The 56,366-nt window shown below is 69.7% G+C and carries 52 protein-coding genes and 2 pseudogenes (1 of these 54 only partly in view); 21 read left to right on the top strand and 33 right to left on the bottom strand.

The annotated features are described in order from the left end of the window. The 3 genes from IEZ21_RS23025 to IEZ21_RS23015 form a co-directional block, all read right to left on the bottom strand. On the bottom strand, positions 1–348 hold the 5' end (the start) of the coding sequence (locus tag IEZ21_RS23025) for an iron-siderophore ABC transporter substrate-binding protein (RefSeq protein ID WP_189323807.1). The gene continues 639 nt to the left of window position 1, outside the view; 348 of the gene's 987 nt are visible here — the first part of the coding sequence; its start codon is at positions 346–348; its stop codon lies beyond the left edge, outside the window. After that, the gene (locus tag IEZ21_RS23020) at positions 345–1,202 is read right to left on the bottom strand and encodes an ABC transporter ATP-binding protein (protein ID WP_189323806.1); all 858 of its coding nucleotides are present in this window, start codon (positions 1,200–1,202) and stop codon (positions 345–347) included. Before IEZ21_RS23020 ends, IEZ21_RS23025 begins: the two co-directional genes overlap by 4 nt. Before the next feature lie 312 nt (positions 1,203–1,514). Further along, positions 1,515–2,333: a VOC family protein gene (locus IEZ21_RS23015; RefSeq protein ID WP_189323805.1), complete on the bottom strand. Its 819-nt coding sequence runs from the start codon at positions 2,331–2,333 to the stop codon at positions 1,515–1,517. Positions 2,334–2,584: 251 nt separating this feature from the next. Between IEZ21_RS23015 and IEZ21_RS23010 the strand changes: the two genes are divergently transcribed. From IEZ21_RS23010 to IEZ21_RS22985, 6 genes are all read left to right on the top strand, one after another. After that, on the top strand, positions 2,585–3,937 hold the full coding sequence (locus IEZ21_RS23010) for an ABC transporter substrate-binding protein (protein WP_189323886.1): 1,353 nt from the start codon (positions 2,585–2,587) through the stop codon (positions 3,935–3,937). Positions 3,938–4,019: 82 nt separating this feature from the next. Further along, the gene (locus IEZ21_RS23005) at positions 4,020–4,988 is read left to right on the top strand and encodes a carbohydrate ABC transporter permease (RefSeq protein ID WP_189323804.1); all 969 of its coding nucleotides are present in this window, start codon (positions 4,020–4,022) and stop codon (positions 4,986–4,988) included. Continuing rightward, positions 4,985–5,881 carry a carbohydrate ABC transporter permease gene (locus IEZ21_RS23000; protein WP_189323803.1) on the top strand — a complete coding sequence of 299 codons (897 nt, stop codon included), beginning with the start codon at positions 4,985–4,987 and terminating at the stop codon, positions 5,879–5,881. The genes IEZ21_RS23005 and IEZ21_RS23000 overlap by 4 nt, the downstream gene beginning before the upstream one ends. Continuing rightward, positions 5,878–6,945 (top strand): zinc-dependent alcohol dehydrogenase, encoded by a 1,068-nt coding sequence (locus IEZ21_RS22995; RefSeq protein ID WP_246568044.1) that lies wholly within the window; start codon positions 5,878–5,880, stop codon positions 6,943–6,945. The genes IEZ21_RS23000 and IEZ21_RS22995 overlap by 4 nt, the downstream gene beginning before the upstream one ends. 103 nt (positions 6,946–7,048) lie before the next feature. After that, complete coding sequence (locus IEZ21_RS22990) at positions 7,049–7,855, top strand: DeoR/GlpR family DNA-binding transcription regulator (protein ID WP_246568042.1); 807 nt, start codon at positions 7,049–7,051, stop codon at positions 7,853–7,855. Continuing rightward, positions 7,852–8,589, top strand: coding sequence for an HAD family hydrolase (locus IEZ21_RS22985; protein WP_189323801.1), 738 nt, complete (start codon positions 7,852–7,854; stop codon positions 8,587–8,589). Before IEZ21_RS22990 ends, IEZ21_RS22985 begins: the two co-directional genes overlap by 4 nt. A gap of 9 nt (positions 8,590–8,598) precedes the next feature. On the opposite strand, the gene IEZ21_RS22980 is transcribed toward IEZ21_RS22985, so the two are convergent. Both IEZ21_RS22980 and IEZ21_RS22975 read right to left on the bottom strand, forming a co-directional pair. After that, on the bottom strand, positions 8,599–9,009 hold the full coding sequence (locus IEZ21_RS22980) for an SseB family protein (protein WP_189323800.1): 411 nt from the start codon (positions 9,007–9,009) through the stop codon (positions 8,599–8,601). A 14-nt stretch (positions 9,010–9,023) separates the two neighbouring features. After that, a complete protein-coding gene (locus tag IEZ21_RS22975) occupies positions 9,024–10,601 on the bottom strand; it encodes a glycosyltransferase family protein (RefSeq protein WP_246568040.1) in 1,578 nt (525 codons plus the stop codon). Between the two features lie 200 nt (positions 10,602–10,801). Here IEZ21_RS22975 and IEZ21_RS22970 point away from each other — a divergent pair, with 200 nt between their 5' ends. Then, positions 10,802–11,866: a protein kinase family protein gene (locus IEZ21_RS22970; RefSeq protein ID WP_189323799.1), complete on the top strand. Its 1,065-nt coding sequence runs from the start codon at positions 10,802–10,804 to the stop codon at positions 11,864–11,866. Positions 11,867–11,881: 15 nt separating this feature from the next. On the opposite strand, the gene IEZ21_RS22965 is transcribed toward IEZ21_RS22970, so the two are convergent. Genes IEZ21_RS22965 through IEZ21_RS22950 form a run of 4 tightly spaced genes read right to left on the bottom strand, consistent with a single transcriptional unit; the run spans position 11,882 to position 15,562 of the window. Next, positions 11,882–12,475, bottom strand: a complete 594-nt coding sequence (locus IEZ21_RS22965) for a hypothetical protein (RefSeq protein WP_189323798.1) — start codon at positions 12,473–12,475, stop codon at positions 11,882–11,884. Beyond that, positions 12,472–13,344 carry a carbohydrate ABC transporter permease gene (locus IEZ21_RS22960; RefSeq protein WP_189323797.1) on the bottom strand — a complete coding sequence of 291 codons (873 nt, stop codon included), beginning with the start codon at positions 13,342–13,344 and terminating at the stop codon, positions 12,472–12,474. Before IEZ21_RS22960 ends, IEZ21_RS22965 begins: the two co-directional genes overlap by 4 nt. Next, positions 13,341–14,282, bottom strand: a complete 942-nt coding sequence (locus tag IEZ21_RS22955) for a carbohydrate ABC transporter permease (RefSeq protein WP_373302274.1) — start codon at positions 14,280–14,282, stop codon at positions 13,341–13,343. Before IEZ21_RS22955 ends, IEZ21_RS22960 begins: the two co-directional genes overlap by 4 nt. Next, complete coding sequence (locus tag IEZ21_RS22950) at positions 14,279–15,562, bottom strand: ABC transporter substrate-binding protein (RefSeq protein WP_189323796.1); 1,284 nt, start codon at positions 15,560–15,562, stop codon at positions 14,279–14,281. Before IEZ21_RS22950 ends, IEZ21_RS22955 begins: the two co-directional genes overlap by 4 nt. 152 nt (positions 15,563–15,714) lie before the next feature. On the opposite strand from IEZ21_RS22950, the gene IEZ21_RS22945 reads away from it, so the two are divergent. From IEZ21_RS22945 to IEZ21_RS22935, 3 genes are all read left to right on the top strand, one after another. Beyond that, entirely contained in the window at positions 15,715–17,073 is a 1,359-nt protein-coding gene (locus IEZ21_RS22945) for a Gfo/Idh/MocA family protein (RefSeq protein ID WP_189323795.1), read from the top strand. Positions 17,074–17,634: 561 nt separating this feature from the next. Beyond that, positions 17,635–18,060 (top strand): hypothetical protein, encoded by a 426-nt coding sequence (locus IEZ21_RS22940; RefSeq protein WP_246568038.1) that lies wholly within the window; start codon positions 17,635–17,637, stop codon positions 18,058–18,060. A gap of 63 nt (positions 18,061–18,123) precedes the next feature. Continuing rightward, positions 18,124–19,143 carry an LLM class flavin-dependent oxidoreductase gene (locus IEZ21_RS22935; protein ID WP_189323794.1) on the top strand — a complete coding sequence of 340 codons (1,020 nt, stop codon included), beginning with the start codon at positions 18,124–18,126 and terminating at the stop codon, positions 19,141–19,143. Between the two features lie 26 nt (positions 19,144–19,169). Here the strand turns inward: IEZ21_RS22935 and IEZ21_RS22930 are convergent. After that, positions 19,170–19,412, bottom strand: a pseudogene (locus IEZ21_RS22930) (hypothetical protein); the annotation flags it as partial. An 83-nt stretch (positions 19,413–19,495) separates the two neighbouring features. Between IEZ21_RS22930 and IEZ21_RS22925 the strand changes: the two are divergent. After that, the gene (locus tag IEZ21_RS22925) at positions 19,496–19,936 is read left to right on the top strand and encodes an SRPBCC family protein (RefSeq protein ID WP_189323793.1); all 441 of its coding nucleotides are present in this window, start codon (positions 19,496–19,498) and stop codon (positions 19,934–19,936) included. A 402-nt stretch (positions 19,937–20,338) separates the two neighbouring features. On the opposite strand, the gene IEZ21_RS22920 is transcribed toward IEZ21_RS22925, so the two are convergent. After that, entirely contained in the window at positions 20,339–20,968 is a 630-nt protein-coding gene (locus IEZ21_RS22920; RefSeq protein ID WP_189323792.1) for a DUF3887 domain-containing protein, read from the bottom strand. Between the two features lie 157 nt (positions 20,969–21,125). Between IEZ21_RS22920 and IEZ21_RS22915 the strand changes: the two genes are divergently transcribed. Next, entirely contained in the window at positions 21,126–21,818 is a 693-nt protein-coding gene (locus IEZ21_RS22915) for a haloacid dehalogenase type II (RefSeq protein ID WP_189323791.1), read from the top strand. A 63-nt stretch (positions 21,819–21,881) separates the two neighbouring features. Here IEZ21_RS22915 and IEZ21_RS22910 read toward each other — a convergent pair whose 3' ends face one another. From IEZ21_RS22910 to IEZ21_RS22890, 5 genes are all read right to left on the bottom strand, one after another. Beyond that, on the bottom strand, positions 21,882–22,319 hold the full coding sequence (locus IEZ21_RS22910; protein WP_189323790.1) for a VOC family protein: 438 nt from the start codon (positions 22,317–22,319) through the stop codon (positions 21,882–21,884). 33 nt (positions 22,320–22,352) lie between these two features. Beyond that, positions 22,353–22,787, bottom strand: coding sequence for a helix-turn-helix transcriptional regulator (locus IEZ21_RS22905; protein WP_189323789.1), 435 nt, complete (start codon positions 22,785–22,787; stop codon positions 22,353–22,355). A 338-nt stretch (positions 22,788–23,125) separates the two neighbouring features. Then, positions 23,126–24,328 (bottom strand): glycoside hydrolase family 6 protein, encoded by a 1,203-nt coding sequence (locus IEZ21_RS22900; protein ID WP_189323788.1) that lies wholly within the window; start codon positions 24,326–24,328, stop codon positions 23,126–23,128. A gap of 233 nt (positions 24,329–24,561) precedes the next feature. Beyond that, positions 24,562–25,128 carry a GNAT family N-acetyltransferase gene (locus tag IEZ21_RS22895; RefSeq protein WP_189323787.1) on the bottom strand — a complete coding sequence of 189 codons (567 nt, stop codon included), beginning with the start codon at positions 25,126–25,128 and terminating at the stop codon, positions 24,562–24,564. 74 nt (positions 25,129–25,202) lie between these two features. Then, entirely contained in the window at positions 25,203–26,141 is a 939-nt protein-coding gene (locus IEZ21_RS22890) for a MerR family transcriptional regulator (RefSeq protein WP_189323786.1), read from the bottom strand. Between the two features lie 569 nt (positions 26,142–26,710). On the opposite strand from IEZ21_RS22890, the gene IEZ21_RS22885 reads away from it, so the two are divergent. Further along, positions 26,711–27,328: an SUKH-4 family immunity protein gene (locus IEZ21_RS22885; protein ID WP_189323785.1), complete on the top strand. Its 618-nt coding sequence runs from the start codon at positions 26,711–26,713 to the stop codon at positions 27,326–27,328. A 100-nt stretch (positions 27,329–27,428) separates the two neighbouring features. On the opposite strand, the gene IEZ21_RS47745 is transcribed toward IEZ21_RS22885, so the two are convergent. The 4 genes from IEZ21_RS47745 to IEZ21_RS22865 form a co-directional block, all read right to left on the bottom strand. Beyond that, positions 27,429–27,746, bottom strand: coding sequence for a class I SAM-dependent methyltransferase (locus IEZ21_RS47745; protein WP_246568078.1), 318 nt, complete (start codon positions 27,744–27,746; stop codon positions 27,429–27,431). Between the two features lie 441 nt (positions 27,747–28,187). Beyond that, positions 28,188–28,325 carry a hypothetical protein gene (locus tag IEZ21_RS22875; RefSeq protein WP_189323784.1) on the bottom strand — a complete coding sequence of 46 codons (138 nt, stop codon included), beginning with the start codon at positions 28,323–28,325 and terminating at the stop codon, positions 28,188–28,190. Beyond that, the gene (locus tag IEZ21_RS22870) at positions 28,322–28,543 is read right to left on the bottom strand and encodes an H/ACA ribonucleoprotein complex subunit GAR1/NAF1 (RefSeq protein WP_189323783.1); all 222 of its coding nucleotides are present in this window, start codon (positions 28,541–28,543) and stop codon (positions 28,322–28,324) included. Before IEZ21_RS22870 ends, IEZ21_RS22875 begins: the two co-directional genes overlap by 4 nt. After that, positions 28,540–28,746, bottom strand: a complete 207-nt coding sequence (locus IEZ21_RS22865) for a hypothetical protein (protein ID WP_189323782.1) — start codon at positions 28,744–28,746, stop codon at positions 28,540–28,542. The genes IEZ21_RS22870 and IEZ21_RS22865 overlap by 4 nt, the downstream gene beginning before the upstream one ends. A 195-nt stretch (positions 28,747–28,941) precedes the next feature. Between IEZ21_RS22865 and IEZ21_RS22860 the strand changes: the two are divergent. Beyond that, positions 28,942–29,462, top strand: a pseudogene (locus tag IEZ21_RS22860) (Scr1 family TA system antitoxin-like transcriptional regulator). 105 nt (positions 29,463–29,567) lie between these two features. On the opposite strand, the gene IEZ21_RS22855 reads toward IEZ21_RS22860, so the two are convergent. The 5 genes from IEZ21_RS22855 to IEZ21_RS22835 are packed head-to-tail and all read right to left on the bottom strand — an operon-like array spanning position 29,568 to position 35,212. Continuing rightward, positions 29,568–30,059: a GNAT family N-acetyltransferase gene (locus IEZ21_RS22855; protein ID WP_189323781.1), complete on the bottom strand. Its 492-nt coding sequence runs from the start codon at positions 30,057–30,059 to the stop codon at positions 29,568–29,570. A 44-nt stretch (positions 30,060–30,103) separates the two neighbouring features. Next, positions 30,104–31,306, bottom strand: coding sequence for an XdhC family protein (locus IEZ21_RS22850; RefSeq protein ID WP_189323780.1), 1,203 nt, complete (start codon positions 31,304–31,306; stop codon positions 30,104–30,106). Between the two features lie 32 nt (positions 31,307–31,338). Continuing rightward, positions 31,339–33,732, bottom strand: coding sequence for a xanthine dehydrogenase family protein molybdopterin-binding subunit (locus tag IEZ21_RS22845; protein ID WP_189323779.1), 2,394 nt, complete (start codon positions 33,730–33,732; stop codon positions 31,339–31,341). Between the two features lie 2 nt (positions 33,733–33,734). Next, positions 33,735–34,325, bottom strand: coding sequence for a (2Fe-2S)-binding protein (locus IEZ21_RS22840; RefSeq protein WP_189323778.1), 591 nt, complete (start codon positions 34,323–34,325; stop codon positions 33,735–33,737). Beyond that, on the bottom strand, positions 34,325–35,212 hold the full coding sequence (locus IEZ21_RS22835; RefSeq protein WP_189323777.1) for an FAD binding domain-containing protein: 888 nt from the start codon (positions 35,210–35,212) through the stop codon (positions 34,325–34,327). Before IEZ21_RS22835 ends, IEZ21_RS22840 begins: the two co-directional genes overlap by 1 nt. A gap of 283 nt (positions 35,213–35,495) precedes the next feature. On the opposite strand from IEZ21_RS22835, the gene IEZ21_RS22830 reads away from it, so the two are divergent. Together IEZ21_RS22830 and IEZ21_RS22825 are read left to right on the top strand one after the other, a co-directional pair. Beyond that, positions 35,496–37,199, top strand: coding sequence for a PucR family transcriptional regulator (locus IEZ21_RS22830; RefSeq protein ID WP_189323776.1), 1,704 nt, complete (start codon positions 35,496–35,498; stop codon positions 37,197–37,199). 153 nt (positions 37,200–37,352) lie between these two features. After that, entirely contained in the window at positions 37,353–38,126 is a 774-nt protein-coding gene (locus IEZ21_RS22825) for a hypothetical protein (protein ID WP_189323775.1), read from the top strand. A 118-nt stretch (positions 38,127–38,244) separates the two neighbouring features. Here the strand turns inward: IEZ21_RS22825 and IEZ21_RS22820 are convergent, their stop codons facing one another. Beyond that, a complete protein-coding gene (locus IEZ21_RS22820) occupies positions 38,245–39,168 on the bottom strand; it encodes a GntR family transcriptional regulator (RefSeq protein WP_189323774.1) in 924 nt (307 codons plus the stop codon). Between the two features lie 154 nt (positions 39,169–39,322). Between IEZ21_RS22820 and IEZ21_RS22815 the strand changes: the two genes are divergently transcribed. Together IEZ21_RS22815 and IEZ21_RS22810 are read left to right on the top strand one after the other, a co-directional pair. Next, positions 39,323–40,198, top strand: a complete 876-nt coding sequence (locus IEZ21_RS22815) for a (2Fe-2S)-binding protein (protein ID WP_189323773.1) — start codon at positions 39,323–39,325, stop codon at positions 40,196–40,198. Between the two features lie 322 nt (positions 40,199–40,520). Continuing rightward, a complete protein-coding gene (locus IEZ21_RS22810) occupies positions 40,521–41,570 on the top strand; it encodes a DUF2637 domain-containing protein (RefSeq protein WP_189323772.1) in 1,050 nt (349 codons plus the stop codon). Between the two features lie 69 nt (positions 41,571–41,639). On the opposite strand, the gene IEZ21_RS22805 is transcribed toward IEZ21_RS22810, so the two are convergent. Together IEZ21_RS22805 and IEZ21_RS22800 are read right to left on the bottom strand one after the other, a co-directional pair. Beyond that, complete coding sequence (locus IEZ21_RS22805) at positions 41,640–42,131, bottom strand: ATP-binding protein (protein WP_189323771.1); 492 nt, start codon at positions 42,129–42,131, stop codon at positions 41,640–41,642. Positions 42,132–42,316: 185 nt separating this feature from the next. Next, positions 42,317–43,927: a protein phosphatase 2C domain-containing protein gene (locus tag IEZ21_RS22800; protein ID WP_189323770.1), complete on the bottom strand. Its 1,611-nt coding sequence runs from the start codon at positions 43,925–43,927 to the stop codon at positions 42,317–42,319. Between the two features lie 202 nt (positions 43,928–44,129). On the opposite strand from IEZ21_RS22800, the gene IEZ21_RS22795 reads away from it, so the two are divergent. Further along, a complete protein-coding gene (locus IEZ21_RS22795) occupies positions 44,130–45,119 on the top strand; it encodes a helix-turn-helix transcriptional regulator (protein ID WP_189323769.1) in 990 nt (329 codons plus the stop codon). Between the two features lie 161 nt (positions 45,120–45,280). Then, positions 45,281–47,644, top strand: a complete 2,364-nt coding sequence (locus IEZ21_RS22790; RefSeq protein ID WP_189323768.1) for a glycosyl hydrolase family 95 catalytic domain-containing protein — start codon at positions 45,281–45,283, stop codon at positions 47,642–47,644. A gap of 24 nt (positions 47,645–47,668) precedes the next feature. Here the strand turns inward: IEZ21_RS22790 and IEZ21_RS22785 are convergent, their stop codons facing one another. Together IEZ21_RS22785 and rsgA are read right to left on the bottom strand one after the other, a co-directional pair. Further along, positions 47,669–49,075 (bottom strand): bifunctional transcriptional activator/DNA repair enzyme AdaA, encoded by a 1,407-nt coding sequence (locus tag IEZ21_RS22785; RefSeq protein WP_189323767.1) that lies wholly within the window; start codon positions 49,073–49,075, stop codon positions 47,669–47,671. Between the two features lie 305 nt (positions 49,076–49,380). Next, positions 49,381–50,481 carry a ribosome small subunit-dependent GTPase A gene (rsgA, locus tag IEZ21_RS22780; RefSeq protein ID WP_189323766.1) on the bottom strand — a complete coding sequence of 367 codons (1,101 nt, stop codon included), beginning with the start codon at positions 50,479–50,481 and terminating at the stop codon, positions 49,381–49,383. Positions 50,482–50,846: 365 nt separating this feature from the next. Between rsgA and IEZ21_RS22775 the strand changes: the two genes are divergently transcribed. Next, the gene (locus tag IEZ21_RS22775; protein ID WP_189323765.1) at positions 50,847–52,100 is read left to right on the top strand and encodes an MFS transporter; all 1,254 of its coding nucleotides are present in this window, start codon (positions 50,847–50,849) and stop codon (positions 52,098–52,100) included. A gap of 220 nt (positions 52,101–52,320) precedes the next feature. On the opposite strand, the gene IEZ21_RS22770 is transcribed toward IEZ21_RS22775, so the two are convergent. From IEZ21_RS22770 to IEZ21_RS22760, 3 genes are all read right to left on the bottom strand, one after another. Continuing rightward, positions 52,321–53,157 carry an endonuclease/exonuclease/phosphatase family protein gene (locus tag IEZ21_RS22770; RefSeq protein ID WP_189323764.1) on the bottom strand — a complete coding sequence of 279 codons (837 nt, stop codon included), beginning with the start codon at positions 53,155–53,157 and terminating at the stop codon, positions 52,321–52,323. A 72-nt stretch (positions 53,158–53,229) separates the two neighbouring features. Then, positions 53,230–54,759: a cellulose-binding domain-containing protein gene (locus IEZ21_RS22765; protein WP_189323763.1), complete on the bottom strand. Its 1,530-nt coding sequence runs from the start codon at positions 54,757–54,759 to the stop codon at positions 53,230–53,232. 259 nt (positions 54,760–55,018) lie between these two features. After that, the gene (locus tag IEZ21_RS22760) at positions 55,019–56,341 is read right to left on the bottom strand and encodes a radical SAM protein (protein ID WP_189323762.1); all 1,323 of its coding nucleotides are present in this window, start codon (positions 56,339–56,341) and stop codon (positions 55,019–55,021) included. Positions 56,342–56,366: the final 25 nt, after the last annotated feature.

Genomic DNA, 56,366 nt, shown 5'->3' with positions numbered 1-56,366 from the left:
CAGGCCGGCGATGGTGTCCATGCTCGGCTCGCCGCGTACGCCGATGTCCTTGGGCTCGTTCTTGAGGGGGACCGCGCTGTCCCAGATCTTGTAGCCCTTGACGTCGGCGACGCCCACGGGGTCGACGCCCAGCGATATCAGGTACTCGACCTCGTTCCACTCGGTCGCGACGACCTTCTTGGCGGGTCCGTCGAGTTCGACCTTCGCGCCGGAGGCGTCGGTGAGGCTGATGGCCTCGGCGGACGGCTTCGCCTCGGCGTCGTCGGCGGCGGGCTCCGTGGTCCCGCAGGCAGTCATGGTGAGCGCCGCGGCGGTGGCGGCTGCCGCGGTCATCAGGAGGCGTCTCATGGGGTGGTGTTGAGCCTTTCGCTTCTCGAGTGGTGCCGGCCGATCGCGCGGGTGCGCAACAGGCCCGTCATGGGGTCGGTGCCGACTTCGATACGAATGCCGTAGGTGGCGGTCAGCCGCTCCGCCGTCAGTACGTCGTCGGGGCGGCCGTCCGCGATGATCCGTCCCTCGTCGAGGAGGACGATGCGGTCGGCGAGGGCCGCGGCCTGGTCCAGGTCGTGCAGGACGGCGCCCACCGCTATCCCGTGGTCGTCCGCCAAGTCGCGTATGAGGTCGAGGAGTTCGACCTGGTAGCGCAGGTCGAGATAGGTTGTCGGCTCGTCGAGGAGGAGTACGCCGGTCTCCTGGGCGAGGCAGCCGGCGAGCCATACGCGCTGGAGCTGCCCTCCGGAGAGGTGCTCGACGCCGCGCCCGGCGAGTTCCGCGACGCCCGTCATGGCCAGTGCGCGCTCCACCGCGGCCGGGCCGTCCGGGTCGGCCCTGCCCCAGCGGCCCCGGTACGGGTAACGGCCGAACTCGACGACGTCCCGCACGGTCAGCCCGCTGGGCGTGGGGCGACCCTGTGTCAGGAGAGCCAGGCGGCGGGAGAACTCACGCGGGGTCAGCGCAAGGCCGTCGGCGCCGTCGATGACGAGCGTGGCGGTCCGGGGTCGCTGCAGCCGCGCGAGGGTACGCAGGAGTGTCGACTTCCCACTGCCGTTCGGGCCGACCAGCACGGTCACTTCGCCGGGCCGCAGGGTCAGCGATGCGTCGTGTACGACGTCGACGCCGTCGTACGCCACGGTGACACCCGTGGCGGACAGTTCATGACCGCGGGGACCGACGGCCGTGGAGGTCTCTTCGACTGCTTGCACGCCGCAAAGGTTAGCCTAACCTAACGAAAGCCATGAAGGGCGCCCAGAATCAGCACATCCAGGCCGCAGGACGGGCACTCCGCGTACGCGCCAACTAAGCGGAGCAGGCGAAGTCCGGCGCTGCCCCGCGCCCCTGGGAGGCCGCAGGCCTTCCTTTCAGGGGCGCGGGGCTGTTTCGATATGCGGCTCCGCCGCGCGGGCGCGACCAGCCATAGACGGCCCGCACCTTTTGGTACCGCACTACGCGCGGAGCGCGACAGCATCCGGTCCGGGCGGTACTGAGGACCGCCCGGACCGTTCGGCTCGCGAGACTCAGCTCCCTGCCGGGGTTGCCGGAGGCGCCGGAGTGAGCACGACGAAGTCCGCGTTCGACGGGTCGAGGCAGACGGCCAGGCGGCCTACGCTCTCCACGTCCTCCGGCCCCATCTGCACACTGCCGCCGTTCTCGGTGACCTTGGCGACCGCCGCGTCGCAGCCGGTGACGTTGAAGACCGGGTGCCAGTACGGCACGCCGTTCGCCAGCGCGAGATCCTCCTTGCTGAGCTCCATCATGCCGCCGAACATGCGCTCCTCGGGCAGCCCGGGCGGAGTGATGAGGGAGTACGTGCCCCCGTCACCCGGCACTTCCATGTCACCGAACTGCCAGCCGAAGACACCGCCGTAGAACTCCTTCGCGGAGGTGGCGTCGCTGGTGTACAGCTCGGTCCAGGACAGTGAGCCCGGCGCCTCCACCAGCTCGAAGCCCTTGTTCGTGCCCGGCTGCCAGACGGCGAACTGGCCGCCGAGCGGGTCGCTGTACTGCGCCATCCGCCCCCAGTCGTCGAGGTCCCGCGGCGCCACCCGCACCGTGCCGCCCGCGTTCTGAACAGCCTGGGTCGTGGCGTCCGCGTCGGTGACGCAGAAGTAGATCATCCAGGCCGAACGGGCACCCTCCTCGCTGAGCTTGCCGAGCCCGGCGACGGTCTTGCCGTCCTTCTGGAACATCCCGCCTTCCATGCCGCCCCCCTCGTCACCCATGGACTGGTACTCCCAGCCGAGCACCGCGCTGTAGAAGGCCGCGGCGGCCGGGACGTCGGGGGCACCGAGGTCGGTCCAGCAGGGGGAGCCGGGAGTGGGTTCAGTGGTGATCACGGCGATTCCCTTCGCAGGTCCTGTTTCTCATCAGCGTGACACCCGCCACTGACAATCGCCCGCCAGCCGCTTCGTGGTGCGCACCTCCAGCGGCCGATTCGACGATAGATCCGCCGAGAATTTATCGCAAGATGCGTTAACAAGCCCGCAGTCTTCTGCTAACAATGCTCGCCAACACCTTCCGCGCCGACCACCTCCCCGGGACGGCCGCAACGGCACGCAGCACCCACCACACGAGAGGCACCCTCGCCATGCCATCGACCAGACATGCCCTCATCGCAGGCGCCACCGCCACCGCTCTCCTGCTCGCCGGATGTGCCGGTGCCGGAGGCGGCGGCACCGGCGGGGGTGACGGCGAGAGCATCAACGTGCTGATGGTCGGCAATCCGCAGATGGAAGACATCGCGAAGCTGACGAAGAGCACGTTCACCAAGGACACCGGGATCAAGGTGAACTTCACGATCCTTCCGGAGAACGAGCTGCGCGACAAAGTCACCCAGGACATCGCCACCCAGGCCGGCCAGTACGACGTCGCCACCATCGGCGCCTACGAGGTGCCCATCTGGGAGCAGAACGGCTGGCTGCAGGAGCTGGACTCCTACGCCGACAAGGACAAGAGCTTCGACAAGGCCGATCTGCTCAAGCCGATGGTCAAGTCGCTGTCCGGTGAGGACGGCAAGCTGTACGCACTGCCGTTCTACGGCGAATCCTCCTTCCTCATGTACAACAAGGACGTCATGAAGGAGAAGGGCATCACGGTGCCCGAGCGTCCGACCTGGCAGCAGGTCGCCGACATCGCGGCCAAGGTGGACGGCGCCCGTCCGGGCATGAAGGGCATCTGCCTGCGCGGCCTGGCCGGCTGGGGCGAGCTGGGGGCCCCGCTGACGTCCATGGTCAACACCTTCGGCGGCACCTGGTTCACCGAGGACTGGAAGGCGCAGGTCAACAGCCCGAAGTTCAAGGAGGCGACGAACTTCTACGTCGACCTGGTGAAGAAGCACGGTGAGGCGGGCGCCCCGCAGGCCGGGTTCACCGAGTGTCTGAACGCGATGAGTCAGGGCAAGGTCGCGATGTGGTACGACGCGACCAGTGCGGCCGGGTCGTTGGAGGACCCCAAGACCAGCAAGGTGGCCGGCAAGGTCGGCTACGCGTACGCCCCGACCGTCGAGACCGCCAACAGCGGCTGGCTGTGGGCCTGGGCGTGGGCCATGCCCAAGACCACCAAGAAGGCGGATGCGGCCTCGAAGTTCATGCTGTGGGCCTCCAGCAAGAAGTACGAGAAGTTGGTCGGCGAGAAGCTCGGCTGGCCGCGCGTCCCGGCCGGCAAGCGGGCCAGCACCTATGCGCTCCCCGAGTACGCGAAGGCCTCCTCAGGCTTCGGTGACGTCACTCTGCAGTCCATCCAGCAGGCCAACCCGTCCGACCCGGGTGTGCAGCCCAGGCCGACGGTGGGGATCCAGTTCGTGGCCGTCCCCGAGTTCCAGGACCTGGGCACGAAGGTGACCCAGGAGATCTCCGCGGCCATCGCCGGAAAGACCAGCGTGGACAAGGCCCTCAACGACGGCCAGAAGCTCGCCGAGGAAGTCGCCAAGAACTACCGGTGACCTTCCCTGCCCGGCCGGCCGTCCCGCCGGTCGGCCGGGCACCGCTCCCCTACCCCGGCCATCACTGGCAGAGGAAAGTTTCATGACCACGCTCATCGAGACACCCGGTACACCGAAGACACAGCCACGGCCCGTCCGCCGGCGAAAGCCCACCGGCGCCGGCAAGTGGCGGCGGCGCATCCCACTGCTGCCGGCGCTGGTCTTCACCATCGTCGTCACCCAACTGCCGTTCGTGGCAACGCTCGTCATCTCCACCTTCCAGTGGAACATCCTCAAGCCGGGCGAGAGGCACTTCGTCGGCCTGTCCAACTTCACGTTCGTCTTCACCGACGAGCGGCTGCGCTCAGCGGTGCTCAACACCGTCGTGCTCACCGCGTCGGTGGTGCTCATCAGCGTGCTCCTCGGCCTGGGCCTTGCCATGCTGCTCGACCGCAGGTTCGTCGGCCGCGGGCTGGCCCGCACCCTGCTCATCGCCCCGTTCCTGGTCATGCCGGTCGCCTCCGCGCTGCTGTGGAAGCACGCCATCTACAACCCCGACTACGGACTGCTCAACGGCACCCTCAACGCCGTATACCGCCTCTTCGGCGCCGACAACGGCCCCACCATCGACTGGATCTCGTCCTACCCGATGCCGGCCGTCGTGCTCTCCCTGGTCTGGCAGTGGACCCCGTTCATGATGCTGATCCTGCTGGCCGGCCTGCAGGCGCAGCCCGGTGACGTCCTGGAGGCGGCCCGCGTCGACGGGGCGTCGACCATGGCGACCTTCCGCCACATCACGCTGCCGCACCTGCGCCAGTACCTGGAGCTGGGCATCCTGCTCGGCACCATCTACGTCGTGCAGACCTTCGACGCGGTCTACACCATCACCCAGGGCGGCCCCGGCTCCCAGACGACCAACCTGCCCTACGAGATCTACCTGACCATGTTCCGCAAGTACGAGTACGGCGAGGCGGCCGCCGCCGGAGTCGTCGTCGTACTCGGCTCGATCGTGATCGCGACGTTCGCGCTGCGCACCATCGCGTCGCTGTTCCGTGAGGAGATATCCCGATGACCGCTCACGCAGCAGTCGCCGCCCCTGGAGCGAAAGTCAGGAAGCTCGTCCGTCGTCACGACAAGCAGGGCGACCACGGCGGTGCGCAGGGTCTTTCGCCCCTGTGGACGTTCGTCGCCTGGCTGGCCACCCTGGCGTTCTTCGCGCCGGTGGCGTGGATGGTGCTCACCTCCTTCCACCAGGAGGCCGACGCGGCGACCAACCCGCCCACCCCTTTCGCCCCGCTCACCTTCGACCAGTACGAAACGCTGTTCAGCCGGGACATCACCCCCTTCCTCCTCAACTCGGCCATGGCCAGCGTCATTTCGACGCTGCTGGTGCTCGCCCTGGCGGTGCCGACGGCCTACGCGCTGTCCATCAAGCCGGTCGAGAAGTGGACCGACGTGATGTTCTTCTTCCTGTCCACGAAGTTCCTCCCGGCGATCGCGGCCCTGCTCCCGGTCTACATGATCGTCAAGGACGTCGGGATGCTGGACAACGTCTGGACGCTGATCGTCCTGTACACCGCGATGAACCTGCCGATCGCGGTGTGGATGATGCGCTCGTTCCTCGCCGAGGTCCCCAAGGAGATCCTGGAAGCGGCCGAGATGGACGGGGCCAACCTGCTCACCGTGCTGTGGCGGGTCGTCGCACCGATCGCCATGCCCGGACTCGCCGCCACCTCGCTGATCTGCTTCATCTTCAGCTGGAACGAGTTCATGTTCGCCGTCAACCTCACCGCCACCCAGGCCTCCACCGCCCCGGTGTTCCTGGTCGGCTTCATCACCAACGAAGGCCTGTTCCTCGCCCGGCTGTGCGCGGCAGCCACCCTCGTCTCCCTACCGGTCCTCATCGCCGGTTTCGCCGCCCAGGACAAGCTCGTACGCGGTCTGTCCCTGGGAGCCGTGAAGTGAGCACCCGACCCGAACGGAACCCCACCCCCATGAACCAGCAGATCCGCCGCGTACTCGTCCGGTCGATCGACGACATCCAGATCGAGCGGACGGACGCCCCCATGCCCGGCGCCGGTGAACTCCTCGTCCGTACCACCGTGGTCGGCGTGTGCGGCTCCGACACCCATGCTGCCCTCGGGCACCACCCGTTCATCGACCTGCCCTACCGCCCCGGACACGAGGCAGTCGGTGTCGTCGCCTCCGTGGGCGCGGGCGTCGAGGACTTCGCCTCCGGCGACCGGGTGCTCATCGAGCCGAACCTCTACTGCGGCCAGTGCTTCCAGTGCCGCTCCGGCCGCTACAACATCTGCCAGGAGCTGAAGGTCTTCGGCTGCCAGACCCCCGGCGCCATGGCGGACCTGTTCACCATCCCCGCCGCCCGCGTCCATCGCGTCCCCGGCGGCATGACCGACATCGAGGCGGCTCTCGTCGAACCGCTGGCCACCCCGGTGCACGCCGTGGCGAAGGCCGGTGACCTCACCGGACGTACCGTCGTCGTCCTCGGCGCCGGGCCCATCGGCCTGTTCACTCTCATCGCCGCCCGGCACGCGGGTGCCGCCCGGATCGCCGTCACGGACCTCATGGACGGCAAACGGGACCGGGCGCTGCGCCTCGGCGCCGACACAGCCCTGCCCGCCGACGCCCCCGACCTGGTCGAGCAGGTCCACGCGGCGCTCGGCGGTCCGGTCGACGTCGTCTTCGACTGCGTGGCCCGGGAGCAGTCCATGGCCCAGGCAACTGGCCTGGTCGCCAAGGGCGGTCACATCGTCGTGGTGGGCGTGGGCGACGCCGGCCCGACCCCGATCCGTCTGGACCTGGTCCAGGACCGGGAGATCCGTATCGAAGGCACCCTGATGTACACCGCCGAGGACTACCGCACCGCCATCTCCCTCATCTCCTCGGGCGCCGTCGACACCGACGAGGTTGTCACCGCCACGTACGGACTGGAGGACGCCGGCAAGGCCTTCGCCGCCTCCCTCCAACCGGAACACGTCAAGGTCCTGGTCACTCTGGAAGCGCTCTAGCGGTGTGCGGGTGCTCTGGGCGACGGCCGCGCAGGCGCCGGTCCCTCCCGCCGTGTATGCGAAACTTCGAGGTTGAAGCTTCATGGAGGAGAAGGAGAGCCGCGTGCCCGCCAGGACACGGTCGTCGCAGGCCGCGGTCGAGGAGCGGCGTCAGGCCGTCCTGCGACACGTCGCCGAACACGGCGAGACACGCATCGACGACCTCGCCGACCGGTTCGACGTGAGCCTGATGACGATGCACCGCGACCTCGACGACCTGGCCCAGCGTCACCTGCTCCGCAAGGAACGCGGCCGGGCCGTCGCCTTCCCCGCGCTCACCATGGAGACGGCCACCCGTTTCCGCGAGAGCACCGAGCACTCGGCCAAGGCCGCGTTGTGCGCGGCGGCCGTCGCCCGGATCAGGCCGGGCAGCACGGTACTCATGGACGACTCCACCACCCTCTTCCCCCTCGCCCCCGCCCTCGCGGAGCTCGACCAACTCACCGTCGTCACCAACTCGGTGGGCCTGGCGCAACGCCTGGGAACGGCCTCCGGCGTGGACGTCACCCTGCTCGGCGGGCGCTATCACGGCGACTTCAACTCCTGTACGGGTCCCGCGGTCACCCGCGCCCTGTCCGGCATACGTGCCGATCTCGCCCTGATGTCCGCCACCGCCGTCCTCTCGGGCGAGCTCTTCCACCCCCTGAACGAGTACGCCGAGGTCAAACTGGCCATGCTCGCCTCCGCCGAGCGGGCCGTACTCCTCGTGGACCACTCGAAATTCGGCAAGGCCGCCACCTACGCGTACGGCACCGCGGCCGACTACCAGACCGTCATCACCGACACCGGCACCCCCGACGCGGAGATCGCGGCCATCCGCGAGCTGGGAGTCCCCGTCGAGACGGTCGCCCCCGGAGAACCCTCCTCGTGATACAGACCCTGTTCGAAACTCCCAGCGCCTATCGGCTCACCGCCGCCGAGATGGCCGATCCCGTACCGCGGGTCGAAGCCGTGCTGTTCGACTTCAGCAACACGATCTTCCAGATGATCGACCTCGAGACATGGCTGTGCCGGATCGGCACAGCCACCGGCCGCCTCGCTCTGCTGCACGAGCAGGGCGCCGTGGCCGAGATCTCCCGGCAGCTGCGCACCGCGTTCCGGCTGCCCGAGGTCGCCGCCCTCCAGGAGGGCCGGGACCTGTCTCCCGAGCGGCATCGCGACGCCATGTGGGGATGGTGGGGTCACGTCGACTTCCTGCGAGGCGTGGAGGAGGCGGCCTACCGGGAACTCACCGCGCCGGACGCCTGGCTCCCCTACCCCGACACCGCGCCCACCCTGCGCAGCCTCCGCGCTCGCGGACTGCGCATCGGCATCGTGAGCGACTTCGCCTGGGACCTGCGGACCCACCTCGCCCACCACGCCCTGGACGACCTGATCGACGCCTGCGTCATCTCCTATGAGCAGGGCCGCGAGAAGCCCGACCCTCAGCTCTTCCTCAAGGCCTGCGCAGACCTGGGCGTCGCCCCCCGCGCAACTCTCATGGTCGGCGACAACCCGGTCCGCGACGGCGGCGCGACCGCCTGCGGCCTACGGACCTACATCCTCCCGGCCGAGAACCGCACCGGCGACCGGGGCCTGGCCGACGTCTTCCGGCTCGTCACCTAGTTGCCTCTGTTACCTCTGGCAATGGGAGAGCACGCTGCGTACGGCCTCCGAGGTGAAGGTGACCGCGTCCGGGTGGCCGAGGTCGATGGCCAGGGTGAGATCGGTTTCGGTGGGCCAGTTGACCGCCAGGACCTCGAGTTGCAGCTGGCGGTAGCAGTAGATCTCGGGGAAGGCGTCCGAGAGCCTTTCCTCGCAGGTGAAGGCCACCACGGCCTGGGTTCCCGGCGGGTACTCGAGTACGGGGAGGGTCAGGAGGCCGCTGTCCTGGGCGTCACGCGTGGCGAGGTCGTCGGGCAGGGGCACGAGAACATCGCAGGCGATCAGCGTGTCCAGGGCCGACGGGTCGTAACGGTGGCGCTTGAGATCACGCAGAGCGTCCTGCGCGGCGGCCGTGAGCACTGCCTCGGGGATGGCGATCATGGCCTTCCTCCTCATCAGTGCGTTGCGGTTCGGGACGGGGTTTCCCACGTACCCCGGGCGAGGCCGGCTATGCGCGCTGTCGCCCGGTTGCCGCCCCGCTCGCCGTGCACGGCGGGTGCCACATAGATCCGCACATCAGCGATCCGGTGGGGCAGCCAGGTGCGGGCGTACGCGGGCGGTTGGCCTCCCTGCGTGGTGAGGACGGCCACCGGCAACCGCCCGGCGGTCCGCACGATCTCCGCCCGCGTGGTGTTGGCGTTGTTGCCGGAGGTCTGGGCGGATGCGCACCCGGTGTAGAAGGCGATCGGGATGGCCTCGTACCCGGTCAGCAGGCACGGCGGCCGTACGCCGAGCCGGTGCAGCTCCGCCGCCGTGCGGGCCCAGTCGCGGCGAGCGGCGTAGGTGCCGTCCACGACGTGGTTCAGCACCGCGTACTGGATCGCGAGGTGCCCGGCGAGACCGAACGCCACCAGGGGCACGGCCACCTTCCGCCGCCGTCGGCTCCGCGAGGTCACCAGGTGGACGAGCGCGCCCGCGACCGGGAGCGCCAGCAGTGCGTAGGCGGGCAGCAGGAAGCGTGGTGCCGCGTATCCGATCAGGAACAGGTAAGGGATGGCGGCCGTCGCGGCGCAGGCCAGGGGCAGGAGGGTGGTGGCGGTCCGGTGGGTCCGGACGGCCACCGCCAGGCCGAGGGCGGCGAGCAGGGGGAGCACGAACCACCAGATCATCACCGCCGGGTGCGGCCATGGCGCGGTGCACGGGCGGCACAGCGTACGGCCGGCCAGAGAGCGCAACTGGTCGTCGACGGCGAGGTTCCAGCCAAGGCCGCCCTGGACCAAGGAGGCGTCGGCCAGCCGCTGCCTCAGGCCGCCATAAGCGACGTACGCCTCGACGACCCACTCGAGCGCCCCGGCCGCCAGCCCCACGACCAGCGACGCCAGCAGTGGCCATCGCCGCCAGCGGCGCACGCACACCAGCACGGCGAGCAGCGGCAGGGTCACCCAGACCGCGTCGGTGGGCCGCATCCACGCCATCAGCGCCGCGCTCACGCCCACGCCCCACAGCGCCGCCCGGTCGAAGCTGTTCGCCTGGGCGCGCAGGAAGTATCCGACACCCGCCAGGGCACCGATCGCGACCCAGTAGTTGGGCATGGCCTGCGGGCCGTAGAACAGGGTCACCCACAGTGTCGCGAACAGCGCGCCCGCCAGGGCCAGCACACGCATGGGGAACAGTCCCCGCCAGGCGCGCAGCGCGAGGAACAGGCCGAGTCCGGACAGCAGCGCCAGATAGACCCGCAGCAGTTCCGTGGACGTCGACCACGAGGCGACGGGCGCCGCCAGCAGCGAGATGCCGCGGGCGCGCGGCGCGCTGAAGAACGCCGCCGGAGCCTCCGGGCTGACCTGACTGACGTACACCACCTCGTCCCAGCCGAGGCCCAACCCAGGGCGTACGAGCGCTAGTTGAGCGAGCGTGAAGGCGCCCGCCACGAGCGCGAGCCCGCTCTGACCACCGAAGCGCCGCGCGGTGCGGGCCCGCGCCGGCGGGTGGCGCCGCTCGGCGTCGACGAGCGGGACGTGCAAGGTCTTGGGCATCGTCGACCCTTCACCCCAGCCTGAAGAACGCAGCCGTAAAACAGCGGAAACAGGAACAAATTAACGCGGGTCGGTCAGGCGCGCAGCGCGGAGGGGGACGAATGGGGAGGGGTCCGGGCGGCCGAATGGCCGTTACGTAGGGTGGCGGTCATGCCAGGAGACGGGTGGGCGCGGTAATGGCGGAGACAGAGTCCCCTGACATGTCACGCGGAGCGCGACTGGCCGCCCACAGCGCCGTCTCCACAACGCTCGCCCTGTGCAGTGATCACCGACTGCGTGAACTGGTGGGCACCGCCGTGCCGTTGGGCTCCGGCATCGGCGGGCAGTCGGTGCTGATGGAGGTCGCCGGACGCCCGGTGTTCGTGAAGCGGGTGCCGCTCACCGACCTGGAGGCGCTGCCGGAGAACGTCCGGTCCACGGCGAACCTGTTCGGGCTGCCCGCCTTCTGTCAGTACGGCATCGGCGCCATCGGCGGGGCGGGCTTCGGGATCTGGCGGGAGCTCGCCGTGCACACCATGACCACCAACTGGGTGCTCGGGGACGAGTACCAGGGCTTCCCGTTGATGTACCACTGGCGCGTGCTGCCGGACCCGGCGCAGCCCCTTCTCGAGGACCTGGCCGATGTGGACCGGGCCGTCGCCTACTGGGGAGGTGGTCCGGAGGTACGCCACCGGATCGAGGCCCTCGGTCGGTCATCGGCGAGCGTCGCGCTGTTCCTGGAGTACATCCCGCAGACCCTGCACACCTGGCTGGGCGAACGGATGCGCACGGAGGACGCGAACGAGGCCTGCTCCCTGGTGGAGCGGGAACTGGAAGCGGGCGTCTCCTTCATGAACGCACGCGGGCTCCTGCACTTCGACGCCCACTTCCAGAACATCCTCACCGACGGCCGGCGCCTGTACTTCACCGACTTCGGCCTCGCACTCTCCTCCCGCTTCGACCTGTCGCCGAGCCACGCCGCCTTCTACGATCGGCACCGCGCCTACGACCGCGCCTACACGATGACCTGGCTGGTGAACTGGCTGCTCAAGGACCTGTACGACTACGAGCGGGAGGAACGCGAGGCGGCGGTGCGCGCCTGCACCCAGGGTGAGCGCCTCACGGGAATCCCCGACGCGGCGGCGGCGGTCATCGCCCGCTGGGCACCGCTGGCCGCGGTGGTGTCGGGCTTCAACCGCACGTTCCACGACGAGAGCAGGCAGACGCCGTACCCGGTGGAGGAGATCCACCGGGTCAGCGAGAAGTACGGCTTGGCCATCACCTGACGGATGCGGGTCCTCTCAGGCCCGCCCGGACAGTCGTACGTCGATCGCCGTCAGCGCCAGCGCCAGCGGCCCCGGTGCCAGGAACGCCAGCGGCAGCAGCATCCACGCACACAGCGCTGCCGCCGCCAGGGCCAGGAGCACGAGACCGCTGCCGCCCACATCCCGTACGGAGTCCCGGGCCGCCTCGCGCACCGCCGCGCGCCAGTCGGTGAGCGACTCGGGGCGGGCGCAGGCGCGCAGGCCGACGACAGTGGCGTACGTACCGATGAGCGCGGCGACGGCGGCGAAGAGCGGCGCGCCCGGCAGGCCCGCCCGGACCAGCGCCAGGTCGGCCAGCAGAAGCAGCACGCCCGCCGCGGACAGCGCACCGGCCGCGAGGTCACCGGCCCGCAGCCGCTGCCGCAGCAGTGCCAAGTACCGTCCCGCCGTGGCGGGTTGGTCCTCGCGCGTGCCGCGCAGCACCGCGCACGCCGTCGACAGAGCCGCCGGCAGCGTGACGACCGGCAGCGACACCAGCGCCGTACAGACGCCCACACTCAGCACGTCCGCGAACAGCGTCATCCGCGGTCCGAAGATCTCGCCCGTCTCGCGGGCCTGCCCGGCGCTCATCCCTTGATCCCGGAGTTCGCCATGCCCTCGACCAGGAAGCGCTGGAAGGCGAGGAAGAACAGCACGATCGGCAGCAGCGCGATCACCGACATCGCGAACATCGGGCCGAAGGCCGACTGGCTGGAGGCGTCCACGAACTGCCGGAGCGCCAGCGTGAGCGTGAACTTCTCCGGCGAGAAGAGATAGATCAGCTGGGTGAAGAAGTCGTTCCAGGTCCAGATGAAGGTGAAGATCGCTGTGGTGATCAGAGCGGGCCGGGTCAGCGGCAGGATCACGCTGAAGAAGCTGCGGAACGGCCCCGCGCCGTCGATCCGCGCCGCCTCCTCCAGCTCACGCGGCAGCCCCCGCATGAACTGCACGATGAGGAAGACGAAGAACGCCTCCGTGGCAAGGAACTTGGGCAGGATCAGCGGCCAGTACGTGTTCACCATGCCGAGCTGGTTGAAGATGATGTACTGCGGGATCAGCACGGCGTGGTGCGGCAGCATGATCGTCGCGATCATGAACGCGAACAGCGGCCCGCGGAAGCGGAAACGCAGACGCGCGAAGGCGTACGCGGCGAGGGAACAGCTCAGTACGTTGCCGATGACGGCGCCGCCCGCGATGAACAGGGAGTTGCCGAGCAGCTGCCACACCGAGACTTCGTTGACGCCCTCCAGAGCGGTCGAGTAGTTGGACCATTCCAGGCTGCTGGGCAGCAGGTTGAGGCTGGCGATCACCTCGTCGGCGGGCTTGACGGAGGTCGCGAGCAGCCACGCCAACGGGTACAGCATCACCAGCAGCGCGGCCAGACAGCCGGCGTGCAGGGCGACGCGCCGCCAGGCAATGGGCTTGCGGACGGCGGGAGTTGCGGCGGTTGAGGTGGTCATCGGTCCCCCTCGGAAGCGTAGAAGACCCAGGAGCGCGAGGTCCGGAACAGTACGGCGGTGACGGCGCCGATCACGAGGAGCAGGACCCAGGCCATCGCGGAGGCGTAGCCCATGTGCGAGGCGACGAAGCCGCGGTCGTAGAGGTAGAGGGTGTAGAAGAGCGTGGAGTCGGCCGGGCCGCCCTTGCCCGCGCTGATCGCGAAGGCGGGGGTGAAGACCTGGAAGGCCTGGATGGTCTGGAGTACGAGGTTGAAGAAGATCACCGGGGACAGCATGGGCACGGTGATGGACAGGAACTGCCGCCAGCGGCTCGCCCCGTCCACGGCGGCAGCCTCGTACAACTCCCCCGGGATCTGCTGGAGTCCGGCCAGGAAGATGACCATCGGCGCGCCGAACTGCCACACCGTCAGCAGCGCGACGGCGAACAGCGCCCAGCCGGGTTGATTGACCCAACCGCCCGTGCCCAGCAGGTTGTCGACCGTGCCGCCGTCGTTGAAGATCGCCCGCCATACGAGGGCGATGGACATGGAGGCGCCGAGCAGGGAGGGCGCGTAGAAGGCTGAGCGGTAGAAGCCCCGGCCGCGCTTCATGGACTTCAGGGCGAGCGCGACGACCAGGGCGAGGCCGAGCTGGAGGGGGACGGCGATCACGACGTACGTGAGGGTCGCGACGACCGAACGCCAGTAGCGCGGGTCCTCGGTGAACATCTGCGTGTAGTTGCGCAGGCCCACCCACTGCGGCGGGTTGAACAAGTCGTAGTCGGTGAAGGAGAGATAGAGCGAGACGGCCATCGGGAGCAGCGTCAGCACGGCCGCGCCGAGGACCCACGGGGAGAGGAACACCCAGGCGGCGCCCTCGCGTTGACGACTCGGGGGCTTCTTTCCGGTGGCGGTCTGCCGAGTTTGTGAGGCGGCCGTCGGCATCTCTGTGGTGGTCATGAGCGCAACTCCGCCTTCGCCTCGGTGACATAGTCCTCGGCCGCCTCGCGGGGCGACATCCGCTCGTACGACACCTGGTCGTAGTCGCGCATGAAGGTGGTCTGCAGGGCACTGTCGCCCGAAGGGGGTGCCTGGGGCGGGGCGTTGAGGTCGCCGTCCACGGAGGCCTGGTACTCGTCGATCGTCTTGTCGAAGTCCTTCAGCTCGGGGCCGATCGCCTCGCGGATCGTCGCGTTGATGGGGATGCCGCGGGTCGCGCCGAGGATCTTCGCCGCGTCCATGTCGTTCAGCATGAAGTCGATGAACTGGGCGGCCTGCTTGGGGTGTTCGGAGGCCTCGGCGACGCCCATGAACATCGACGGCTTGAAGTACTGGCCGGGCGTGCCGTCCTCACCCGACGGCATGGGTGCGAGAGTGACTCCGCCGGGGACGAGGGCGAGGAAGCCGCTGGCGGGCGCGTCCCAGTTCATGTCGGAGATGGCCTTGCCGCGGCCCAGCGGGGTGTTCTCGACCGTGCCGTCGATCTGGGTGGTCTCCTCGGCGGGCGAGACGGCGCCCTCGCGGCGCAGCTTGTCGGTGAAGGTCCACCACTTGGTCAAGTCGTCGGCGGTGAAGCCGAGTTGGCGGTCCTTGGTGTAGAGCTCCTTGCCCTGGCCGCGCAGCCATACCTCGAAGCAGTCCTCGCTCTGGCCGGGGTCGGTGCCGCCGGGCTTGCCGGTCTCCTTCGCGAGGGCGCGCATCGAGTCGGCCCAGTCGCTCCAGGTCCAGCCCTCGCGCGGCAGTTCGACGCCCGAGGCCTTCCACTGCTTCGCGTCGTACGCCATCGTCTCCGTGCCGCGCGCCTGGGGGATCGCGTACTGCTTGCCGTCCACGACGCCCGTGGCCAGCAGGCCCTTGTCGATGTCGGCGGTGCTGAGCGCGGACTTCTGCTTCGCGAGGTCCAGGAGGACGCCACCGGAGGCGTACTGGTCGATCATGCGGTAGTCGAGCTGCATCACGTCGGGGGCGTCGCCGCCGGCCGCCTGCGTGGCCAGCTTCTGCTTGTACGGCTCGTATCCCGAGAACGAGGTCTGGATGTCGATGCCGGGGTTCCGTTCCTCGAACAGCGCGACGGCCTCCTCGGTGCGGGCCGCCCGGTCCGGGTTGCCCCACCAGGTGTAGCGGAGCACGACCTTGCCGCCGCCGACCGAGTCGCCGGATCCCGTACAGCTGGTGAGCGTCGCACAGAGTGCCAGCACGGCGGCCGTCATGCAGGACCTCGTTGTCCTGTTTCCGGGCATGTGTGGGGTCACCTCTCTCGGGCAGAAAGCGCTTGCGAGCAGAACGACCCTAGGTATCGTCCGGATGTCCGTACAAGCCCTCGTACACCACTTCCCTGGAACTGCCACGGATCTTCACCGGCGCCCTCGACACCCAGCGAACGGAGACCTTTATGCCCCTTGAGAACGTACGTCTTGAGACCGTACGTCGCCGTCGGTGTGCCGTGGTGGGCCTTGGCGCACGGGCCCGGCTCTTCACCGAGGCGCTGGCCGGTCCCTACGCGGACCGGATCGAGCTGGTGGGCTTCTGCGACGTCAACGCGCACCGCATGGCCGTCCACAACGACTGGCTGGCCGCCGACCACCCTGGCCGGGAGCCCGTACCGGAGTACGCGGCCGAGGACTTCGAGCTGATGCTTCGTGAGGAGCGCGTCGACCTGGTGGTGGTGTGCAGCGTGGATCGGACGCACGACCACTACATCGTGCGCGCCCTGGAGGCGGGCTGCGACGTGGTCACCGAGAAGCCGATGACGACGGACGCCACGCGGGCCCGGCGCATCCTGGACGCCCAGCGGCGTACCGGCCGCGAAGTGCGGGTCGCCTTCAACTACCGCTACAACCCGGTGCATTCGGCCGTACGTCAGTGCATTGCGGCCGGTGAGATCGGCGAGGTGGGGTCGGTTCACTTCGAGTGGCTGCTCGATCTGCGGCACGGTGCGGACTACTTCCGGCGGTGGCATCGGGACAAGGCAAACTCCGGTGGCCTGATGGTCCATAAGGCGACTCACCATTTCGACCTGGTGAACTGGTGGCTGGGTACGTCGCCCGAGACGGTCTTCGCGCAGGGCGGTCTCTTCTTCTACGGGGAGAGTGCGGGGCGGCGGCGAGGACTTGCGCGCTCGTATACGCGGGCTCATGGCGTCCCCGCCGCCGACGGCGACCCCTTCGCCGTACGCCTCGCGGACTCGCCCGTGCTTCGCTCGCTGTACCTCGACGCCGAGGGGGAGGACGGCTACCACCGCGACCAGAACGTCTTCGGGCCCGGCGTGAGCATCGAGGACGACATGGCGGTACTCGTGCGGTACGCGTCCGGCGTGACCCTGACGTACCACCTGACGGCGTACGCGCCTTGGGAGGGCTACCGGGTTTCGTTCAACGGGAGTTCGGGTCGGCTGGAGCTGCTGGTGGAGGAGACGACGTGGGTCCGTCCGGACGTTGTCGGGTCGGAGGGCTCGAGCCCCGTCATGCACGGCTCGGCGGTCGGCGAGGAGGCGGGTCGTACGGAGCTGCTGCTGCGGCGCTTCTGGGAGCCGCCGCGTGAGGTGAAGGTCGCGACCGGCGAGGGCGGGCACGGGGGCGGTGACGTCCGGATGCTGGCGGACTTGTTCGGCTCGCGGACGGGCGACCCGGATGACCTGGGACGCGCGGCGGACGCGGTGGACGGGGCGCGGTCGCTGGTGACGGGGCTGGCGGCGAATCGGTCGTTCGAGACGGGGGCGGTGGTTCGGGCGCGGGATCTGCTGGATGTCTGAGACGTCGGCTTTCGGCGGTTGAGGGGGTGAGGTCGCGGGTGGGCATGTGCGGGTTGCGGACGGCTGGTCGTCGCTCACGTTGGGGGTCCGGTCGCGCCCATGGGCGCGGCGTACGGCGGGCTGGTGGCGACGACGTGGTCTGAGCCCTGGGCGCGGTGGTCGGCACGGGGGGTGTGAGTCCCAAAGCGTGAGCACTTCTGCCCCTCATGTTCACACGGCGCTCGTTTGAGAGCCTGAAGGGCAAACTCCCCCTGCCTGTTCACGCTTTTTAGGGTGTAGGGGGCCTGGGCTCGCGATGCCTGTACGGCCTGAGGGATGCACACGTCCGCAAGGGGCTGTCCCGAGAATCGCCCCGCCGACCGGTACAGCATTCCCCGGATGCGGCCCGGCTGCGCACCGGCAGGTAGTTCCAGGAATATGACAGATCGCCCAGCAGGTGTCACAACTACAACCGGACACCTCTCGAGTGGACGTGCCCTGCTGCGAGCGGAACACCCCGGTGCGCGTCCTCTTCCGCCGGTAAGGCGGCCCAAGTGCGGCCCGTCGCAACGGAGTTCCCATGTGGCAGGCTACTTCGCGTCCGCTGAAAGCTGGACGCCGCACCCCAGGCCGGGCGACGAGGCGATCATCCGTATCGCGGACATCCGGGCCTGGTGCGAGGCGTGCGGCGCGCCCGGGCAAGCGCCGGATCTCATCGCCGCCAACCGACAGTCGGCGGAGATGTACGTCAAGTGGCGGCGCCTCCAGCGCACCGGCCTGCGTCGCCTTCAGGAGTCAGGCGCCACTCTCTACCAGCGCACGCGGCACTTCCGGGTCTTCGACGACGAACGCGTGCACACAGACTCCTCCGACGCCGTCGCGACGCTCAGCGAACCGGGCCAGGTCGACCTCTACCTCCGCGCCTTCCAAGGACTGTCCGGCAACGCGGTCTACGGCGCCGCCGCACGCGGGCTCGTCACCCAGGCGCTCGCTGCCCTGGACGACTAGGGCCTGCGACAATCGGATCAACGCCGGTGCGGCCGAAGCTGCCGCGGACGATGGAGGAGCCCTGTGCCTCTGCCCTCACAGCCCCTGCGCAAGCTGGGCTTCCTGACCATCGGGTTGTTCGACGGGGACGACCCACGCCGGGGCCATGAGTCGACGCTCGAGATCATCGAGCTCGGTGAGCAACTCGGCTTCGACAGCGCATGGTTGCGTCATCGCCATCTGCAGTACGGCATCTCCTCCCCGGTGGCCGTCCTGGCGGCGGCCTCGCAGCGCACCCGCCGCATCGAACTTGGCACCGCCGTGATCCCGGTGGGCTGGGAGAACCCGCTGCGCCTGGCCGAGGACCTGGCGACGGTCGACATCCTGTCCGGGGGCCGCGTGAATCCGGGGGTCAGCGTCGGCCCGCCGATGCACTACGACCAGGTCAGGGAAGCGCTCTACCCGGACACCGCGGACGCCGAGGACTTCAGCTACGAGCGCGTGCGCCGGCTGCTGGACTTCGTACGCGGAAAGCCGGCCACCGACTTCAGCGGCGTCGAGGGCTTCGAGGTGTTCTCGGACCGCGTCCAGCCGCACGCCTCCGGCCTGGGCCGCCGCATGTGGTACGGCGGCGGCAGCCTGAGTTCGGCCCGGTGGGCCGGGGAGCACGAGATGAACTTCCTGACCAGCAGCGTGGTGAAGGCGCAGGAGTCGGAGGACTTCGCGCAGGTCCAGCTCTCGCACATACGCGCCTTCCGGGCTCACCATCCCGACGGCGACCGCGCCCGTGTGTCGCAGGGACTCGTCGTCATCCCCACGGACGGCGCCTCGCCCGAACAGCGCGCGAAGTACGAGGAGTACGCCCGCAAGCGGCTGCCGCGCACCGCCGCGCCGCAGGGACCGGCGCGTCTGATGTTCGCCCCCGACCTGGTCGGTACCTCCGAGCAGATTGCCGAGCAGCTCTACGCACACGCCGCGTTCCGCGAGATCGACGAGGTCGCGTTCGCCCTGCCGTTCACCTTCGACCACGAGGACTACGTCCAGATCCTGACGGACATCGCGACCCGACTCGGCCCGGCGCTCGGCTGGCGGGCTGCCGGCTAGCCGGCTCCCGCTGGTTGGCTGCCGACCGCGATGTGGAGGCTGGCGTGGTGCTCCTGGACGCGCTGCTCGGCCACGGCGTCGGCAGCGTCCAGGGCCCGGATGTCCCAGGCGAGGGCCTGGGCGGGATCTTCGTAGAGATCTGCGAGGGAGCAGCGGTGCAGCGGGTCGCCGGTGACACCGATCGCGGACCACAGACTCAGAAGTTTCTGGCGGGCGGAAGCGATGCCACCGGCTCGGCCTTCGGTGACGGCTTGGCCGATGGCGTCCATGGCCGGGTCGGGACTGGCGGTTGGAGGTCAAGTCCGGCCCTGGCAGCGAGTCGCCGCACGGCTCGCCTGCCTACGATCGCCCCGTGGTCCTCTTCCTCCTGGAACGCGTAGCTCCGAGTCCCGTCGACCAGGTCTGGCGGCGGCTGACGACATGGGAACGCCACGGGGACGTCGTACCGCTCACTCGGATCACCGTCGTCACCCCACCACCGACCCGCGAGGGCACGGTCTTCGTGGCTCGATCGGGAATCGGCCGCCTCGCGTTCGACGACCCGATGGAGGTCATGACCTGGCGACCACCGGCGGACGGACTCTCGGGGATGTGCTATCTGCTCAAGCGTGGGACTTTCGTGACTGGGTGGGCCGAGATCGCCGTGCACCCATACGGGAACGCAGGTTCACGGGTGGTGTGGCAGGAGGAACTGCGCGTACGCCGGCTGCCGGACGCCTTCGACCGGCCACTGGCATGGGTGGCCCGGTGGATGTTCGGGCGCGCGGTGGACGGGTTGTTGAAGCCGTCTTGATCGCCGGCCGCCGTGCAGGAGGAGCTGCTCGCGGAGCTCCGGCTGGGTCCGCTTCGGACGGGCAGAGCTCACTGCCCCGACTGCGAGATGCCGTCCACGGGGGGGATGGGATCGCGGATGGGTGAGTGCGTGCGGGTTGCAGGTGGCTGGTTGCCGCTCACGTTGGGAGGCCGGTCGCGGTCATGGGCGTGGCGTACGGCGGGCTGGCCGCGACGACGTGGACTGAGCTCTGAGCGCGGTGGTAGGCACGGCGGTGTTGAGTCGCACAGCGTGAGCACGTCTCCCCCTCGTGTTCACGCGGCGCTCGTCTGAGCGCCTGAAGGACATCGTCCCCCCTGCCTGTTCACGCTTTTTACGGGACAGGTGGCTGGTGGTGCCGTTTCGGGAAGCAGAAACAGCCACTCACGGAGCCTCAGGTGCAAGGAAGAAGATTCCGGCAACCTTCTCGTCTGCGTCGAATGCAATGCGGGCCTTCATGTCAGCGGCCTCGTAGTGCAGCGGGACGTCAACGACTGTGTGATCGCCGATGTTTCGGACGAACGGCTCGGCCCCACCAAAGCCCTCGAACGCGCCGACAAGACCGACGACCGTGGCCAGGGCCTCGCCCCGCACCTCATCGGTGAATGCCGCCAGGACCTCGGAGTTGAACGAGCGCCTTGCTTTGTCCATGCGACCTTCAAGGATGTCCGTGACGATCTCGACGGCGCGTTCCGCGGCGTCAGTCATGCGCACTGTCTTGTCCATGGGTTCTCCCGTCCTGGGATCGATGGGTTTGCCGAACCGCTGGAAGACGGCTTGGCGAGTGACTCCGAGCACGTCCCCGATCTCCTGCCAGGTGTGGCCGGCATCGCGACACTGCTGCACGCAGAGCGTGAGCACCTGCCCGGCCAGAACGTCGACACCTTGGGCGCGTCGGACCAGATCGAGATAGGCGGGCGGGACGACCGGGCTGCCCACCGACGCGGCCAGAACTGAGGCCTGCTCAGCAAGCAGGGCGCTGAGAGAGGAGAGTGGCGGCGAGGGATCGGTCACCTGTAAAGGATGCATTTACAAGCTTACCCATGTCAAGGAATCGTTTACATGTCAGTTCGGTATCCCACGACAGAGCAGAGCACTCCCTACGAGCCACGGGAAACAGACAACTTGTGGCAGGCTGCGTGGCGCCCGTACACCGTCAACAGGAGACCGGATGGCCGACGCATGGGAGATCGAGGTCGTCGTCTTCGACGTCCTCGGAACGATGGTCGACGAGCCAGGAGGACTTCGAGCGGCCATTCGCGACGCGGTGCCCGCGGCCGACGATGCGTCGGTCGATCAGCTGCTCACCGTGTGGCAAGAGCATGTTGAGCACGAGCAGCAACGTATCGAGGAACACAGCCGGGCGTACGCCAACACCGAGATCATCGACCGCGAGGCAGCTCAACGAGTAGCCGACTGTGCCGGACTCACCGACCCGGTAGCCATCGAGCGACTGGCTACCGCGAGTCAGCGCCTAAAACCCTGGGACGACTCCGTCGCCGGACTCGCGGCCCTCGCGCGGCGATTTCCTGTACTGGGGCTCTCCAACGCCAGTCGCGCGGCTCTGCTCCGTCTCAACGCGCACGCCGGACTGCGCTGGCACCAGGCGTTGTCCGCCGAGGATGCCCTGGCCTACAAGCCCGCACCGGAGGTCTACCAGCTTGCGGTCGACGCGGCAGGATGCCCACCGGAGCGCGTGCTGATGGTCGCCGCCCACGCCTGGGATCTCCGCGGGGCTCAGGCGGCGGGAATGCGAACCGCCTACGTTCAGCGACCAGGCGGGGATCCTCCGAAGAGGACCGACACCTTCGATTGGCGGTCAGACAGCCTGGATGAGTTGGTTGCCACGCTGACGGCGACGTAGCAGCGCCGATCTCGGTTATCGGCTCGCTCAGTGGCGGCACACGTGCGGGCTTGCCGATTCGGATCAGTGCCGTCCCGGATCGAACTCCAGCGCCTGCGTGAGCCGGATGTTGTTGCCCGACGGGTCCCGGAACGACGTGTCGATACCGTACGGCTGCACCGTCGGCGGGTCGTTGAACTCAACGCCACGGGCGGAGAGTTCGTCGTACGCGGCCTTGCAGTCGTCGGTCTCCAGGAACAGCGTGCCGCCCGCACCCTTGGCCACCAGATCCGACAGCTGGGCACTGCTCGCCTCGTCCAGCATCGGCTGCCCCGGTACCGGCATCAGCACCAGCGCCGGACCGTCCCCGCCGGGCGGGGCGACGCACAGCCACCGGAAGCTCCATGCCTCCATCATCACGTCCGCCCGTACCTCCCAGCCGAGTTTCTTGGTGTAGAAGTCAAGCGCCTCGTCCTGGTCGTGCACCCAGAACTGCGCATTGGCGATCTTGATCGTCGTCATGGCCGCTCCCCCATCGGTTGCCTGGAGTCGACGCTAGGCAGCCGGCGACGCCGTGTCTTCTCGAAACGTGCGGTTTCGTGGCCGTCCGTACGTCATCGCCACGCAGCGGGGGATGCGCACATGCCGTGCGGCGGGCGGGTGCGCCGCACGGTATGCCTGCGGGGTCATCCCGTACATCCTCCGGAAACTCGTCGTGAACGAACCGATGCTCCGCACACCGACGGCGACGCCGATCGCGGCCACCGTCCAGTCGGTCGCAAGCAGCAGGGCGGCCGCCCGTTCCAGGCGACGGGTCAGCAGGTACTGGTGCGGCGATTCACCGAACGCGGCCTTGAAGCAGCGGCTGAAGTGGGCAGGGGACAGCGCGGCGGCCGCGGCCATGTCAGCCACAGTGAGTGCCTCGGAGTAGCGGGCGTCCGCGAGATCCCGAGCGCGGAGCAGATGACGAGCGATCGGAACATGGGCCACGGACCCATTGTGAGGTCACCGGGACCCGCTCGCTGCCGGAAGTTCGGTGGCCGACCTGGCATCCTATGGCGACTGCCTGGGTGGGTTCCGGTCCTGCCTGGCGCCCTGTCATCGCACCGCCGAGCCGGGCGGGCACGGTCGGAGCCGCGGGATGAGCTGCCTGCGGCACTTCCGCAGGAGGTCCGCTTCGGCCGAGTGGAGCTCACCGCCCCGACTGCGAGATTCCGTCGACGAGTTGACCCAGCACGTCTCGGATGCCTTGGCCGAATTCCTCGGAGGCCTGAGCAGCGGGCGTGCGCCAGCAGGCGGGCCCGCTGCTCAGCGGAACTCCGGCCCCGTCATCCTCCGCCCAGAATCGGTGGATTGGCCAACCGCACCAGTTCCAGGGCCTGTTCGGGGAACCAGTCCCCCGCGTTCGGATCGACCATCCCGCGCTCCGGATCCTCCGGCCCTTCCGTGCCGCGCAGGCACAGGCCGTCCGACTCGCCCGGGATCTTGATCCACAGTCGGGCGTCATGGAGCGGGTCGCCCGTGCGGAGGGTGGGGCGGGCGCCGAGGCCGCGGTCGGGTGGGTTGCACCAGTCCTGGGGGTCCGTGTACTTGCCCGGGGGCGGAGTCCAGGGGCCCCGGCCGTTGCGGCTGGAGTCGGTGACGAAGTGCTTCATACGGGAGGGCGGTACGCGTACGTTCTCCTCCAGCCAGGCCTGGGCGTCGGCGCGTGGCCAGCTCTGGTTGGGGCAGTTGGCCGCGTCGCCGCCTCTGTCCACGTACGCGAGACAGGACGAAATCAGCTTGCCGTACCAGGAGTTGGCGTCGTCGGTCTGGTAGTTGGAGGTGTTGGTGTAGAAGCCCGTGGCGCGGGCGATGCCGCCCTTGAGGAGGCGGGGGACGATCGAGTTGACGGTGTGCCAGCCGGGGTGGCCCGTGTCCAGGTACACGCGGGCGCCGCGTAGCGGTTCCAGCTTGTCCACCGCGTAGTTGACCTCGGTGTAACGGGCTGCGGTGAGTGTGCCCTGGGCGTCGTCCTGGCCGCAGTCGGCGGGGACGAGGGCGAGGGAATCGGGCTCGAGGACGACGAGCGCGTCGCGGCTGCCGATGCCACGCGCGACCGCGTCGATCCACGCCTTGTACTCGGCCGTGTTGGAGGCGCCACCGCCCGAGTAGTTGGAGCAGTCGCGGCCGGGCACGTTGTAGAGCGCGAAGACGGGCAGCGCGTTGTGCCGGTCCGCGTCGCGCGCCACCTCGCGGATCTGCCGCTCGACCTGGGGCGGCGTCTGGTCTCCGTACCAGACCGCCTGTGGTGTGTGTGCCATGGTCAAGATGCCTGCCGCGTCCCGGAGTTGGCCCGCCCAGGCCAGCTCGGAAGCCTGGCGGTACGCCGCCGGGTTGGCGTCGGGGACGTACAGGCCGGATCTGTGCCGTTCGGCATCCGCCGCATCCGCGACGACATCCGCCGCTTCCGCCGCGCCTGCCGTCGGCGCGCTCAGCAGAGAGGCCAGGCCAACGAGTAAGGCGGCCAGGCCTGTTGAGATACGTCTCATGGGTTCACTCCTGGTTCGCAACGGTCACCGGGACTTGCGGACTTACGGGAGCGCTCCCACGAGCCTCGTCGCGCACGGGGCGACCCGTCAAGGTGGCTGCACAGAACGGCTTGTGGCCGCACCGGGCGGCTCAGGAACCGACCCGAGTCTGTGCTGCCCGAGAGGTCGCAGAAGAAGCGTTGCGGCTCACCCACCGGATTGCCGTGCACATCGAGGTGCCAGGCGATGGAATCTCAGGCATCCGCGCGCCGTATGTGCAGGTGGCCATCGCGGGGGAAGGACGGTGGCGCCGCGGGCAGGACGCTGTGGAAGTCGTACCGGCTCTTCTGTGCAACTCGGCACGATGCCAGGTTGTCCACCTGGTGCAGCAGTTCGAGACGCTCCAGCCCGTCGGCTTCGAAGGTGTCGAAGGCCCAGCCGGTGAGCGCCTCCAGAGCGCGGGGAGCCACTCCCCTCCCGCGAGCGTGCGCCGCGGTCCAGTAGCCCACCTCGGCCGCCGGTTTGCCGGAGGTGACTTCCTTGAGGACCACGTTGCCCACCAACTGTTCGCGAACTGAACCGGGTTGAGCCTCAAGGACGGCGAAGCCGAACCGGTCCCCCTCTGCCCAGCCCCGCTGCTGGGCCTGCACCCACCGTGCCCCGTCAGCATCGTCGTCCACGACAGAACTCGCCCACTGGCGCAATGCGGGATCCCGGCTCACCTCGACCAATGCGGCAACGTCCTCCATGCGCCAGGGGCGAAGAGCGAGAGGGGGAGAGGCCGGCGACGCGGCCACCTGAAGGACGACGGGGGTATTCATCAACTGATCACACGCGGCGGCATTCTCAACCGCCGCCAACCGTGTCCGGCCCATGCCGCCTTGCGACCGCCCCGTCATTGCTGTGTCCGGACGCGCAGAGCCTGGACGGACCAGTCGAACACTGGAGCCAGACTCTCCGGGGCCGGCCAGCCGTTGACCACTGCGAGCAGCTGGAGGTACCGCTCCCTGCGGGGGTCGTTCACGCTCTCCAGCCGAGTCGCCAGTCGGCGGCGGAGCTCGACGTCGTCTGGGCGGCCGAGAAGATGCGCGCAGTGCGCCGTGAACGTCGCGACGACCGGATCGGCCTGGGGCGAGGCCGGGTCGATGCCGGCGGTCAGGGCCGGGCCGACCTGGTCACGGACGACTGCGGCAATGTCGCGGCGCGGGCCCATGGTGTCACTTTGGGCCTGCTCGGCTGCCTGGTCCTCGACCATCCGCCGCACGCGGGCGCGGAAATCCGGGTCCAGGGAAAGTTCGGCCAACTCCACCCATGCCTGGACTTGTTCCGCCTCGGGGTTGTCGGGCAGCTCGGGGGTCATCGAGCGCATGACTCCCGCGAATGCGGGGGCGGCGTCAAGACCGCCGAAGACGGCGTCGAGGAAATCGCCGATCACGCGTCGGCGTTCGTCCTCGGAGAGCTGGGCCAGCCGGTGCATGAGTTCTGTCTCCTCAGGGGTGGACCCGCGCTCGGCCACCGTCGTCAGCACCGCGTGCCGCAGGCGCAGGATGCGGATCTGCACTGCCAGTGCTTCGGCGTGCGCCCTCGCGACCTCGGGAAGCGAGAGTTCCCGGTCCACGACCTTGCGGATCGTGGGAAGGTCCAGTCCCAGCTCGCGCAGGGTCCGCACGAGGTCCAGGCGTGCAACGGCGTCGATGCTGTAGAGGCGGTAGCCGGCCGGGCTGCGGTCCATCGGCGCCACGATTCCGCGATCGGAGTAGAACCGAATGGTCTTGACCGTGAGACCGGTCCGCCGAGCGAGCTCGCCGATCGAGTAGAGCGTGTCGCTGTCCATGCCCCCACCTTGGCGTCTCCCCCTACTGGAGACTCAAGCCCCTATGTCTGCCAGCAGCCGACCCCTCCTCTTCCACAAATTCGGGGTCGACTACCGGCGGGCGCTGTTCGGTGAGACCCCCGAGAGACAACGCGAGTTCAGACCACCGACCCGATCCGCCCGCTCCGTCTGCTGTCCGGCGTACTACGCGTCGGGCTCCGCGCGTCCCTTCACCACGCGCCACAGCTTCCGCGCCGTGGGACAGACGCCCTCCACGCAGTCGGGGCACGTCGAGGCATGCTTGGTTTTGTACGTGGGAGGTGGGCTCTGGCTCAACTTCTGTGGAGCAGTCACACTCGGTAGTCGGTGGAGACATTGCTCTGACTGGTTAGACTCCGAGCCATGTGCGGGCCAGTGTTGACGATCGAGCTGGCTGAGGCGCTCCCGCATACCGTGATTCGACAGCTCCGCGAGTCCCTGATTCGCTCATCAGCACATTTTGAAGAGAAGCGGGCACTGTCGTTGTGACCGCTTCCGGCCACTAAGAGTCCCACGGCGCCCGTGCCGCCGATGAGTTCGGAGTTCCGGCAGTGTTTTTCGACGTCACCCGCAGCGAACTCGCCGACATCTTCGGCGAGGACCGGCTCGCGACCCTGCCCGCCACCGCCTTCCCGCCCTCCACCGCGGACACCGAGGGCGCCCGCCTCCTGCAGACCGTCGGCGTCCCCACCGGGACGCTCTGGCTGCGTGAGCCCGACGAGGACTCCGGTCGGCTGCCCCTCGTCCAGGACGTCGTCGACGCCCAGGACTTCGAGGACGCCTCGGAGGACGCGGGCGAATGGCCCGTCATCGGCTGGCTACTCAACGCCCACCTCGTCCTCGACCCCGGTTCCGGCAAGGTGCACGCCTTCAACGCCAACGAGGAGACCGTGCAGGAACTCCACACGGACGTCTCCTCTCTCGTCCAGGTCACCCTCCGGTTCCAACGCCTGCTCGAGGAGTTCACCTTCAGCGGCGACGACGGCGACGAGGAAGCCGACTTCGAGCGCCTGGAGCGCGAGGTCGAGCGTATCTGTCAGGAGACGAGCAGCATTGACCCGCTCCCCTTTCAGGACGACGAGACCGTCTGGTCGGTGGTCGGCGAGGAGATCGCCGCGGGCCAGCGCTTCAAGGGCAACAACCCGGGAGCCCGCTCACTCTACGGGTGAACCGCTCCGGGTCTGATGGAGGAGAAGTACGACGAGGCCAGGGTGTCCTACCTGGACCGCGTGCGGGCAGCGGTCTCGGCCTACCAGCCGGTTCGGGACGTTATTGACAGGCAAATCTCGGAGCAGACGGCCCCGTGATTCGGGCGCGGCAGGAACGGGAGCAGGAAGAGGAGCGGCGGAGGCATGAGGCCGCAGCCCCGTTCAGGGCGTGGGAACGGCGGCAGGCGGTGGCCGATCGCCGGCTACGTGGTGGCCTTACCCCGCGCCAGATGGGGAAGTCGATGCCGAACTCCGCCTGCATCGCGCGAGCAGTGGCGAGCTGCTTCTCCGAGAGGTCGATCCCGACCGGGTGGGCTCCTGCTCTGGCCAGCCAAGCGGAAACGTAGGCAGTACCGCAGCCCAGCTCAATGGTGCGCATCCCGTCGATGCCGTCGGGAAGCACGGAAACCTGCGACTCAGGGGTGGCCCACAATCCCCAGGACGGTTCCACCTGCGCCCAGTGATCACGGGCGAGCGGCCCGTGCCACGCAGCCGCCTCGTCATCCCAAAAGCGTCGGTTCTGCTCCACATGGTCCGCCGGGCCGTCATGAGTCATGGAGGCATTCGATCGAAGATGCTGCTGTTCCGGCAACGGCATTTCCACGGCGCCTGACTCCCTCGAGACGCGCGGCCGGCACGACGGCCAGGTAGGCACCACCACCTGCGGCGCGCATCGCTCACAGGCCGGCGAGCAGCTCCACCACCGGACCCCCGTCAGCGCGAACCTCGCAACAGGCGGTGCTACTTCTCATCGACATTCTCAGGCTCGTTGATCGCGAAGTGATGCCCAAACCCATCGACAAACGTTGCTCACTCCCACCTACGAAACCACATGCTCGACGTACGCGCGGTACGCCGTTTGGTGCCGGACGTGTTCGCCGTCGCCGATCACGGCCTGTAGGTGGCTCACGCCACCGCCACCGCCACCGTCGCGCCGTTGCCACTCCACTCCGCTCACGGCAGCTCTCCCCGGCTCCGTGCGTTGGCCAGGGCCACGCCTGCCGACAGCCTCTCGGCCGCCGTGGCAGGCCTCAGCGGGCCACGCGCGTCCCATTCCCGCCCGCCACCGGGCGGCTTGAGCTGCCAGTACGGGCCGACGCGGTCCATGACCCGGCCGACCTTGCGTGTCGCCTCGTCCCATACGAGATCACCGATCTCCGGCGTGTATCCGTTCATGCGCACCCCCGCTGGATCACGTCGGCCAGCCGCAGCGCGACATCCGCGCGCACCCGGCCGAGGGCGATCAGGTTCAGTGAGGGCGACGCCACGTCCGCCCCCAGCGACGACAGCACGATCCCCGCCGCCGTCAGTGCTTTCCGCAGAGTTTCGACCGCCGCTGTGACATCCGTGGTGTTCGGCTCTTGCCGCGCTGTGACCATGAACTCAGCGTCGTCGGGGGCCAGTTGAGAGGGCTAGCATCCATACTCAGTTATTCGCGATACCGGGTCGCCTATAGCCGTTTATGTCCACGAGGGCGCGACGTACCCGTACCGCCCGATCTCGAGCACAGTGATGAGGAGTTCGCGGCGGGTCTGGCCGCGAAGTAAGCAGAAGCAAGCAAGTGAGCGGAACCGGTGACAACCGACTACCAACAGGCGCGCGAAGCGCTCGGGGTACGGCTGCGCGAGCTGCGGCTGTCTGCCCCTGACGGAAGGTTCACCGGTTCCGGGCTGGCCCGGCGGCTCGGCTGGCCGCAGCCGAAGATCAGCAAGCTGGAAAACGGCAGGATGCGCTGTACGACCCCGCGAAGCGTTTCCACCTCATCATGTGGGAAGCCGCTCTCCGAGCGCTGATCTGCCCGCCGTCCGTCCTGGCCGCCCAGCTCGACCGACTGGCCGGGGTGATCGGCCTGGACACGGTCGAGTTGGGAATCATCCCGTTCAGCGCCTCGCTCAAGATTCCGCCCGCCACGGCGTTTTGGATGTACGACGACAGCCGCGTGATCGTCGAGACCTGGCACTCCGAGCTGTGGATCGAGGACGAGGTCGGCGTGAGCACGTACCTCCGTACCTGGAACACGCTGAAGGAGTCCGCCGTGTACGGGGCCGACGCGCACCGGGCCATCAGTGCCGCGCGCCGGACCCTCAATGTCTGACACCCGCTGACGCCTCAGCCCGAGTGAAGCGAGAAGTCTTCAGGCCGGAGCCGCACCGACAGGCTCATGCCTGACGTATCCCGACCCCGACCCCGATGCGGGCGATCAGCCAATGGCGGCAAGCCGACGCCGGTACCGGACGCCAGGGCGCCCACTGAGCGTGATGTCCCCCACCGGGGTGAACTCGTTCCGTGCGAGTACGGTCATTGACGCCGGGTTGTCGAGGGTGGTGCGCGCCCTGAGTGCGGGGAGGCGGTAGGTCGTGGCGGCGAGGCGGCACGCCTCCGCGACCGCGGCGGTCGCGATGCCCCGGCCCGTGGCGCGCTCGGCGATCCTGTAGCCGAGTTCGGCGCCGTCCTCGTCGATGTCGACGAGGTTGACGCGGCCGATCAGGTCCCCCTGCTCGTCGAGGACGACATGGAAGTAGCATTCACCGGCGTCCTGCTCGGCGAGGCGGGCGAGGTGGCGGGAGGCGAACTCGGCGAAGAACGCGTCACCCCGATCCGGCACGGACCGCGCGAAGTACTCCCGGTTCTCCTGCTCGAAAGCCAGCAGGGCAGGCGCGTGGTCGTCACGGAGCCTCTCGAGCCTCAACATGCCCGGCAGCATACGCAACGATGATCGCGTCCGGGCCTCAGGCGTCAGGCCACCGACCCGATCCGCCCCGCCGGGGCCGTCTCCGACGTCGCGTCATGATGGATCGGCGTATGCGCCCCGGTCAGCGAAACCCCGCTGCCGCCACGCCGGTTGGCGACGATCTCCGACGCGATCGACAGTGCCGTCTCCTCCGGCGTACGGGCCCCGAGATCGAGGCCGATCGGCGAGTGCAGCCGCGCCAACTCCAGCTCCGTCACGCCCACTTCACGCAACCGCTCGTTCCGGTCCAGGTGCGTACGCCGTGAACCCATCGCACCGACGTACGCAACCGGCAGCCGTAGCGCCAACCGCAGCAGCGGTACGTCGAACTTGGCGTCGTGCGTCAGGACGCACAGGACCGTACGGGCGTCCACCGACGTCCGTTCCAGGTACTTGTGCGGCCAGTCCACGACGATCTCGTCCGCCTCCGGGAAGCGGGCCGCCGTCGCGAAGACGGGACGCGCATCGCACACCGTCACGTGGTAGCCGAGGAACTTGCCCATGCGCACCAGCGCCGAGGCGAAGTCGATCGCGCCGAAGACGATCATGCGAGGCGGCGGCACCGACGACTCGACCAACACCGTGAGCGGTGCTCCGCAGCGAGAGCCCTGCTCTCCGATCTCCTGGATGCCGGTGCGGCCCGCATCCAGGAAGGCGCCCGCCTCGGCCGCCACCGTGCGGTCCAGCTCGGGATGGGCGCCGAATCCGCCCTCGTACGAGCCTCCCCCAGCCTCCGGCCGGGGGGACCCCCATCTCGCTTCGCTCGGACGTACGAGCAGGGCGCGGCCCAGCAGCTCCCCCGGCCCGGAGACGATGCGCGCGACCGCCGCCGCCTCCCCGCGCGCGGCGGCGGACAGAGCCGACGCGAACACCTCCCGGTCGGGAGCCGAGGCCCGTACCGGCGTCACCAGGATGTCGATGACGCCGCCGCACGTCAGGCCCACCGCGAAGGCGTCCTCGTCGCTGTAGCCGAAGCGCTCCAGAACCGGGACCGACTCCCCGTCCGCCAACGCCTGTTGGCACAGTTCGTACACCGCCCCCTCCACACAGCCCCCGGAGACCGAGCCGATCGCCGTGCCCTCGGAGTCCACCGCGAGGGCCGCGCCGGGCCCGCGTGGCGCGCTGCCGCCGACGGCCACCACGGTGGCCACGGCGAAGTCGCGGCCCTGCTCGACCCACCGGTGCAGCTCTTGGGCGATGTCCAGCATCTCGGTCTCGCTCTCCTCTCCGCCCCGGAGGGTCACATGCCGGTGAGGTGCTCCGGCCGTACCGGCGTCCTGTTCAGCTCCAAGCCCGTCGCGTTCCGAATGGCCGCAAGGACGGCCGGAGTTGACGAAAGCGTCGGGGCCTCCCCGACACCCCGCAACCCGTACGGCGCATGCGCGTCGGCCAGTTCGAGTACGTCGACGGGCATCGTCGGCGTGTCCAGGATCGTGGGGATCAGGTAGTCCGTGAAGGAGGGGTTGCGGACCTTCGCCGTCTTCGGGTCGACGAGGATCTCCTCCATGACGGCCATGCCCAGGCCCTGGGTCGTACCGCCCTGGATCTGGCCGACGACGGACAGCGGGTTGAGGGCCTTGCCGACGTCCTGGGCGCAGGCCAGCTCGATGACCTTCACCAGGCCCAGCTCGGTGTCGACCTCGACCACGGCCCGATGCGCGGCGAACGAATATTGCACGTGTCCGAAGCCCTGCCCGGTATGCCGGTCGAACGGTTCGGTCGGCCGATGCCGCCATTCCTCCTCGACCTCCACCGACTCGTCTTCGAGTACGTCCACCAGGTCGGCAAGCACCTCACCGCCGTCGGTGACGACTTTGCCGACCTCCAGCAGCAGCTCGGCGGTGGCCCAAGCGGGGTGGTACGTACCGAACTTGCGGCGCCCGATCTCCAGGACCCGCTCGCGGACCAGTTCGCAGGCGTTCTTGACGGCGCCGCCAGTGACGTACGTCTGACGTGACGCCGAAGTCGAGCCCGCGGAACCCACCTGGGTGTCGGCCGGCTGGATCGTCACCTGGGTGACGCCGAGCTCGGTGCGGGCGATCTGCGCGTGGACGGTGACGCCGCCCTGGCCGACCTCCGCCATCGCGGTGTGGACGGTGGCGACGGGCTCGCCGCCGACAACCTCCATGCGGACGCGGGCGGTTGAGTAGTCGTCGAAGCCCTCGGAGAAGCCGACGTTCTTGATGCCGACCGCGTACCCGACGCCGCGTACGACGCCTTCGCCGTGTGTGGTGTTGGACAGGCCGCCGGGCAGCTGGCGTACGTCCGCGCCCTCGGAGCTCTCCCACTGGCGCTCCGGCGGCAGGGGCATCGCCTTGACGCGGCGCAGGAGTTCGGCGACGGGGGCGGGCGAGTCGACGGGCTGGCCGGTCGGCATGATCGTGCCCTGCTCCATGGCGTTGAGCCGGCGGAACTCGACGCGGTCCATGCCGACCTTGTCGGCGAGCTTGTCCATCTGCGCCTCGTACGCGAAGCAGGCCTGCACCGCGCCGAAGCCGCGCATGGCGCCGCAGGGCGGGTTGTTGGTGTAGAGGGCGAGGGCTTCGATGTCGACGTCGTCGATGACGTACGGGCCCGCGCCGAGCGAGGCCGCGTTGCCGACGACGGCGGGTGAGGCCGAGGCGTACGCGCCGCCGTCCAGGACGATACGGGCCTTCAGGTGCGTCAACTTGCCGTCCTTCGTGGCCCCGTGCTCGTAGAAGAGCTTCGCGGGGTGGCGGTGGACGTGGCCGAAGAAGGACTCGAAACGGTTGTAGACGATCTTCACCGGCTTGCCCGTGCGCAGCGCCAGCAGGCAGGCGTGGATCTGCATCGACAGGTCCTCGCGCCCGCCGAACGCGCCGCCGACGCCGGACAGCGTCATCCGGACCTTCTCCTCGGGCAGGCCGAGGACCGGGGCGATCTGGCGGAGGTCGGAGTGCAGCCACTGGGTGGCGATGTAGAGGTCGACGCCGCCGTCCTCCGCGGGGACCGCGAGCCCCGACTCCGGGCCGAGGAAGGCCTGGTCCTGCATGCCGAAGGTGTACTCGCCCGTGACGATGAAGTCGGCGCGGCTGCGGGCCTCCTCGACGTCTCCGCGGATGATCGGCTGGCGGTGGAGGATGTTGGGGTGGGTGACGTGGGCGGCGTAGTGATCTGTGCGGTTCTCGTGGATCAGCGGCGCGTCGGGGGCGGTGGCGGTCGACTCGTCGGTGACGACCGGTAGTTCGCGGTACTCGACCTTGATCTTGGCGGCGGCGCGGCGTGCGGTCTCCGGGTGGTCGGCGGCGACGATCGCGACGGGCTCGCCGTGGTGGCGTACGCGGCCACGGGCCAGTACGGGGGTGTCCGGGAACTCCAGTCCGTAGTGCCGCACGTCGGTCGGCAGGTCGTCGTACGTCATGACGGCGTACACGCCGGCCTGGGCGAGGGCTTCGGAGGTGTCGATCGACACGATCTCCGCGTGGGCCACCGGGGAGCGCAGGATCTGGCCCCACAGCATGTCCTCGTGCCACATGTCGGAGGAGTACGCGAACTCGCCGGTGACCTTGAGTGTGCCGTCAGGGCGGAGTGTGGACTCGCCGATGCCGCCCTTGGTCTGTGAGCCCTGGGTGACCTTGGTGGGAGTGCCGAGAGGGGCGTTGTTGCCGGCCATGCTCAGACCGCCTCCGACTGCCTGGCGGCCGCGAGGCGGACCGCGTTCATGATCGTCTCGTAGCCGGTGCAGCGGCAGAGGTTACCCGACAGCGCCTCGCGGATGTCCGCGTCGGTCGGGGTCGGGTTGCGCTCCAGCATCTCGTCGGCGGCGACCAGCAGACCGGGGGTGCAGAAGCCGCACTGCACGGCGCCTGCGTCGATGAACGCCTGCTGGACGGGGGAGAGTTCGGTGCCTTCGCCGGTCTGTGAGTCGGTGCCGTGCGCCGACCATCGCTGGGCATCGTCCAAAGATGTGGCACCTTTCGCGGAAGTGTCACACTTTCCGGATCCACAGGTGCGCTGCCGTGCGTACTCCGCAAGCCCCTCGACCGTGACGACCTCGCGCCCTTCCACCTGCCCTGCCGCGACCAGACACGAACACACCGGTACGCCGTCGAGCCGGACCGTGCACGAGCCGCACTCCCCTTGCTCGCAGGCGTTCTTGGCACCCGGCAGCCCCAGGCGCTCCCTCAGCACATACAGCAGGGACTCGCCCTCCCAGACGTCGTCGGCTTCCTGCGGGCGGCCGTTGACCGTGAAATTGACGCGCATTACGCAGCTCCCTCCGTGGCGGCGGTGCCGCGGTACGACTCCCAGGTCCAGGTAAGCGTCCGGCGGGCCATGATGCCCACCGCGTGGCGGCGGTAGCTCGCGGTGCCCCGGACGTCGTCGATCGGGTTGCAGGCGGCGGCGCACAGGTCCGCGAACTGCTTGGCGACCGACGGGGTGATGATCTTGCCGTTGTCCCAGAAGCCGCCCTCTTCGAGCGCCGCGTTCAGGAACTCCTCGGCGGCCTTGGCCCGGACGGGCGTGGGCGCGGCCGAGCCGATGCCGGTGCGGACGGTACGCGACGACGGGTGCAGGGCCAGGCCGAAGGCGCACACCGCAATCACCATCGCGTTGCGGGTGCCGACCTTGGAGAACTGCTGCGGTCCTTCGGCCTTCTTGATGTGTACGGCCCTGATCAGCTCGTCGGCGGCGAGCGCGTTGCGCTTCACGCCGGTGTAGAAGTCGTCGATCGGGATGCGGCGGGAGCCTCGTACGGACTCGACCTCGACCTCGGCGCCCGCGGCGAGGAGCGCGGGGTGGGCGTCGCCGGCCGGGGAGGCGGTGCCGAGGTTGCCGCCCACGCCGCCGCGGTTGCGGATCTGCGGGGAGGCCACGGTGTGCGAGGCGAGGGCGAGGCCTGGGAGTTCGGCCCGCAGGTTCTCCATGATGCTCGTGTACGGGACCGAGGCGCCGAGTCGCACGCTGTCCTCGCCGACCTCCCAGTCGTTCAGCTCGCCGATGCGGTTCAGGTCCAGGAGGTACTCGGGCCGGCGGTGGTCGAAGTTGATCTCGACCATCACATCGGTGCCGCCCGCAATCGGCACGGCGGTGGGGTGCTCGGCCTTCGCGGCGAGCGCCTCCTCCCAGCTGCCGGGGCGAAGGAAGTCCATGATCGGCTCTCTTCTTCGTGTCGAGGGGCGTTCCGTTTGAGCCAGGTCGGGACGGCGGCATCAGCTCGTTCAGATGCTGTTCACAAGGCTTGAGGTCAGTAGACCGCAGCTGCCCGCACCCAGGTCAGTCACACAAACCATGAAGGAGTCGGCTGGCCAGGGCGATCGTCTTGTAGATTCATCTGAACGGGGGGCGCCGGCAACCTCATCGTTTTCCTCGGGAAACATCGGACGCAGTCCCCGGGAACCAGAGATTTCCAGACAAGGAACGGCGGCGACGAGAATGCGGCTGCGCGCACTGCTGGACACCGATGCGCTGGGCCTCAGGCTGCTCGGCGGCGAGAACGAGCTGGACCGCAGCGTGCGCGGGGTGATGACCACGGATCTGCGGGACCCCAGCCGCTATCTCTCGGGCGGTGAACTGGTCCTCACGGGTCTCGCATGGCGGCGCGGTGCGGCGGACTCCGAGCCTTTCGTACGGATACTCGTGGCCGCCGGGGTCGCGGCCCTGGCGGCCGGTGAGGCCGAGCTGGGCGACGTCCCCGACGATCTGGTGCTGGCCTGCGCCCGGCACCGGCTGCCGCTGTTCGCCGTCGACGAGTCGGTGGCCTTCGCGACGATCACCGAGCATGTCGTACGGCAGGTCTCGGGCGAGCGGGCCGGGGATCTGGCGGCCGTGGTGGACCGGCACCGGCGGATGATGACCTCCGGACCGGCGGGCGGCGGCCCGGACGTGGTCCTGGACCTGCTCGGCTCCGATCTGGACCTGCGGGCCTGGGTGCTGTCCCCCGCCGGGCGGGCGATCGCGGGCGCGAACCTCTCGGGGCCCGGGCTGCCCGCCGAGGTCTGCGCGAAGCTGGCCGCCGAGCACCTGGCGGCGGTGCGCACGGGGCGGCGCGGGCCGTATCGGGTGTCGGTGGGCGGCACTACGTACTCCCTGTTCGCGATCCTCAGCAGCGGCCGGGGGGCGGCGGCCTCGCGCGACGTACGCGAGACGGTGCTGTCGGACTGGCTGCTCGTGGTGGAGGCGGATGCCGGGGACTGGCCGGAGGAGCGGCTCGACCTGCTCCACGGGGTGACGCAGTTGATCGCGGTGGAGCGGGACCGGCGGGACGCGGCGCGTACAGTACGCCGTCGGCTCGCGCAGGAAGTGCTGGAGCTGGTGCAGGCGGGGGCCGCGCCCGCGGAGATCGCGGCGCGGCTGCGGGTCGCGGCGCCCGTGCTGCTGCCGGGACTCGGTGCGGCCCCGCAGTGGCAGGTCGTGGTGGCCCGTGTCGAGTGGGACGGCGGGGAGATCGAGGGCGGGCCTGTGGCCCAGTCGCTGCTGGAGGAGATCCTCGTCGACCCTCCCCCAGGCTCTTCGAGCTGGGGGTACCCCCAGTCGTCCGGGCCCGAGCCCTCCGACCGGATCGCGGTGGCCCATACGGGCGAGGAGGCGATCGCACTCGTACCTCTGTCGGCCGTGACCTCCGAGCACGACGGGCCGGAGCCGGGGCTGCTCGCCGACGCGCTGCTGGCGGCCGTCCGCGGCCCGCTGTCGGCGGGCCTGAACGACGACGGGCGGCTCACGCTCGGCGTCAGCGCGGCCGTGCACTCGGCGGAGGGACTGCGGGGCGCGCTGGAGGAGGCCCGGCACGCACGCCGGGTCGCCGCCGCGCGTCCCGGGCGGGTGTGTGCGGCGGGGCATCAGGAGCTGGCCTCGCATGTGCTGCTCCTGCCTTTCGTGCCGGACGACGTGCGCCGGGCCTTCACGGCTCGCCTTCTTGATCCCCTACGGGACTACGACCGCCGGCATCGCGCCGAGCTGATCCCCACGCTTGAGGCGTTTCTCGACTGCGACGGCTCCTGGACGCGGTGCGCGGGCCGCCTGCATCTGCACGTCAACACGTTGCGCTACCGGGTCGGACGTATCGAGCAGTTGACGAGTCGCGACCTCTCGCGGCTCGAGGACAAGCTGGACTTCTTTCTGGCGTTGCGGATGAGTTGAGGTCACAGGGATGTGGATCTGGAGGCACGAAGTGCCACTCCTTGCACCATGACTTTGTGAAATCCTTCACCCACCCCCTTGGCCAGGCGCGCGGATTCATGCTGAGATGCGGCCACCACTCAACAGCTCAATGGTGTGCTCGGGGAGGGCAACGTGGCGTATCCCGCCATGTCTGGTTATGGAACCGCTGCAGGAGACGATCCACTCCAGACCGCGGTATGGCGGCTGCGCTCGCGTGCCTGCTGGGCCGACGCAGCCGCCCTTCTCGAGCCCGTCACGGCGGGCGCGGCGCTCCAGCGAGCCTCGCTCCTCGTCGAGCGGTGCCTCTACACCGAGCAGGGCTGGGCGGAGGCCGAGGACGCGCTGCGTACGGCGGAGGCGCTGGCACGCAGTGACGAGGAGCGGGGTGCGGCGGCCTGCGAGCGCGGGCAGCTGGCGTACGCGGCCACGCTGCTCGGCGTACGCGACCGGGCGGACGAGGCGCGGGCCGCGCTCGGCCGGGCGGCGGCGCTGATCGCGCCGAGCGCTCCGGGCCGGGCCCTGCTCGACTTCCGGCGCGGGCTCCTCGCCGAGAACCTCGCGCACTCCCCGCAGGCGGCCCGCGCCGCATACCGCCGCGCCCACGCCGGCGCGACCGCTCAGGACGACGCGCTGCTGCTCTCCTTCACCTGGCGCCACCTCGCCGGACTCGCCCTGAGGGAAGGGGAGTTGGCGGAGGCCCGACACGGCTTCACGGAATCCCTCCGGATCCGCGAGGAACTGGGCTACCTGGTCGGTACGGCGCCCGCGCTGGCCTCCCTCGCCGACGCCGAGATCGAGCCGGAAGCATCCCGGCTGCGAGCCGAGGCGGCGCGCCTGTTCCGGCTCCTCGGGGGCGTACCGACGTGGCTGGCACCACGGTTGGCTCCGCCGGCGGCTACGGCGTGAGGGTGCCGGGCTACGCGCCCCTTAAAGGAGGCCGCAGGCCTTCCTTTAAGGGGCGCGGGGAACTGCGCGACCAGCCCCCACCGGCCTGCAGCCGAATCACGAACCCCGCGCGGAGCGCTCACGTGCACGCGAAGTGATCCCGTACAAGCGCCTGCGCCGTCGCCAGATCCTTGCCGATCAACGCGTCGAGGAGCGCGATATGTTCGGCGGCGTTCGCTGTCAGGGCGGCCCGGCGGCGGGAGGCGGGACCGGTGACGAGGGGCCACTGGGCGCGGCGGTGCAGGTCGTCGGCGATCCGTACCAGCTGCTCGTTGCCCGAGAGGGCGAGCACGGCGCGGTGGAAGGCGCGGTCGGACTCGACGTAGGTGGCCCGGCAGCCGGTCGAGGCGGCCCGTGCCGTCGCCTCGGCGAGCGGGCGCAACTCCGCCCAGCGCTCGGCGGGCACGCTACGGGCCAGCCGCTGCATCACGGGCGCTTCGAGCAGCACCCGGATCTCGGCAAGCTCGGCCAACTCCCGCGCCCCACGCTCGACAACGCGGAACCCCCGGTTCGGCACCACCTCCACGGCCCCCTCGACCGCGAGCTGCTGCATGGCTTCGCGTACGGGAGTCGCGGAGACCCCGAAGCGCTCACCGAGCACGGGGGCGGAGTAGACCTCACCGGGCGCGAGCTCTCCGCCCATGAGGGCGACGCGGAGGGCGTCGAGTATCTGCCCTCGGACGGAGGACCGCTGGACGACGGGGCGGGGGGCTGCCGCCCGGGGGGACGGGATCGGGATCTCGCTGTGGGTGTGCTCGCCTCGGGCGGAGTCCGAGCGTGCAGCAGCGTCCCGTGGCGTGTCCTGGCGACCGCCCTCACGCTCCCGGTCCGCATCCGCCGCCCCCTGCTGCGGGGGCACCCTGGCCGCCCCCGTCCTCGGGCGGGCGTCCGCCGCCGGGTGCGCCTGAGCCGACGTGTCCCTCGTGTCCCCGGCGGAGCCGCTCGCAGAACGATCCGTACCCCCGGTGGAGCCGTGTGCGTCACGCGGGCCGGCCTGGTTCACGGGGGCCTCCTCCGGAGTTGGCGGTACTTGTGGTCATTGCGGGTGATGTGACCGTACGTCCTGCACGATAGGCGGAGCGAGCGGCAGTTCAAACCTCGAACACATCGGCTAAGGTAAGCCTTACCTGTAGACGAGCGTGATCGGTGGTCTTTATATGTCCGTTCCCGCCCAGGCCGCAGCCTCGCCCGGCGCCCCCGCAAGCCCGACGCATTCAGTCGTCACGGAGGCGTACGACCGCCTGACCAAGGCGTATCCCTACCTGGGCATCACGGAACTCGGCCCCGAGGAACCGGCCCCGCAGGGCGGCGGCTGGGTCACCGTCGACGGGCTCGCGGCGGGCGGAGAAGACCTCGACGCGTTCCTCGCGTGGGACGAGGCACAGACGCTCAAGGACTACGGACAGCAGGCCCGCCCCGACGTCATCGCCAGCTTCGGCCTGCACCGGTACGCCTGGCCGGCCTGCCTGCTGTTCACGTTGCCGTGGTTCCTGCTGCGCCGCGTGCCCCGTTTCCCCCTGGAGAACGTCTCCTACCAGCGCGAGCTCGGCCGTATGGCGGTGCGGGTCGGCGAGTTCGCCTGCCTGCCGGACGACCCGGCGGCCACGCTGCCCGGCGCCCGCGTCGTACCGGACGAGGAGTCTCTGCGCGAGGAGGTACGGGCGGCCGTCGCCGAGCATCTGGAACCGGTACTCGGCAGCTTCGGCCCCCGGATGCGCCGCCGTGGCCGCGCCCTGTGGGGCACGGTGACCGACGACCTGGTCGAGAGCCTCCACTACATCGGTCAGCAACTCGGCGAGGAGCCGCGCGTGATGGCCGAGTTGGAGCGGCTGCTCCCGGGCACGACCCGCCCGTACGTCGGCACCCCCGCGTTCCGCGAACTGACCGGCCCGTGCGGCGAGTCGCTGTCCACCCGCGACCGGGCCAGCTGCTGCTTCTTCTACACCCTGGCCCCCGAGGACACCTGCGCCAACTGCCCCCGCAACAGCGATGAGCTCCGCATCGAGAAGCTGACGGCGGCAGCGGCCGGCTGACGGCCCGCACGGTGCCTGGGCGGCGGCAATTCGGCTGCCGCCACGGCCGGTCGAGAGCCACCGAAGGCTGAAAACCACCCCGCGGGTTACAGGCGATTCACAACTTCCTCACTTGCCGCAGGAACTATCCGTGGAACCACCGATACGGGTAGTCTCATTCGCACTCAACCCTCGTCCCTCGCTCGAAAGTTCGAGCAGAACGTCGCCCTGCGCATCCCCTTGCACTCCCTTGGCGGCCTCTTGCGCCGAAACCCTCTGAGGGCCGACGGGATTGGGCCAATATGGCGGGCGTTACGCCCTATCCCAATGCAAGGGACCCCAGATGAGACTGACCGACATATCGCTTAACTGGCTGCTTCCGGGCGCCGTACTGCTCCTGGGCATGCTGGCGGCGGTTGCGGTGCTCGCGCGAGGCAAGCGCGCCGGGGAGAAAGCAGCAGAAGCGGACGACTCCTGGGAACGCAGCGAAGAGCGACGCCGGCGCAAGGAGGCCATCTACGGCACCGCCTCCTATGTGCTGCTGTTCTGCTGCGCCGCGGTCGCCGCAGCGCTCTCCTTCCACGGACTGGTCGGCTTCGGCGAGCAGAACCTGAATCTCTCCGGCGGCTGGCAGTACCTCGTTCCGTTCGGCCTGGACGGCGCCGCGATGTTCTGCTCGGTGCTCGCGGTACGCGAGGCCAGCCACGGCGACGCCGCACTCGGTTCCCGGATACTTGTGTGGACGTTCGCGGCCGCTGCCGCCTGGTTCAACTGGGTGCACGCCCCCCGGGGCATCGACCATGCGGGCGCCCCGCACTTCTTCGCGGGCATGTCGCTGTCGGCCGCGGTGCTGTTCGACCGGGCGCTGAAGCAGACCCGCCGGGCGGCGCTGCGCGAGCAGGGCCTGGTGCCCCGCCCGCTGCCGCAGATCCGGATCGTCCGCTGGCTGCGCGCTCCCCGTGAGACCTACAGCGCATGGTCGCTGATGCTCCTCGAAGGTGTGCGCAGCCTGGACGAGGCCGTCGAGGAAGTACGCGAGGACAAGCGGCAGAAGGAGACGAACCGACAGCGCCGGCGCGACCAGGAGCGGCTGGACCGGGCCCGTATCAAGGCGCTCACCCGTGGCCACCGCGGACTGATCGGGCGCGGCGGCAGGCAGGTCGAGGTACAGGCCGTGCAGGCCGCCGCGGCCCCTGCCCAGGTGACCGCGGAGCCTGCCATATCGACGCCGGAACCACTGCCCATGCGCGCCGCCCGTCCCTCCCTCGCCCCCGCTAGAAGCGGCACCGAGCCGGTCACCGTCGACCTCACGGCCGAGGACGACACGATGGCTCTGCCTCGGCTGGACTCCCTGGAGCGCAAGCTCAAGGACCTGGAGCAGCAGTTCGGCTGAGGACTGATCTCCCTTTAAGGTCTCCCCCACCTCGTGGCCTTACTTCGTACGGCGGCGTGGCCTGCTCAACTAGGCCGCGCCGCCGTTCAGTTCGAACCACACCGACTTGCCCACGTCGTGCGGCCGTACACCCCACTCGTCCGCGAGTGACTGCACGAGCACCAGGCCCCGGCCATGCGTACTCTCGTCGGCGTTCGCCGACCGCAGACTCGGCTTGCGGCCCAGGAAGTCCCTTACCTCCACCCGGAGTCCGCGCGGGCCGACGGTGGCCGTGAGCACCGCGTCGCTGTCGGTGTGGACGAGGGCGTTGGTGACGAGTTCGCTGGTCAGCAGTTCCGCTATCTCGGACCTTCCGGGCCTTCCCCAGCGGGAGAGCAACTCCCGCAGCGCTCTGCGCACTTCGGGCACGGCCCGCAGATCGGCCCGCCGCAGCCTGCGCCTGAGCTGCGAACCGTCCTGCCGACCCGTCGCGCCGTCCGCCGGTTCCTCCGCCGTCTTCACCGTCTTCGCCGAGAAGGCCCCGGATACCACGGGACCGCCTCCTCGTACCTGCCTCTTCATGACCCCCGCCCGCACGTCGTTGTCGCCCCCTCCGGCTCGAACACGTTCACGGAATGCATGCCCGGCACGGAGTGCGCCAGTCATGTCGAATGGTCAACTACCTGCGATACGGCCACGAGTTCCCCGTACCGAAGGGGACATTCCGGCGGAAGTCGGCCACCCTCAGTTCACTCCACGCGGAGGCGTCACTCCTCCCAGACCGCCGCAGCCGTGCGGTCGTCGGCGTATCCCTTGACCCTCACCTGGATGTCGGCGAGGAAGGCCGCCAGGCCCGGTGGCTCGGTGTCCGTCCAGCGGTCCGTCAGGTGGTGGGCGAGTTCGGGTTCGCCGCGGAGCGGTTCGGCCAGGCCGCCTGTGCACAGGAGCAGCGCATCGCCCGGGCGGGCGACGGAGGCGCGGAAGCGGAAGGGCGGGCGGGGCGGTCGGGGGGCGGGTTCGTAGGGGCTCGGGGGTGTCGTGATGCCGAGGTCCATGGTGAGCCGGTCGCCCTCGGGGGTCTCGGAGGGCGGCGAGCCGAAGCCGACCACGGCCTCGCCGGTGGTCTCGGCGACCCGTGGCTCGATGTCCTGGAACTCACCGTCACGCAGCCGGAACAGACCGCCCTCTCCGACGCCGAAGAAGACGCGCGTACGGCACTCGGGGTCGGCGGGAAGCAGCAGGCAGCGCAGGCTCGCCGTGTACTCCTCCGGGTCGATGCCCTGCTCGGCGGCCGTGGCCCGGAGTTTGCCCAGGCTGCGGTCGGTGAGCCGGTGCAGCCCGGACTTGAGGTCGCCGCGCCGGGCCGCCCTGATGTCCTCGACCAGCCGCGCGTGGCTGCGACCCACGGCCCGCCCGATCCACTGGCAGACCTCGGCGGCGGCCCGATGCGCACCGGGAGTGGCCCGCGCTCCGGTCGCCATGGCGACCAGTACCAGCGCCTGCTCCCCCGTCCCGAACCGCGCGGTCAGCAACGAGTCCCGCCGCGGTTCGCCCCGGTACCGCGCGGAGTCCCCGCGCACGGAAGCGGCCCGCAGCGTGGAGGTCCCGTAGTGCGCCCCGTCCAGCACGGTGTCGGCGACCAGGTCGTCGAGATCGTCGGGGTCCGCGGGCGGCAGGGCGGTGGGTTCGGGGTCGTAGGTGGGCGGGCCGGAGCCTACGTGGTCGACGGCGGGTCGGGCGGGGGTGTGAGGGGCGTACGGCGTGTCCGTGAAGGTCGCTGACGGGGCGTCGGACGGAATGTCGTCGGATGGGGTGCCCTCGGACGGGGTGCCTGAAGGGGCGTCGATCAATGTGGCGGGACCGTCGGCCAGCAGCTCAGCCCCCTGGTCGTACGGGGCATCCGCCGGGGCATCGGCCCGCTCGACCGCAGCGGAGGCGGAAGCGGAAGCGACCGGCGCCGCCCCCGGCGTCTCCGTGGACGTATCGCCGCCGGACACCTCCGTACGGAATCCCGAAGGCTTGGGACCCGGCGGAAAGGAGGCCGGTCCCGGCGGTTCAGGAGGCGGCGTCTCCCAGGGCGCCCGCTGCCGCTGGAGCCCGCTGCGCCGCAACGCGTCGGCGTCCGGCGGCACCGAGGGCTGCGGCGTCGCGGACGGCGGCCCCGAGGCCGGCGGTTTCGCGGCCGGCGGTTTCGCGGGGGCGCCCCCGCCGGACGGACCCTGTCGCGGAACAGCTCCGACCGTTCCCGCCGCCGAGGCGAACCGGTCGTCGAGGGAGTCGGCCGCGGCCGCTGGTCCCGTGTCCTCGGCGGAGTCGTCGTACAACTGCCGCCACCAGTCGTCGTCTTGACCGGTGGGCGTCTCCCCCTGCTGGCTCATGCCCCCAATTGTCCACTGGTCGGGCCGGATGAAAACGGTGCATCCGGAAAAACCGGCCCATGGCGCGGATGCCGTACGGCAGTTGACGCCACAGTGACGCAAGCATGGTAGAGAGGCTGGTGGTACGAGAATATGTGCGGCGGCAGGTTTACGCCGTGGCTGTTTTCCGCCACGGCCGGTCATCGAGGAGGGGCGTCGCCGGATGCTGGGAGCGATCGGTCTGGACGAGACGCACGAGTCGGCGTACCGGGCGCTGGTGTCCGTGGGCGCCGCCGACGTGCCGGACCTCGCGCGGCGGCTCACGCTCGGCGAGTACGACACGGAGCGGGCGCTGCGCCGGCTGGAGCGGCACGGTCTCGCGGCCAAGTCCTCGGCCCGGCCGGGGCGTTGGGTGGCGGCGCCGCCCGGGGTCGCCCTCGGCGCGCTGCTCACCCAGCGGCGTCAGGAGCTGGAGAAGGCGGAGCTGGCGGCGGCGCGGCTCGCCGAGGAGTACCGCACGCAGGCCGCCGAGCCCGCCGGGCACGACCTGGTCGAGGTGGTGACGGGCGCGGCATCGGTCTCGCAGCGGCTGCTGCAACTCCGGCTCGGTGCACGCGAGGAGGTGTGCGTGCTGGCCACCGCCGACGCGTCCTTCGTCACCGGGGCCGGGAACGACGCGAAGGAGAAGGCCACCCGCTACCGCGTGGTCGCCGAGCGCGCCGTGCTGCACCGGCCCACCGGCATCGCCGAACTGTCCGAACTGTCCGAGGCGCTCGGCCGCGACGAACGAATACGGGTCGTGGACAAGGTGCCGACCCAGCTCGTGATCGCCGACCGGACGCTCGCCATGGTGCCGTTGGCCTCGATCGTCCTCGAACCCGCCGCACTCGTGGTGCACGCGAGCGGGCTGCTCGCCTCGCTGTCGGCGTTGTTCGAGTCGGTGTGGCGGGACGCGCTCCCGCTGCGCCTCGGCGCGGCCGGCACGCTCACCGAGCAGGAGCCGGACGGACCCGACACCGCCGACCTGGAGATCCTCTCCCTGCTCCTCGCCGGTCTGACCGACGCAAGCGTCGCCAAGCAACTCGACCTGGGCCTGCGGACCGTACAGCGCCGGGTGAAACGCCTCATGGAACTGACGGGCGTGACCACGCGGCTCCAGCTCGGCTGGCATGCGTACGAGCGGGGCTGGGTGGCCCGGGAGCGCGAGGACTGAGCGCCCCTGACACACCGCCTCCAACACAGCGGCTAACACATCGGATCTCTCCCGACTTATTGACGACCTCACGCGTCATCTCTAACTTGCGCACTGGGATAGCTCCGATGAATCCATGAATCTCTCGCATCCCTGTGTCGTGCGAGCCGCCAGGAGGCGCCATGCCCAGCCCGTCCAGCCGTCGTTCCAGCCGCCCGTCCAGACGTACCGTGCTCGCCACCGGCTCCGCGCTCGGCGGGACACTGCTCGCGGGCGGCCTGCCCGCACCCGCCACGGCGGCCACGGCGGCTTCCGGCACAGCGACCTCCGGAGCCGACCCGCACCACTCCTCCGACCCCTGGCGTACCGTCCTCGACGACGCCGACCTGGTCTGGCAGCGGATGCCGAAGACCTGGTACGAGGGCCCGTTCCTGGGCAACGGCTTCCTGGGATCCGGCATCTACGCCGAACCGGGCAGGGAGGCCGAGGCCGTCCGCTTCAATGTGCAGCACTCCGAAGTCCAGGACCACCGCCCGGAGTTCGGCTCGCTCTTCGGGCTCGCGCGGCTGCCGATCGGCCACTTCACCCTGGAACCGGTGGGCACGATCACCGGCCTGGACTGGCGCCTCGGCCTGCGCGACGCCGAGCTGACCGGCACACTCATCACCGACAAGGGCACGCTCACGATCCGCGCCCTGGTGCACAACTCCCGCTCCATATTGGCCATAGAGGTGACGCCGAGCGAGGGCGAGCGCGACTTCAATTGGGTCTTCCACCCGGCGGAGGCGATCAGCCCACGCGCCGCGTTCCGGCCACTGCCGGAGGGGTACGCGGCCAACCCGCCCGCCGAGACCGGGGAACACGACGGCATCTCCACCGCCGTACAACCGCTGCTGTCCGGCGGTCAGCATGTCACCGCGTGGCGGGAGCGCACCCGGGGCCGTACGCGGACGCTGTACGCGCATGTCGCACATTCGTACCCGAAGTCGACGGCGCTCGGGCGGGCGACAGCCGCCGTCCGCAACGCCTCACTCCTCTCGTACGACCTCCTGGCAGTGGCGCATCGTGCCTGGTGGCGGGCCTTCTACCGGAAGGGTTTTCTCTCGCTGCCCGACGCGCGCATCCAGCGTTTCTACTGGATCCAGCTCTACAAGACGGCGTCCGCGGCCCGCCGCGACGCGCCTGTGATGGCCACGTGCGGCCCCTGGGTCGAGTCCACTCCGTGGCCGGCGACCTGGTGGAACCTGAACGTGCAGTTGGAGTACTGGCTGATCCACGGCTCCAACCATCTCGAACTCGACGCGGTGACAAGGACGTTGAGCGAGTTCCGCGACAACCTCACCGCCGAGATGGCGCCCGCGTACCGCGCCGACTCCCTCGGCATCCCGCGCACCACCGACGCCTCGCTCGTCAACGGCGGCGCCACGAACCCCGTACTGGGCTACGGCGTCGGCATCCCGGGCCAGGACCCGCCGACCCCCGAGATCGGCAACCTCACCTGGGCCCTGCACAACGTCTGGCTCAGCTACCGCCACACCATGGACGAGTCGATCCTCCGCGACGTCCTCTTCCCCCTCCTCCGCAAGGCCATCAACTACTATCTGCACTTCCTGGAGCCGGGCGCGGACGGCAAGTTGCATCTGCCGGCCACCTTCTCACCGGAGTACGGCGGCAACTCACGGGACTGCAACTACGACCTCATGCTGCTGACATGGGGCTGTCGTACGTTGCTGGAGTCGGCCGAACTCCTCCGCATCGACGACGAGTTGGCGCCGCGCTGGCGCGAGGTGCTGGCCAGACGGGCGGCGTATCCGACCGACGAGAACGGCTTCATGATCGGCGCGGACATCCCCTTCGCGAAGTCGCACCGCCACTACTCGCATCTGCTGGCGGTGTATCCGCTGTACGAGTTGACGGGCCGTACGCCGGACGAAGAGGCCCTGATCGAGAGGTCGTTGGCCCACTGGGTCGGCTTCGAGGGAGCCCTCCAGGGCTATACGTTCACGGGCGCGGCCTCGATATCGGCCCTGCTCGGCAAGGGCGAGGACGCGCTCACATACCTCGGCCAGCTCATGTCCCGTTTCATCCAGCCCAACACCATGTACAAGGAGACCGGCCCGGTCATCGAGACCCCTCTGTCGGCCGCCCAGTCCCTGCACGACATGGTCTGCCAGTCCTGGGGCGGCATCATCCGTGTATTCCCCGCGCTTCCCGCGGCATGGGCGGACCTGACGGTCCACAACTTCCGTACGCAGGGCGCGTTCCTGCTCAGCGCGGTACGCGAGGACGGGGCGACCCGCTGGGTCCGGCTGGTCAGCGAGGCGGGCGCCCCCTGCGTCGTACGGCACGGCATTGCGGGCGCGATCGACGTACGGGACGGCCGGGGACGCCCGCTGCGATACGAGCCGGCGGGGGACGGCGCGATCCAAGTACCCCTGCGCAAGGGCGAGTCGGCGCTCATCACCGCCAAGGGTGACCGTCCGGACCTGCGGATCGCCCCCGTCGAGCCGAACGAGGAGGCACCGCGCTGGGGGCTGGCGAACTGACATCCAGAGGAGCAGAGGAGCGTCTCAGGGGACGTGCTGACCGCCGGTCCGCAGATGCCGCAGGGCGTAGGAGCGCCACGGTCGCCAGGTGTCGGGAACTGATTCGCCCGGCGGGGCCACATCCGGGTCGCCGAGGGCGCGGGTGCGGATGGCGGCCACGGTGCGGGGATCCATGTCGGGGAGCGCTAGCAGGGCCTCCTTCGCGTCGTCGCGATCGGCGCCCGCGTCGAGCCGCAGGCGGCCATCGGCGAGAGCGGCGGCGAGGGCGCCGAGGGTGCCGTCCGGTTCGGCCTCGGCGAGGGCGGCCGGCTCGGGAAAGACATGCGTGAGCGTTCCGCAGGGCGCGTCCAGCGCCTTCCCGTACGCCCGCACCAGCCGCTCGGCCTCGTCCCGGCCCACCACCGCGCGCACCGCCAGCTCCTCCGGATCGGCGGCACCCGGCGAACGCAGCCCCGGCCTCGCGGCCACCAGCGGTGCCAGGCGGGGGTCGGCGGCGAGCCGTTCGTCCACGGCGTACGGATCGGCGTCGAGATCGAAGAGCCGACGCAACCGCTGTACGGCGGTGGTGAGGTCGCGGAGGTCGGTGAGGTGGAGCCGGGCGTCCAGCCAGCCGCCGGGGCGGGGCTCGGTGGAGCGGGACTTGGTGGGTCGGGGCTCGCTGACGGCGACGATTCCGGTGCCGTACGGGAGACGCAGGGTGCGGCGGTAGGTACGGTCGCCCGGGGCTCCGGCGACCTCCTCGACGCCGGGTACGGTCTCGGCCGCCAGCAGGTCGAAGACGGCGGCGGCCTGGTACGGGCCGCGGTGCGCGAGGCGCAGCGGGATGCCGGCGGACGGGGTGGCGGCCGCCCTGCGGGAGGCGGCACCGCGTCCGCGGGGCGCGGCGGCGCGCAGTTCGCTGGGCGTCGAGGCGTACACCGTACGGATCGTGTCGTTGAACTGCCGCACGCTCTCGAACCCGGCCGCGAAAGCGATCTCCGTGATCGGCAGCTCCGTCGTCTGCAGCAGCACCCGCGCGGTGTGCGCCCGCTGGGCCCGCGCCAGTGCCACCGGGCCCGCCCCCAGCTCCGCGGTGAGCTGCCGCTGCACCTGCCGCGCGCTGTACCCGAGCCGCACGGCGAGCCCGGCGACACCCTCGCGGTCCACGACCCCGTCCCCGATCATGCGCATGGCCCGCCCCACGACGTCCGCGCGCACATTCCACTCCGCGGAACCGGGCACGGCGTCGGGCCGACACCTCCGGCACGCCCGAAAGCCCTCGCCCTGCGCCGCGGCGGCCGTCGCGTAGAACCGCACGTTCCGCCGCTTGGGCGTCACCGCCGGGCAACTGGGCCGACAGTAGATCCCGGTCGTCTCGACGGCGAAGAAGAACTCCCCGTCAAACCGAGCGTCCCGACTTCGTACGGCTTCGTAGCGGGTCTCGTCATCCACACCTCCAGTGTGCGGGAGCGCCGACCGCTGGACTGGCGGGATTCGGACGCCGTGGGCAAGCACGGATGCGTGGAGCCGCAGGCTTTTGCCTTTAGGGGCGCGGGGCTGTGTCAATTTGCGGCTCCGCCGCGCGGGCGCGACCAGCCACGACGCACCCGCAGCCGCGATACGACATGTCACCCCACCCCCTGGCGGGGGGCCTGGGGGCGCAGCCCCCTCACGCGGCGGAGCCGCAAATTGATACAGCCGGGAAGGGGCGGGCTTGGGGAAAGAAAACCCACCCCCACGCACCCACCCGCCAAGGCTCAGCGCCGGCGCCCCCGCTTCACCTCCATCGCGGCCCGCCCCTCGGCCCCCCGCCGCTTCCACTCCTTCCGAAGCTCCGTCCGAGCCCGCGCATCCGTCTTGGCAACGATCCGCTGGTTCTCGCGCAACAGCTTGCGATAGCTGTCGAGACGGCGCTCCGGCAGCACACCCGACTCCGCGGCATCCAACACCGCACACCCCGGCTCAGCCACATGCGCACAGTCATGAAAGCGGCAGCACGCGGCAAGCTCCTCGATCTCCGAGAACACCTGCCCGACCCCGACCTCGGCATCGAAGAGCCCCACACCCCGCAGCCCGGGCGTATCGATGAGAACGCCACCGCCGGGCAGCACGAGGAGGTTGCGGGTCGTGGTCGTATGCCGCCCCTTCCCGTCCACGTCACGCGCGGCCTGGACCGACATCACCTCTTCCCCGAGGAGGGCGTTGGCGAGGGTCGACTTACCGGTGCCCGACTGCCCGAGCAGCACGGACGTACCCCCGGAGACCACCGCGGCGAGGACATCGAGACCATCCCCCACGGTGGAACTGACCGGCAGCACCGCAACACCCGGCGCGGTGGTCTCCACGTCCTGCACCAGATGCGACAGCGTCGCCCCATCGGGCACGAGATCCGCCTTGGTCAGCACGACCAGCGGCTGCGCCCCCGACTCCCAGGCAAGCGCCAGAAACCGCTCGATCCGCCCGAGATCGAGCTCCACCGCCAGCGACACCGCGACCACCGCGAAGTCGACGTTGGCAGCCAGGATCTGCCCTTCCGACCGCTTCGAGGAGGTCGAGCGCACGAAGGCGGTACGGCGCGGCAGATACGCCTGTACGTAACGGGGGTCGCCGCCGGCGTCGACGGCGGCCCAGTCGCCGGTGCAGATGACCCGCAGCGGATCGTTCGGCGTGACGAACTCGGTGTCGACCCGCACCAGCCCATCGGCAGTGACCACATCGCACTGCCCACGATCGACCCGGACGACCCGCCCGGGCACCAGCCCCCGCTCGAGATACGGGGCGAATTCCGCAGCCCACGCGTCGTCCCAGCCGTAGGACGCGAGCGGGTGCGGAGAAAGAGAACGAGAAGAGAAAGACAAGGGGGTGACCCTTCGGAGGGTGGCCCCGGGAAGATGTCAGCCGGTGGCCACAGAGGTGTACTTGATGAACTTCCGGATGCGGGCAGCGCCCATCACGAAGACAGTCATCGGTCACACCTCCCGTTCCTCACTCAGCCGACAGCGGCAGCCAACAGCCACCGCACGAACAGCACCGACACTAGAGACACCCGGGCCACAACGCCATCGAATTACGGCACACCCCGGAGTGCCGTACACGGCCAACGACCGTACTGGACAGGCCGGGGGTGGCACGCCACCTTTGGAAGGATGGGCTTACCAGGGAGCGGCAAGGGAAGCAGAGCGTCCCGTGAGGTGCCTGTCCGGTGCACCCGGCAGTTGCAGCGATGAGCGAACGTCTCGCGTCGCCGGCCGCCACGCGGCCGTTGTGGCGCAACCGGGACTTCATGCTGCTGTGGAGCGGTCAGGTCGTCTCGACCGTGGGGATGCGGGTCACCACGCTCGCGTATCCGCTGCTGGTGCTCGCGCTGACGGGTTCACCGTTTCAGGCCGGGCTTGTGGGGTTCGCCCAGACGCTGCCGTTTCTGGTGCTGTATCTACCGGCCGGGGCGCTGGTGGACCGCTGGGACCGTAAGCGGGTGATGCTGGCCGCCGACGGCGTTCGGGTGGTGCTCCTGGGGCTCGTGGTGCTGGCGCTGGCGGTCGATCGGGTCAGTGTGGCGGCTCTGCTCGTGGTCGTCTTCCTGGACGGCTCCTGTTTCGTGTTCTTTCAGCTCGCCGAGTCCGCCGCCCTGCCGCACATCGTCCCAGGGCCCCAACTGCCCACCGCACTCGCCCAGAACCAGGCCCGCGAACTGGGCGCGGACCTGGCCGGACGCCCGCTCGGCGGCGCACTGTTCGCCGTCGGCCACACGCTGCCGTTCGTGTTCGACCTCTTCTCCTACATGCTCGGCTTTCTCGCCATGCTGTTCGTACGGCCCGGGTTGCAGGAACGGCGTGCGAAGGAACCACGTCGGGGACTGCTCACCGACGTCGCCGAAGGCCTGGCGTGGCTGTGGCGCCAGCACCTGTTGCGGGCCCTGGTGGCCCTGACCGGCGCGGTCAATCTCGTCCTCGCCTCACTGACGCTCGTACTGATCGTGCGAGCCCAGCAGTTGGGTGCATCCGCGTCGCTGATCGGCGTGATGCTGGCGCTGCCCGGCGGCGCGGCGATCGTCGGCGCGTTCGCCGCTCCCTGGCTGCAACGCCGCCTCACTCCACGGCTGGTGGTGCTCGGGTCGCTCTGGCTGTGGGCCGGCGGCATGGTGGCGCTGGTGTGGCTGCCCTCGCCGCTGGCGCTCGGCGCGGTAGTGGCAGTGACCGCACTGCCCGAGCCGGCCTTCAACGTGGTCCTCACGTCGTACCGTTACGCGCTCGCGCCCGACCGTCTCCAGGCCAGAACCGTCGGCGCCGCCCGGCTGATCATCTGGGGGGCGATCCCTCTCGGGTCGCTGGCCGCCGGCAGCCTGCTCCAGGCCCTCGGCGCGCGGGGGACGCTGGTGGCCTACGCCGTGTTCATGATCGCGCTGGCCGCTCTGGCCACGAACCTCCGTACGATCCGGCGGGCCCCGCGATTGGAAGAGATACCGCGTCCGGAGTGATACGGCGGCCGGACCGTCGTCACGTCTCCTCGTCTATCAGCCGACCGGTCCCGGCGATGGCCGGATGTTCGAAGACCCTGCGGACCGTCAGAGGGAAACCCGGTTCGTCCCGGACCCTGTTGACGATGCGCACCGCCGGCAACGAGTGGCTGCGACGGAACGGCGATCCGCGCGCAGGCTCACTCCCCTGAGCGTCCAGGATTTCTGGACCCCACACGCTTTACGCCGCGGGCCCGGGAAGCGTCACCTCGGCCCTGAGCCCCGCGTGGTCGGACAGGAACGTGCTGCGCCCGTCCGCCAGTTGAACCCGGTCCGTGAACAACAGCGAGGTCGCGGTCACCGGAGAACGTTCAGGATCGCCCGCGACCAGCACGTAGTCGATGCGGTGCGCCCGCTTGCCGCTGGGCAGGAGTTCGGGGTGGTAGGTCGGCCGGTCATCTTCTGCGAACGCGTCCCGCCATGTGCCTCCGTCCGCCACCAACGGGTAGAGCGGACTGTCGCTGGAGACGTTGAAGTCGCCGCTGGCGACCGCGAGTTCCGTATCGGGTCGACGGGCCCGCCGGAGCGTTCGCTGGAACATCTGCAGTTGCGTTCGTTGAAAGGCATGGTGCCGGTTTCCGGCGCTCCAGTCACCGTCCCTGTTGGCGCTCAGATGGACGTTTCCAAGGACGGTCCGACGTCCCGTCAGTTCGAAGGTCAGCACTCCCTGGAGACCGCTTCCGATCGCCACGGCACTCCGGAAGAGCGCCCCGCCCGCCCGAGGACGTGCGCCGCGGAACGACACGTACGACACCGACCGGACAGGCAGCCGCGAGAACGACACCAGTCCCCCGGCCGGCTGACCGGCCACGCCGACTCTGACGGCTACGAACGGGAATGACCGCAACCGGCTGCGCAGCACCCGGAGCAGCCCAGGAGTCCAGACCTCCTGGAAGTTCACAATGCCGGCGTCCGAAGCTTCGAGCACCGAGCAGAACTCGACCGCCCGCTCCTTCACCGACGGCAGCGAGGACGACAGCCCGCAGCACACATTGAGCGATATCACTCCGGTCGTCACTGGGCTTCCGTTCCTTCCTCGCCCAGGGTGCGCCTCACGTCCAGACCCGAGGCTCTCCCCGAAGCGAGCCCCTCAGTTCGTCTCCGTGCAACCATGCCCGTTCAGCGTGACGTCGTACGGCGCCGAGTTCTCGCCCTCCCACGAGGCGAGGAAGCCGACCGCGAGCCTGCCGCCGGCGGGTACGGACTTGTTGTAGTCGGCGGCGGTGACGGTCACCCGGGAGCCGTCCTGGTCGACGGTGCCGTCCCACATCTGGGTGATGCGCTGGCCGTCGCGGAACTTCCAGCCGACGCGCCAGCCCTCGAGGGCCTTGGTGGAGGTGACGGTGACAGTGGCCTGGAAGCCGTCCGGCCACTGGTTGACCAGGTCGTAACTGGCCTTGCAGTAGGCGGGCTTCGTGGGCTCGGGTTCGGGTTCGGGTTCGTCGGAGGCCGTCGCCTCGCCCTGGGGCTTCTTGCCCGGCTGCTTGTCCCCGTCCTCGTCGCCGTCCGAGCCCGACTCTGGGTCGGACGGGTCGGATTCCGAGGGCTTCGGAGCGGGGGACGTCGTGGCGGACGGCAGGAGGTCCGCCGGGGGCACCTGACCTCCCACCGGCTGACGGTCCGACACCGGCCCGTCCTGTGCGACCCCGTCCTGTGCGACGGAGTCGCTGTCGGAGTCGAAGGCCCCCAGCGAGACCACGAGCGCGAGCAGGGACACGATGACGGCCGCGACCAGCAGCCCCGCGCGGCCGATCCGGGTCTTGGCCGCCTCCTCGGGTTCCGGCGCCGACACCTCGTCCAGGTCCGTACTCGACGACCGGCTGAGCCCCGACTCCACGGCCCTGCGCCGCCGTTCCAGATACGCGCGCCCGCCCCAGCCGAGCACGCCGGCCGCGAGGGCCGCGGGCAGCCCGGCGCCGCCGCCGAGCCGCAGACAGGCGGCGGCCTCCGCGCACTGGACGCAGCGCGCGAGGTGGCGGGAGAGGTCGGCGGGGGCGTCGGCGACGGGCGAGCGGGTGACCGCGTCGAGGAGCCGGGCATAGCTGCGGCACTCCGCTTCGAGCGGGGTGTCGAGGTGGTTGCGATGGCAGCGGTCGCGGAACACGCCACGCACCTGGGCGAGTTCCTCGGCGGCGCCCTCCGGGTCGAGGCCGAGCTTTTTGGCCACGGCGGGCAGCGGTATCGCCTCGACCTCGGCCAGCCAGAGCAGCGCCGCGTCCGCTTCCTGCATGTCCCTGAGCGCGCGCAGCGCGAGCGGTCGTTGCAGGGGCGGTCCCGAATAGCGCTCCGCCTTCTCGGAGTTGAGCCACAGTCGCAGGTCGGGGTCGAGGCGGTCTCCTTGGCCCTTCGATTCCCAGCCGGCGGCCGTCTGGCGTACGGAGGTCAGTAACAGGGGTATTCGGGGCAGCCGGGGCGTCCGCAACCGGCGCCCGAAGCTCTTGCCACCACTGTCCTCGGTGGCGCGCACCTCACGTATCCCATGGGAGAACGCCTCGGAGGCCAGCTGTCGGGCACCGGCGGAACCGGCGGTGCACAGATCGGCGTACGACAGCACCGCGTCCCAGCATTCCGAGAACAGCGTGGCCTCGGCGGCGTCTTGAGGGGTCGGCAGGTCAGGCATGAGCGGGACTTCACCTGCATCCGGAAAAGGGGGAGTCAACTCACCAGAGCAATACGACAGTTGAGTGGGGACAACTCAACGGGGACCAGAGTTTTCCACGCTTCCCACACAACTGACAAGCGTCACTTGCATATGTGCTTGGCTCTGGTGCCTCATGAGCCCCATCCCCTCAGCCCCAAACCCCGCCCCACCAGCCCAGACAGGCCCCCCGAACCAGCCCGCACAGGCCCCGCAGCGCGCCCCTCAGACCGCGCGCCCCTCAGACCGCCTGCGCCTCCTCGTTCGCCGGCAGGCTGTCCATGAACGAACTCACCGAGAAGACCGCGTTCCCCGGCCCGGGCGGACCGTATCCGGGCGGCGAGGAGAGCCCGAAGTCCTCCATGGTCGATCGGTACGCCTCCAGCAGCCGGATGTGGTATTCCAGCGGAGCGCCCTGCGGATTGGCCTTGCCGAGCGGCGTCGTCACCTCGGGGCACCACGTGGTGAACCGGGGCGTGATGCCGTGCGACATGAAGAAGCGCAGGCCCTCGGTCGTCGACTCGATCGCCTCGTCGACCGTCGTGAAGCCGAAGGGTTCGGCCATCTCGACGCCGGCGACGAAGTTGGGGATGACGTTGCGCGCGCCGAAGATCTCCGCCGAGTCGAGGATGCGCTTGTGCCACTCGTCGCGGCCGACGTAGCGCTCCTTGCCGGGGCAGTACAGCTCGAAGAGACGGCGGTCCCACACCTCGTAGTTGGGGTGGTAGATCTGCACGCCGTAGTCCTTGAAGCGCTGTACGTCGTCACGCGGCAGCGCCTGCGCGACGACCTTGCCGATCCACCGCCCCGGGAAGCGTTCCTCGATGGCCTTGGCGTAGTGCCCGTAGAAGTCGGCCTCGTCGCGCCCGGCGACCTTCGAGGTGATGGCGCCGCCGGTGAGGGTGTACGCGGTGGACACCTTCGCCGTGTCGTACCGGTCGATGATCTCCAGCGCCTCGAGGACCTCCTCGACGTCCTTCACACCGGTGTACGGGCGGCCCGCCGCCTTGTGCTGGCGCCAGTTGTGGTTGATGTCGCAGTACTGGCACTCCTCCTTGGCACCGAAGTACTGGCAGACCCGGAAGACGGTCAGGTAGATGAGATACCCCCACTGGATCGTCGGGGCCACCTCCATCACGGACTTCCCGTTGGCGAGCGTGTGCCGGTAGTACTCCGGCATCGGCGGCACCCCGACGTCCGAGATCCGCTTCCCGTCGAGATAGAGCCCGAGCATGCCGTGCTCGTCGGAGGCCACCCGGTAGGGCGAGGACGGATTGACGCGTACGGAGACGACGGTCCGCCGCAGGTCGTACGGGCCTCCGGTGAGGATGATCTCCTCGGGCGGGCGCCGGAGAGCCGCCTCGCCCAGCTCGGGCAGGGTCCCGTGGTCGAAGGAGAAGATGAAGTACGACTTCGGCTTGACGTCACCGCCCTCGTTGTCGCTGAGCGCCGAGTCGTCGAAGGCCACTCCCCCACGCAGCAGGTCCTCCTTGAAGACGGCCTCCCGCGGCACATGCGGGAACCGCTCCATCAGATCCTCGACCAGTGCGGTACGGCTGCCCATCCCGACCTCCTCGCTCCCGTGCACT

The organism is Streptomyces flaveus, assembly GCF_014647675.1.
Lineage (GTDB): Bacteria > Actinomycetota > Actinomycetes > Streptomycetales > Streptomycetaceae > Streptomyces > Streptomyces flaveus.
This window is presented reverse-complemented; position numbering and strand designations above follow the sequence as displayed.

Bases quoted from the DNA above. Each gene is read 5' to 3' on its own strand.
- IEZ21_RS22960 (WP_189323797.1), bottom strand. From the start codon at position 13,344: ATGACCACCTCAACCGCCGCAACTCCCGCCGTCCGCAAGCCCATTGCC.
- IEZ21_RS22800 (WP_189323770.1), bottom strand. From the start codon at position 43,927: ATGAGCCAGCAGGGGGAGACGCCCACCGGTCAAGACGACGACTGGTGG.
- IEZ21_RS22910 (WP_189323790.1), bottom strand. From the start codon at position 22,319: ATGACGACGATCAAGATCGCCAATGCGCAGTTCTGGGTGCACGACCAG.
- IEZ21_RS22890 (WP_189323786.1), bottom strand. From the start codon at position 26,141: ATGGACAGCGACACGCTCTACTCGATCGGCGAGCTCGCTCGGCGGACC.
- IEZ21_RS22965 (WP_189323798.1), bottom strand. From the start codon at position 12,475: ATGAGCGCCGGGCAGGCCCGCGAGACGGGCGAGATCTTCGGACCGCGG.
- IEZ21_RS22895 (WP_189323787.1), bottom strand. From the start codon at position 25,128: ATGAATACCCCCGTCGTCCTTCAGGTGGCCGCGTCGCCGGCCTCTCCC.
- IEZ21_RS22975 (WP_246568040.1), bottom strand. From the start codon at position 10,601: ATGCCCAAGACCTTGCACGTCCCGCTCGTCGACGCCGAGCGGCGCCAC.
- IEZ21_RS22870 (WP_189323783.1), bottom strand. From the start codon at position 28,543: ATGAACGGATACACGCCGGAGATCGGTGATCTCGTATGGGACGAGGCG.
- IEZ21_RS23010 (WP_189323886.1), top strand. From the start codon at position 2,585: ATGCCATCGACCAGACATGCCCTCATCGCAGGCGCCACCGCCACCGCT.
- IEZ21_RS22810 (WP_189323772.1), top strand. From the start codon at position 40,521: ATGAGACTGACCGACATATCGCTTAACTGGCTGCTTCCGGGCGCCGTA.
- IEZ21_RS22790 (WP_189323768.1), top strand. From the start codon at position 45,281: ATGCCCAGCCCGTCCAGCCGTCGTTCCAGCCGCCCGTCCAGACGTACC.
- IEZ21_RS22950 (WP_189323796.1), bottom strand. From the start codon at position 15,562: ATGCCCGGAAACAGGACAACGAGGTCCTGCATGACGGCCGCCGTGCTG.
- IEZ21_RS22805 (WP_189323771.1), bottom strand. From the start codon at position 42,131: ATGAAGAGGCAGGTACGAGGAGGCGGTCCCGTGGTATCCGGGGCCTTC.
- IEZ21_RS22765 (WP_189323763.1), bottom strand. From the start codon at position 54,759: ATGCCTGACCTGCCGACCCCTCAAGACGCCGCCGAGGCCACGCTGTTC.
- IEZ21_RS22775 (WP_189323765.1), top strand. From the start codon at position 50,847: ATGAGCGAACGTCTCGCGTCGCCGGCCGCCACGCGGCCGTTGTGGCGC.
- IEZ21_RS22955 (WP_373302274.1), bottom strand. From the start codon at position 14,282: ATGACCACCACAGAGATGCCGACGGCCGCCTCACAAACTCGGCAGACC.
- IEZ21_RS22815 (WP_189323773.1), top strand. From the start codon at position 39,323: ATGTCCGTTCCCGCCCAGGCCGCAGCCTCGCCCGGCGCCCCCGCAAGC.
- IEZ21_RS22850 (WP_189323780.1), bottom strand. From the start codon at position 31,306: ATGCTGGACATCGCCCAAGAGCTGCACCGGTGGGTCGAGCAGGGCCGC.
- IEZ21_RS22840 (WP_189323778.1), bottom strand. From the start codon at position 34,325: ATGCGCGTCAATTTCACGGTCAACGGCCGCCCGCAGGAAGCCGACGAC.
- IEZ21_RS23000 (WP_189323803.1), top strand. From the start codon at position 4,985: ATGACCGCTCACGCAGCAGTCGCCGCCCCTGGAGCGAAAGTCAGGAAG.
- IEZ21_RS22760 (WP_189323762.1), bottom strand. From the start codon at position 56,341: ATGGGCAGCCGTACCGCACTGGTCGAGGATCTGATGGAGCGGTTCCCG.
- IEZ21_RS22845 (WP_189323779.1), bottom strand. From the start codon at position 33,732: ATGGCCGGCAACAACGCCCCTCTCGGCACTCCCACCAAGGTCACCCAG.
- IEZ21_RS22795 (WP_189323769.1), top strand. From the start codon at position 44,130: ATGCTGGGAGCGATCGGTCTGGACGAGACGCACGAGTCGGCGTACCGG.
- IEZ21_RS22970 (WP_189323799.1), top strand. From the start codon at position 10,802: ATGTCACGCGGAGCGCGACTGGCCGCCCACAGCGCCGTCTCCACAACG.
- IEZ21_RS22830 (WP_189323776.1), top strand. From the start codon at position 35,496: ATGCGGCTGCGCGCACTGCTGGACACCGATGCGCTGGGCCTCAGGCTG.
- IEZ21_RS22915 (WP_189323791.1), top strand. From the start codon at position 21,126: ATGGCCGACGCATGGGAGATCGAGGTCGTCGTCTTCGACGTCCTCGGA.
- IEZ21_RS22855 (WP_189323781.1), bottom strand. From the start codon at position 30,059: ATGTTGAGGCTCGAGAGGCTCCGTGACGACCACGCGCCTGCCCTGCTG.
- IEZ21_RS22865 (WP_189323782.1), bottom strand. From the start codon at position 28,746: ATGGTCACAGCGCGGCAAGAGCCGAACACCACGGATGTCACAGCGGCG.
- IEZ21_RS22945 (WP_189323795.1), top strand. From the start codon at position 15,715: ATGCCCCTTGAGAACGTACGTCTTGAGACCGTACGTCGCCGTCGGTGT.
- IEZ21_RS22835 (WP_189323777.1), bottom strand. From the start codon at position 35,212: ATGGACTTCCTTCGCCCCGGCAGCTGGGAGGAGGCGCTCGCCGCGAAG.
- IEZ21_RS47745 (WP_246568078.1), bottom strand. From the start codon at position 27,746: ATGCGCACCATTGAGCTGGGCTGCGGTACTGCCTACGTTTCCGCTTGG.
- IEZ21_RS22900 (WP_189323788.1), bottom strand. From the start codon at position 24,328: ATGAGACGTATCTCAACAGGCCTGGCCGCCTTACTCGTTGGCCTGGCC.
- IEZ21_RS22980 (WP_189323800.1), bottom strand. From the start codon at position 9,009: ATGATCGCCATCCCCGAGGCAGTGCTCACGGCCGCCGCGCAGGACGCT.
- IEZ21_RS23005 (WP_189323804.1), top strand. From the start codon at position 4,020: ATGACCACGCTCATCGAGACACCCGGTACACCGAAGACACAGCCACGG.